Genomic DNA, 57,671 nt, shown 5'->3' on the forward strand with positions numbered 1-57,671 from the left:
CGACATCGTCTTCGTCCGGGCCGGTGAATATGTACCAGGTGACGGTGAGATCATCAAAGGTCTTGCTTCAATTGATGAATCGGCGATCACAGGGGAATCGGCACCAGTCATCAAGGAAGCGGGGGGTGATTTCTCGTCGGTCATCGGTGGAACACTCGTCGTTAGTGATGAGATTGAAGTCCGGATCACGAGTAATCCAGGGGAATCGTTCCTCGATCAGATGATTGCGCTTGTCGAAGGCGCAAGCCGTCAAAAGACACCGAACGAGCTCGCTTTATCAACACTGTTGACGAGCTTGACATTGATTTTCTTACTCGTCGTCATGACGTTACCCGTCTTTACGAACTATCTTGGATTCAATCTTTCTGGTCCAATCTTGATCGCCTTGCTCGTCTGTTTGATTCCGACGACGATCGGTGGTTTGCTGTCCGCAATCGGCATCGCCGGGATGGACCGTGTCACCCGTTTTAACGTCATCGCGATGAGCGGGAAGGCGGTCGAAGCAGCAGGGGATATCCAAACGATCATCTTAGATAAAACGGGAACGATCACGTTCGGAAACCGGATGGCGTCAGAGATCACGCCGGTCGGTGGACGCTCTGTCGAGCAAGCATTCGAAGGGGCGATCATCGCTTCTTTAGCCGATGAGACACCGGAAGGACGTTCTGTCCTAGAACTCGCAGAACTACGAGACATGCCAGTCGAACGCGAGTGGTTAGATGGAGCAGAAATCATTCCGTTCCGTGCGGAAACACGGATGTCAGGTCTGGATTTGACGGATGGTCGTCGTGTACGGAAAGGGGCGGGTCAAGCAATTCAAGAATGGGTGACAGAACAAGGCGGAACGATTCCGAATGATTTGCAAGAAACGATCGATTCAGTCTCACGCTTAGGTGGAACCCCACTTGTCGTTGCGATAGATGCGAAGATTCTTGGAGTCATTTACTTGAAAGACACCGTCAAACCAGGAATGCGGGAACGGTTTGATCGGTTGCGTAAGATGGGGATCAAAACGATCATGTGTACCGGCGACAACCCGTTGACGGCAGCAACGATCGCTCGCGAAGCAGGCGTTGATGACTTCGTCGCCGAATGTAAACCGGAAGATAAAATCCGTGTCATCCAGCAAGAACAAGCAGCCGGTCACCTCGTCGCGATGACAGGAGACGGTACGAATGATGCACCAGCGCTCGCGCAAGCGGACGTGGGTCTAGCGATGAACAGTGGGACACAAGCCGCGAAAGAAGCAGCGAACATGATCGATCTTGATTCGAACCCAACGAAGATCATCGAAGTCGTCGAAATCGGGAAGCAGCTCTTGATGACACGGGGAGCGTTGACGACATTCTCGATTGCCAACGATGTCGCAAAATATTTTGCGATCATCCCGGCGATGTTCATGGTCGCGATTCCGCAAATGGAAGTACTCAACATCATGCGACTCGATTCCTCGACGACAGCGATTTTGTCGGCCCTAATCTTCAACGCGATCATCATTCCGATGCTGATCCCGCTCGCGATGAAAGGTGTCTCGTATAAACCGATGACAGCCGATCAATTGCTCGGGCGTAACTTACTCATCTACGGTCTTGGCGGTGTCATCGTACCGTTCATTGGGATTAAAATCATCGATGTCTTGCTTGCAAGCATCCTTTAAGGAGAAAACGAATCATGAAACAAGCCATTCGTGTGACGATCTTCATCACAGCATTATGCGGGATCGTCTTTCCCGCCTTGCTGACGCTGTTCGGTCAGATTCTCGTGCCGGATAAAGCAGCCGGCTCACTCGTACAGGAAAACGGAAAATTCATTGGATCGGAATTGATCGCGCAACCGTTCACGTCGAAACAGTATTTTCACGGACGCCCCTCAGCGGTCGATCAATTAGCGGGGTCATCTGCTGGGGATAACCTAGCAGCATCGAACCCGGAGCTTGGTACGAAGATAGTGGCATTGCAGAAACAGAACCGAGAGGACGGCGCTTCGCTTCCGGACGATGCCCTCGTGACATCCGGTTCTGGTTTCGATCCGCACATCTCAGTCGCTTATGCTTTGGATCAAGCGAAGCGTATCGCAACCGCACGCGACCTATCGCGTGATGAGGTACGCAAGCTAATCACGAAAGAAGCCGGAACGCATGATTACGTCAATGTCCTCCTTTTGAACCTAGCACTTGATCGGAGCAAGTCATGACACGGGGAAAGCTGAAGCTTTATATCGGCTCAGCTCCTGGTGTCGGAAAAACGTATAAGATGCTTGCCGATGCACGAACCTTGACGCTTGAAGGCAAGGATGTCGTCATCGGTCTGATCGAGACGCACGGTCGAAAAGAGACGGCGGAGATGGTCGGACAGCTCGAACAAGTCCCGTTACTTGAAGTCGTCTATAAAGAGAAAGTGTTTCCCGAGGTGAACGTGGACGCGATCATTGCCCGTCACCCGGATATTGTCTTGATCGATGAACTGGCGCATACGAATGCTCCCGGATCAGAACGGAAAAAACGCTATCAAGATGTCGCGGCACTCCTTGACGCCGGGATCAACGTTTACTCGGCCGTCAACATCCAGCACTTCGAAAGCTTACTCTTTAAAGTCAAAGAAGTGACGGGTATCGAGGTCCGGGAGCGAATCCCGGATCCATTTCTCGGAGAGGCCGATGAGATCTTACTCGTCGACGTGACGCCGCAAACGTTACGGGAGAGACTCGAGCAAGGGAAAATCTACAAGAAAGAAAAGATTGAACAGAGTCTGAATTCGTTCTTCTCGCTTCAGAATCTCGCGAGCTTACGGGAGTTATCGTTACGACAAGTCGCGGACGAAGTCGACGATCAAGTCTATCAATCACGTTTGTTGATTGAAAAAGACCCAGCGACATTACAAGAACGGATTCTCGTCTGCATCCAGCTTAATGATAACGCGCGAAAGTTGATCTATCGCGGATTTCGCATGGCAAGTCGATTAAAAGCGGAACTGTATGTTCTGACGATTTTACCGGCAGCGGAAAATCAATTGAATGCGAAACAGAAGGAAGTGCTTGCGATGGTGCGGGAAAGTGGTGCCTTGTTCGGAGCAGAAGTGCTGATCCGGATTCAAGGCGAACGTTCGATTGCTCAAGCGATTACCGCCGCTGCCAAACATCATCGCATCACGCAAATCGTTCTCGGTCAATCCGCGCGGACCCGCTGGCAGGAAATCCGACGTGGATCGATCATCAATGAAATCATGCGTCATGTCCGCGGCATCGATATCCAAATCGTCGCCGATGACTTAGAACGCTAGGGGAGCCCTTCCGCGTAAATGCAGGGGTTTTCTTCACAAAATCATCAGTCTATCGTTTCATAAGACGAACGAGTCAGTTGGTCATCCTCCCTTTCCGCAGGCGGGAGGTAAGCTGCGACATCCTCGCATTTCATACGGTCTACCGGGTCTTACCTATCCCTGTCGAAAGCGTCGAGCGCGCTTTCTTTTCCTGCAGGAGTTGAGGATGATCCTGCTCGTTCGCTACTAATGAAAAAGGAAAGACCGTTCTGGTGGGATCACCAGAACGGTCTTTCCTTTTTTGATGTTGGAACACATTCATTGATCTAAAGACGTTGGTTCATCGTCTCCTTAACGAGCGAAGACTGGAATATCAAAGACAGCTGTGTAGCTATCCATCTGTTGATAGAGTGAATAGATCCGAGACGTTTGCTTAACGGCCCATCCCATGTCTGTTGCGTATTGATGGCTACCAGGACGCATCGGACTCCAACGCATCTTGTAGAGCGTGTTTTGTCCGTATTCATTATGGATGTACTTCGTGCTGATGAATTCGGCACCACCGACGATTGCCGCTTCTGGTGTGAACCAGCCCATTTTATAGGCATAAGCAGCGCCGGTGTTGATCGCATCATAATCATACGCACCGATTCCATACATGTTATAGACTTTACGTCCATTCCATGTCACACCCATTGCCAGTTTTGATTGTCCATTGCCTGTCTCAAGTAAAGCGTGTGAGATCAAGTAAGCTTCGTTGACGCTGTATTTTTGACCAGCATCGATGAACGCTTGTCCACAACTACCGTTGCTACACTTGTTGAAGATCCCGAGTCCTTTCGTTACGTTCGCTAACATCTTATCAAGTGTCGCAGCCGATGCTCCTGTCGTTTTCGAGAGATCGAGGAACTGATAGAAGGCAGAAGAGTTGCGGTCGACTTTCAGTGGATCGGCAACATCACGGACGTCCGTTTCGAGGGCATTCAACCATTGGATCGTCGAATAATTCGTTGCGTTCGAATAAACACGTGGATACGTCGTATAGAAGCCACTGACCGATTGATAGACGCGAATCATTCGACCAGGCTGGAACTGACCGTAGACATGACTTGCCGTCGAAGCACCAGAGCGGATGTTAAGTGGTGTCGTCGCCGTTATTGTAGCGAGTGTTCCGTTGACCGGATCGAGCCCGCCACCGAGACGCACATAACTCGTACTGACATACATCAATTTATTTTTGTAGATATCCGTTTGTGGTGGTGGGTTCAATTTCATCTGGGCGTTGATGAAGGTATCGAACGTATACGGTGTCGCGACAGAGTTATAGACGTTTAATTTCGAAGAAGTCGTCACGAACGCCCCCTTATACGCGTACCCACTTTTTCCATCATACGAAATCTTATACCAATCACCGATTTGACCGGAGACAGTAACGACGAGGTTTTTCGGAATCGTCTTGATGACATTGTAGGAGCTACCAACGTAAGACCGTAAGACAGCGTCTGATGTTGCCCGTACATACATTTTGTCCTTTGATTCATATTTGATCGATGACGTATTTTGTCCGGTACGGATATAACCCGTTTTCCCGTCGATCGTCACTTTATGCCACGACGTGTTCGTGTACGACGTAATCAAAGCAGAAGTGTAATAGACATTTCCGAACGAGAGTGTCGTGACATTCGATGCTTGATCGTCCGGTGCTTGTTTGACGACGAGCGATTCATTCGCCAAGAAGCGTGCACCTGTGATCTTTTTCGTTTCGGTATATGGTGTCAGTGTTGATTTTAAGACATAACCATTTTTCCCAGCGTAGCTGATCTTTAACCACTGATCGAGACTGCCTGTTACTTGAACGACGGCTGCTTTTGGCAGCTTCGTCACTGTCGCATAGGCTGAACCGGCATCCGACTGGAGTGTCGTATCCGTCGTTGCTTGATAGCGGTGATTATTAACGCTCTCATAGGTGACCGGTGAACCTTGATTGATTTGAACGTAGCCGGTCTTCCCATCGACTGTCAGGCGATGCCATTGCTCGGAATGACCATTCGTGACGACTTGATTCGTCGTGTAGACGTCTCCAGAAGAAAGGCGAACGACGGTTTCTGCTGTCGCATGGTGCGATGCTTTCACTTCGACGGTACGTTCAAGGCGATAATAAGAAGAAGGAATCGATTGCGTCATGACTTTTTCCTTGGCGTAACGTGAAGCGATATAACCCGTCTTCCCGCTGTACGTCACGCGATACCAGTCATCGATCATTCCAGTGACGGTAATGCTTGTACCAGAAGGAATCGTTTTAACGGTCGCGTAAGTGTTTCCGGCATACGAGCGAAGTGGAGTCGAAGCCGTCGTCTGCATGACGATCCGGTCCGATTGGTACTGCACGCTCTTGCCTTGGTTGACTGGGATGTAGCCCGTCTTTCCATCTTTGCTTACACGATGCCATTGCTGTCCGTTTGACGTGACGAGCTGTGTCGTGTAATAGATATCACCGCTCTGCAAAGTTGCAAGTGTCGATGCTTTTGCATCTGGTGAAGATTTAATGGAAACTGCTTTTTCAAGCTCAAAGCGTGCACCTGCAATTTTCTGCTTCGTCGCAAGTGTCGTAAACGTGTTTGATGCGGCATATCCCGTTTTACCGTTATAACTGACCCGGTACCAATTCCCGATTCGTCCAGAAATTTTGATGACGGTATTGCTCGGGATCGTTTGCACTGTTGCATACGATGGACCCGCATAGGAACGAATCGCCGTCGATGCCGTCGTTTTTAAAGAGAGCTTTGATTCAGTTTCGTACGTAATCGGTGTTGCTTGATTGGCTGGTACGAATCCGATTTTGCCTTCCTTCGATACTTGATGCCATGTTTCGCCGAGCGGATTCGTCACACGTGTTTTCGTATAATAGACGTTTCCGGCACTCAGTGTCGCAAGTGTTTTTGCATTCGCGGCAGGTGTCGTTTTGATGACGAGTGGTGATGTCAACAAGAAGCGTGAAGACGGAAGCTTTGTTTTTTCTGTGTACTCTGCCAACGTAGCGGATAAGACATACCCTGTCTTTCCGGCATATGTGACTTGATGATAAATTGCCGTCTTAGCATTCGAAGTGACGACCGTACCTTTTGGTAGACTCGCTAGACTTTGTTTTGCCTCGGCTTGACTGTAAAGTGGTGTCACACTTTTCGTCTGATACCGTGTTTGTGGAATCAGTGTCACATTTTGCTTTTCAGAAGAGGCGAACGCATCTTGATGCATGTAGCCTGTCTTCCCGTCGTACTGGATACTGACCCATTTTTCGATCCGGCCGACGACTTTGACGTCTTTTCCAGATGGAATGGTCTGAACTTTGGGATAACCTGTTCCGGCGTACTGACGCAAGATGTAAGCATTGATCGTTTTTAACGTCGTGTTCGTCACCTTTTTATAGGCGACCGCTTTTGCGCCAGCAACGACATAGCCTGTCTTGCCGTCATATTTGACGCGGTACCATGTCTCGCCATATGGATTCGTCACACGTTGTGACGTGTAGTACACATCCTCTTCGTTCAACGTGCCGATCGTCGTTGCAGTATCCACTGCTGTCTTTTTGATCGGTGTCTTTTTGAGGACAAGGTAGCGCTGTCCTGAAACGGATTGTTTCTTTTCGTACAGCGTGAGGTATTTCGACGCAACATATCCCGTTTTTCCAGCATATGTGACCCTTCTGAACGAGCCAGAAGCATACGTGGATGAAACGACAGTTCCGGTCTTGATCGTCAACAAGCGTTTCCGAGAAGATGCCGTCTTATCGTACAGATAACTATCGGTAGACAGACGATAGGTCGTCGCTTTCGTCGTTGCTGCTTCAGCCATCGGGAGAGATGTCAATACGATGCTGAAAACGATGAGAAAGCTTGCGAACACCTTCAAGGTCTTCGAGAATGATGTCGTGTTCAAAGTATCTTTCCTCCTAGTAGATATTCGTCTGGATGGACGGAATCGGCTTCTAGGATGTCTAAGTCTAAGTTGTTAAATCTATTGCCTGTCCTTACTATCGACAATATCGGATTTTTATGAATAAGATGTTGGATATTTTTGAAAAAAGGGGACTGGTTTTTTGAAAAACCCTCCTGTTTTTTAAACAAGAGGGAATATGGTCAGATATTAAGACGTGCGAGGATTTCCGTTAAATTCGTCGTCGGGCGTTCACAAGCAAAATCATGACAGAGGTAAGCCATTGGCTCGTCTGGTTCTGGATAATCCGCGAGGAGTGGGACGTGCGGAAGAAGATCGCGCTTCGTACCGATCAACAAAGCAACTTCCGGTAAGCGTAGCTGTTGCAGTTGCTTGATTTCGAGCGGGATGTCTACTTCTTCCGGAAGCAAGATAATCAATTCCTTCGGTTCCATCTGCCGGTAGGTGAAGGTACTGACAAGTGAGGCGAATCCGGTCGGTTGTTGCTCGACTTCCTCTATTAAGGTTGCGAGAGCCCGTTCAGCACTCTCTTGATAAACGAGACGACCAGTAAGACGACTGAGCGTGAAAAGGGCGTTCAAGGCAACGCTATTTCCGGCAGGTGTGACGCCATCATACAGATCGAGTGGACGAACAAGTAGTTTGTCGGAGCGTGACGACGTCAGATAAAAATAACCATCTACTGTCTGGAATTGATCCTGCAGCACATCTGCGAAAGCTAAAGCCTCCTTTAGATGGAGAGCATGGTGTGTAGACTGGAATAGTTCGAGATGTGCATCAATCATGTACGCATAGTCATCGAGGAAACCGTGACCGGTCACTTGGCCATCGCGGTAATGGACAGCAAGGTGCTGTTCGGTACGAACGAATCGTTCAAGGGACGTCATGGCACGCGTTGCGACATGCGTATAATGCGGTTCACCAAGGACACGGCCGGCTTTAGCGAACGTCGAGATCATCATCGCATTCCATGATGTCAACCGTTTATCATCACGGAACGGTCGCATGCGTTCATTTCGCGCACGAAGAAGAATTTGGCGCTCGTGTTCGAGTTGCGACGCTGTTTCAGCAAGCGACAAGTGAATAGAACGTGCGAATGCCTCGAGTGTTCGTCCTGTCCGGTAAAAGACGTTCCGTCCCTCAAAGTTTCCCGATGATGAAGCATGATAGAAGCGGGGGAACAGCGCGTTTGGTCCGAGTAAGTCGGTCAGCTCACGCTCCGTGAACGTATAAAAATGTCCTTCGCCCCCTTCGCTATCTGCATCCAGTGCAGCATAAAAGGTGCCGTCCGGTGCGGTCAGCTCCTGTTCTACAAACGTCAGCACTTCTTCTGCATAGCGACGGAAGCGAGTTTGACCCGATGCTTGATACGTTTCGATGCATACTGTCGCAAACCAGGCATTGTCATAGAGCATCTTCTCGAAATGAGGAATTTCCCACTTGGCATCGACCGTGTAGCGGAATAGACCGTAGCCGACTTGATCCGTCATCCCGCCGTCACGCATCGCGATCAGCGATCGCATGACCATATGAAGTGCCGTCTCGTCTTCCGCGAACTGATAATAATCGAGCAAGAAACGGAGCAGGGCAGGCGACGGGAACTTCGGTGCCTCTCCGAATCCGCCATGTTGACGATCAAATCGTCGCATCGCTTGATCGAAAGTGTCATGAATGATCGATTCATCCCAAGTACGGGTAGACGTCGCAGGCTGCAATACGTCGCGAAGCGTCTGCGACATATTCTGACCGACTTGTGCGATTTTCTCTGGTGAACGGCGGAATTGTTCGCTGAGCTGGAGTGTCACTTGACGAAAACTCGGACGATTGAACTGAGGCGTTTTTGGAAAATACGTGCCGATATAAAATGGTTGTTGATCCGCTGTCATGAAGACGCTCAGCGGCCAGCCGCCTTGTCCATTCATGACTTGAGCAGCCGTCATGTACAAATGATCGATGTCGGGACGTTCTTCTCGGTCGACTTTGATCGAGATATAGCGTTCATTTAAGAGTCGTGCCGTTTCTTCATCTTCAAAACTTTCGCGAGACAGCACATGGCACCAGTGGCACGTCGAATACCCGATCGATAAAAAGATTGGCTTACCAGTCTCGCGTGCGGCAGTGAAGGCATCCTCACCCCAGGGATACCAATCGACAGGGTGGTGGGCATGTTGCAATAGATAGGGACTCGTTTCATGGATAAGTCGATTCGACATGATGGATTTCCCTCGTTTCTTCTATAATAATGAGTCCTCTTCACGATACTCGGCTTTTGTAGCAGGTGCAACTCTGATTCCAAGACGAGGAAAAACGATTTTCCAAAAGAAAGATTGACTTTATAAAAGAAAGTATGATAGATTAATATAAGTCATGAATCGGGGATGATCACTCATGTGAGAATCTTCAATCCATATCATACAATTAAATCGACAGGTCAGGATTTTTAGACCGCTACTGACAAATGAGTCAGACATAAGTCATCGCTTTTATTTTGTCCTTCTTCATACTACGGGAAGAAGTCGACCCAGCAAGATAAACCTTCCAATCGATACTTTTCCGCTCATTCCCGAGCTATTTCTAAAAATCCCAGTATTATGCGTCCGTTGCAGACGCATCACGATTCTTGCTAAAATGCTTGATTCAGCTGGCGCGGCCAAGGAGCCGTAACAACGAAAGAGAGGTAGGGCTTTCGTCGTTTCAGGTGTTTTGATCACCTGTAATCCTCGATTCTCATGACAACCAAAAACAACGACACGCTGATGAGGCGTTTTTTTTATGCCTTTTTTCGGGTAAAGCGGAAAGAAGGGGGTGACGACATGCCATGGAATGAGAACAACTATCCGGATTCATTCAAGAACTTTGATCCACCGCTTCGAAAAAAAGCGATTGAGATCGCGAACGCTTTGTTAGAAGAAGGGTATGAAGAGGGACGCGCTATTCCGATTGCGACATCACAAGCTGAAAAATGGTACGAAAGTCACAAAAACGAACAATAAAATGTTGTAAGCGATATCATTCCTTTCACTTACGAAGGATGGTATCTTTTTTTACGAAAAATATACACTCTTTTGAATATGATCTGATATTATAAAGAAGTGTCAGAAAATTCAATAGGGGGTCACATCATGAAATACGGCAGTACGTTTGGAAAGTGGGCATTGGCCGGAGTATTGACTGCAGGAATCCTTCCACAAGCGGGTCTTGTCGGGGCAGAAGGCGAAGGCGTCATCTTGTCTGAATACATAGAAGGAACAAGTAACAACAAGGCAATCGAGCTATACAATGGATCGGGGCAAATCATTGATTTAGCAGACTATACACTCGTTCAGTACACGAACGGTGGACCATCTGAGTCCAAAATCACATTATCGGGGAAAGTAGATCCAGGTAAAACATTCGTTATCGCGAATGCAAGTGCGAATGCAGACATCAAAGCAAAAGCGCAAATGACGACGGGTTCGTTGAACTTCAACGGAAATGATCCAGTTGCATTAAAAAAGGGCGACGTCGTTCTTGATATCATCGGACCGATCGGTTCATCAGTTGATTTCGCAAAAGACACGACACTTGTTCGGAAATCAGGTGTTACATCAGGTGTTAAGACGTATGAACCATCACAGTGGACGAGCTTTCCTGTCGATACACTGACGAATCTCGGTAGCCATCAGACGGAAGCCGGCGATATTCTCGTTGCACCAACGGCTACTCCAGTCGGTGAGGTCGAGCGTGGGGATCAAGTGACACTGTCAGGTGAAGGAACGATTCATTATACAGTTGATGGTACGACACCGACTGTTGACAGTCCGGTTTACACATCACCGATTACGATCAATGACGAAGTGACGATTCAAGCGGTTGCTGTCAAGGATGGGAAAACGTCAGCTGTCTCGACATTCAAGTACTACATCGCACCACCAATCACTAAAATCAGCAGTATCCAAGGCGTCGCGCACACATCACCATACGCAGATCAACTCGTCCGGACGACGGGCGTCGTCACGTATGTCGTTGATGCGAACAACTTCTATATGCAGGATCCAAATCCGGATAACGACAGCCGGACATCAGAAGGTATTCTCGTCTACGCGAAAAACCACGGTGCTGCCGTTGGACAAAAGGTCGCGACGACAGGTTACGTCAAGGAATGGATCCTTGGCGGATACAGCGATAAATTCGATACGGATCTAGCCGTTACGGAAATCAGTACGGTCAATCTCGTAAAGGGTGCGCTCAACGAAGGGTTACCAGCGAGTATCGTCCTTGGTGATAAAGGCGTCTTGATTCCGACTCAAGTCGTCGATAACGATTCCTTCGCTCAGTTTGACCCGGAAGAAGATGCGATCGATTTATACGAAAGCTTAGAAGGCATGCGTGTTGCTTTACCGAACGCGATCGTCACAGGACCACAAGCGAACCGGACGATCCCAGTTCGTACACAAACAGACGCAAACAAGGTCTATACGAAACGTGGCACACCGATTCTGACGAAGGACAACGTCAATCCGGAGCGCTTGTTCGTCGAGATGGGAAGTTCATCGTATCGTGCGAAAGCCGGAGACACATTCGATGGAACGATTGAGGGTGTCATGAGCTACAACTATTCGGCTTACAAAGTACTCGCAAAAGCAGCAGACCTTCCGAAACTCGTTACGAGCGAAGCGGAACGTCAACCGACGAACATCGAAACAGGTGAATCACGCCTGACTGTCGCTTCATACAACGTCGAGAACTTCGCGTCGACAGCGGATGCTGGAAAAGTTGATCGTGTCTCGGAAGGCATCGCGACATTCCTGAAGACACCAGACATCGTTGGTTTGACAGAGATGCAGGATAACGACGGCGCAACGGATAGCGGCACAGTCGACGCTTCGAAATCATTTGAGACATTGATCGCAGCGATCGAAGCAAAAACAGGTGTCCGGTATGCGTATACGGACATCGCACCAGAAGATAAAAAGGACGGCGGGCAACCAGGCGGAAACATCCGTGTCGGGTTCCTCTACAATCCAGCACGTGTATCACTCGCACCAGGAGAAAAAGGTGGAGCGACGGAAGCCGTGGCAGTTGAAAATGGCAAGCTGACGAAAAACCCGGGTCGCATTCAGCCGACGGATCCGAACTTCGCGAGTTCGCGGAAACCGCTCGTCGCGGAATTCCTCTTCAATGGTGATTCATATCATGTCATCGTCAACCACTTCAACTCAAAAGGTGGCGATGGAGCTGACTTTGGTAAAAACCAACCGGTCGTTCGTAAGAGTGAAGTCCAGCGTCATGCGATTGCGAACATCGTCCAAAACTTCGTTTCTGAATTGAAGACGGAAGTCAAAGATTCGAATGTCGTCGTTCTTGGTGACCTCAACGACTTCCAGTTCTCAGAAACGTTAGACATCCTGAAAGGGAAAAATCTCTGGAACACAGTCGATGATCTTCCGAAATCTGAGCGTTACTCATACGTCTACAACGGAAATGCGCAAGTGCTCGACCATATCTTAATTTCGAATAACTTGAAGTCGTATACATCGTCGGATATCGTCAACATCAACTCGGATTACATGGAAGCAGACGGTAGCGCGAGTGACCACGATCCAGCCATCATCTCGATTCAAGGTGCACAAACGGCAGTACCGGTCAAAGGAAAAGCAGAAGTCGGCATCTGGCGTGCTGTTCAAAAAGGGAAGCATATCTTCATTGAACGTAAATTGGGTCGCAACTGGGATAAAGCCAGTGAAACACACGCCGATCAACAAGGTGAATTGCTCGCACTTCGCGTGTCTCAAGGGCGTCCATACATTCAAGTGAAGACAATCAAAGGCAAAACGATCTGGCTTGAATTGTCGAACAAATACAAACTAGCTGAAACAACGAAATACCAATAAAATCAAAAAAGCGGACTTAACGGTCCGCTTTTTTGCGTGCTGGGATAAAGAGTAAAAGAAGTGAGAGTGTACTGATCGAGAGTGTGGAAATTAAGGCAACGGGTAACGGGATGGCACGGAACATATACGTGAAGTGAATGATGATCAATAATAGAATGATAGCGAGACCAGGAATGAATTGTTTTGAGAGCAACATACCGGAACCTGGAACGAGTATTTCAAATCCAAGTCGTTGATTGAGACGAACATCTTCGTGGGCATTGGCTAAGCTAAAGGATACAGTCAAGGCGACAAGGATCATCCAGCCGGAGAATAAGTATTGTTGAATGGGTAAAAAGGCAATGGATTCATAAATGAAATACAGTAAAACCATAGGTCAGCTCCTTCATATCATTATGTTATTTGGAAAAGCATTGAAAGTTTGGCTTACGAATTTTAATGATACCGAGTCAAGATTAGGAGAGCAACCAAAATTCGCTGAGAATGAAATAAAAGAATGTTCACACATTTTAAGAAAAGGGGAATATACTTTAGTCTCTGTACTAAATGTTTTCAAGAATCGTTTAAAAGAAAGCATTTCACTAAAGGAAGAGGGTTCTCATGAAATGTGTCAGGTTTGTGGACGGAAGATGTGATTTAGACAAATGAGAGCCGATGACTGTTCGGGGGAAACAATTTCTTTTAAAATAAAGGTAATGAGATTAAAGGAGGCGAAACGACGACATGAAAAAATGGTTGATCATCGGAGTAGCAGCGGTAGCCTTTTTCGGCTACGAAAACATTCCAATGGAACAGGCAGAAGCCGATTACCCGAAAAGTGGCGGCAAGCTGATTGATCGATATAGCAGTGAGTATCCCGGATATGACTGGGAAGTCAGACGGACTTCAACGGAAGAATTCGTCGCCTTAACGAAGGATGGTAAGGACTACGGCAAATATCGTTTCAAAAACGGTGTGACGACACAAGGTGCAGTATTGAATAAGGATACGGAATCCTCCTTGAAGAAAAAGGGGTGGTCCGCAGTGAAGTCCTATCGTAAAGGCAACACAAACTACATGTTGAATCTGGACCATGCCGCCGTTTATGAGAAGAAAGGCAACTATGTGACGTACTTTTTCGATCAACATGACGGCAATAAAGTCAAAGCGACACTTGCGATTCCGAAAGACGTCGAAGCGAAGAAAAAAGGCTTCTACGGTACATCGTCAAATGCGCTACGGACGACGGATGAGAAACTGATGCTTCGCTTGATGAACTGGGAACGCGCTGATTATAAGTTGAATCCGTTAGCACCGTACACAGCATTGAAGCCGGTCACCCGTGGTCACAGCGAAAACATGGCGAAACATAATTTCTTCTCGCATACAGATCCACAAGGTCGTGATCCGTTCGACCGGATGAAACGCGGAGGAATCACGTTCAGCTATGCTGGCGAAAACCTCTCGATGGGGTATCCGAACGTCTTTGCGGCGCATTGGGGCCTAATGAATTCACAAGGACACCGAGAAAATATCTTGAAAAAAGAGTACAAGCAAGCCGATGTCGGTGTTGCATTTCGTGACAACGCACCGTACTTCACGATTAATTTCCGAACACCTTAAGTATGTAAAAAAGAGGATGACATTTCACGATGTCGTTCTCTTTTTCATGAGATTGTTTGTTTTATACTAAAGGCAGGAGGTGGGGCGATTGGAAATCCGTCGATTGAATCCAGAAGATGCAGTACTCTATAAAGCATTGCGATTAGAAGCATTACAGAATCATCCGGAAGCGTTCGGCTCCGATTATGAAGCGGAAAAAGATCGACCGGTCGACCAGTATGCTACGCGGTTTCAGAGCGAACAGACAGCGACGTTCGGTGCGTTTCATGAAGCGCAACTCGTTGGGGTCGTCACCGTTGTCTGCTCCGAGCTGGACAAGATGCGACATCGAGCCAATTTATTTGCGATGTACGTCACTCCAAGCATCAGAAAACAGCAGGTCGGACGGCAATTGGTACAAGAGGCATTACGGGCATTAGAGGAACGTCCTTGGATCGAGCAGGTTCATCTCTCGGTCGTTCGGACGAATGAAGCCGCTAAAGCCTTGTATCGGTCGCTTGGATTCGAATCGTACGCGATTGAACCGCGGGCGTTGAAAATCGATGGTACCTATCATGATGAAGAACTCATGTGGTATCGGTTCTAACACAAAACAACCGGATTTCAAAGAGATTGTCTCTTTGGAATCCGGTTGTTTTTTATCAGTTTGCCCATTCAGGCTTGCTGAAGCCTTTGAATGATTTTTCGATGACTGTGTTGAATGCATCGGATTCGACAGCTGTCTTCAGGTCTTTCGCGACTTGTGAGTCTGCATCTTTCGTTTGGACAGCAATGAGGTTCCGGTATTGCTCGTCCATCGTCTCGAGTGCTAACGCATCGAGTAAATCGAATTTCGCAGCCAAAGCGAAGTTCCCTGGAACTGCTGAGACATCAACGCTTTCGATGGCACGTGGCAGTTGCGCTGCTTCAAGCGGCTTGATGACGAGTTTCTTCGGATTTTTGACGATATCTTTCTCTGAGACGGTCAGTGGATCGACATCTGGCTTCAGTTCGATCCAGCCTTGTTCTGCCAAGAGGTTCAGCGCGCGTGCCTGGTTCGTCGGATCGTTCGGTGTCGCGACTTCAGCGCCCGTCTTGACGTCGTCAAGTGTCTTCGCCGTCTTACTATATAGTCCCATCGGTGCCGTCGGAACGGTGATGAGTCCTTTTAGGTCGAGATTTTTTTCTTTAGAGAATGTCTTCAGGTAAATCGAGTGTTGGAATAAGTTAGCGTCGATATTGCCGCTACCGAGCGCGATGTTCGGTTGGATATAATCACTGAACTCGACGATTTCGACTTTGTAGCCTTTCTTTTCAAGTTGTGGTTGAATCGCTTGTTTGACCATATCGCTATAAGGACCGCTTGTCGCCCCGATCTTGATCGTCTTGTCTTTTTCATCAGCGCTGCTGTCTCCACATCCTGCGAGGACTCCTGCACCGAGTAAGGCTGTTGCTAAAAAGGCGTATCGTTTTTTCATGATTCCACTCTCCCTTTGTATGTATGATTAGCGTTTATCTGTTTTTCGCGCCAGTTGATTCCCAAGTGCTTGAATGCTCTGGACGATGACGATGAGGACGACGATCGTCACGATCATGATGAGATTATCATAGCGATAATAGCCGAAGCGGATCGCGAGGTCACCGACACCTCCGCCGCCGACGATCCCAGCCATCGCCGAGAAGCCGATCAAACTGATCGTCGTTAGCGTGATGCCCTGAATGATGCCAGGGAGTGCTTCTGGTAAAAGGATACTGACGATGATCCGTAATGGTTTCGCACCGCACGCTTCCGCTGCTTCGATCAAACCAGGTGGAATCTCACGCAGTGATGTTTCGACGAGTCGTGCGAGAAACGGAATCGCTGCGACACTGAGGCTGACGGATGCTGCTGTTGGACCAATCGTATTATCAAGCAAAAATTTCGTTAATGGAATGAGGGCAACAAGCAAGATGATGAACGGCAAGGACCGGACGATGTTGACGACGAAGTCAAGAACACGGCGGACGGCAAGGTTTTGAAAAAATAATCCGCGGTCGGTGACGAACAAGAGAATCCCGAGCGGAATCCCGACGACCAATGCGAAGGCAAGTGAAATTCCGACCATCCACGCCGTCTCACCGAGCGCCTTCAAGAGCTCAGGTAACATTGTTTGAATACGATCAAGCCACATCCTGAATCACCTCGAGTGTATGAAGTTCCGTCGCGAGCCAGTCGAGGGCAGGTGCGATTTGATCGGAGGATCCCGTCAAGCTGACGATTAGGACACCAAAAGCGACGTCTTGGATGTAATCGACTTTTCCGTGCAGGATGCTGACCGAGATATCGTATCGACGGATGGCTTCCGACAACGTACTTTCACCGGTCTTCTCGCCCGTGAACTGTAGGCGGATGATCTTTCCCGGTGTCGCTTGCAAGATGCGTTCCGGTAGCTCGATCTGGAGTGCCGTGTCGACGTAATGTTGTGTCACCGGATGTTTGGCTTGACTGAACAAATCGTATGTAGAGGCAACTTCGACGACTTCCCCTTGAGACATGACCGCGACACGATGGCAAATCTGTTTGACGACATCGATCTCATGCGTGATGAGGACGATCGTCAATCCGAGTCGTTCATTCAAATCTTTCAACAAATCTAAAATCTGCAGCGTCGTGACCGGATCAAGGGCAGAGGTCGCTTCGTCACATAACAAGACGGTTGGATCATTCGCGAGTGCCCGGGCAATCCCGACGCGCTGTTTCTGTCCGCCGCTCAACTGACTCGGGAAGTTCGTCTCGAATCCTTCGAGTCCGACGAGCGAGACGAGTTCACGGATCCGTTCCGGAAAATCTGCTCGTTTGACGCCGGCAGCCTTCAGTGCAAAAGCAATGTTATCTGCGACATTACGCGACTGGATCAATTGGAAATGCTGAAAGATCATTCCTGTCCGCAAGCGAAGTTGACGCAAATCTGCTTTTGACATCCCGCCGAGCGAGACACCGTCGACCTTTACCGTTCCTTGTGTCGGATGCTCGAGACCGTTGATCAGACGAAGCAACGTACTCTTACCGGCACCGGATTCACCGATGATCCCAAAAATTTCTCCTTTTTGAATCGTCAAATCGACATCTCGTAATGCAAAAATCGGGGTCCGGTCTCGGACGAACCGTTTCGTAATCTGTTTGAATTCAATCATCTGCTCATCTCCTCATACAAAAAAGTCGCTTTTTCCTAGTAGCAGAGCAACCAGAAAAAGCGACGAAAGTGTAAGATTTCGTAACTTATCTCTCAGAATGAATCCATTCTGTAGGATGTGGCACCGTTCCTGATAGGTGGTTGCCGGACGTCGTTGGGCCTAATCCCTCGGTCGCTCTCGATAAGTAGTTATGCTGTTGGGATTTACTTTAACGGAAATGATTCCCATCTGTCAAATGTTTTTTCAGAATTATTCTGCAACAGGTGTCCGGAACAGGTTGAGCGTTCCAATTCGGTCGACGGCCTCCTCTAGCCGTTCGACGTCAGCAATTAAGCTGATCCGTACGTAGCCTTCGCCGTATTCGCCGAAGAATGATCCAGGGGTAACGGCGACGTGTGCTTCGTCAAGCAGATGATCCGTGAAGCTTTGGGACGTGTATCCTTCAGGCACCGGAAGCCAGACGAAGAAGGAACCGCCCGGTCGTGGTCCGCTCCAACCGATTGCATCGAGTTTAGCGAACAAGGCATTACGTCGTGTTTCGTATAAGCTACTTAACTCACGGACACATGTTTGGTCACTCGTCAGGGCAACGGTCGCTGCATGTTGGATCGGTGTGAAGGCACTGACGTAGAGATGTTCCTGATACGTCTCGATGCTTGAGATGACGGACGGATTTCCGATCGCGAAAGCGATTCGGAAGCCAGACATGTTGAAGCGTTTCGAGAGTGAGAACAACTCGATTCCGACCTCCTTCGCCCCTTCCGTCTGCAAGAAGCTTCGTGTGGGACCATCAAAGCTGATGCCGCCGTAGGCTAAATCATGGACGACACAAATATCATGGGCATCCGCGAAGGCAACGGTCTGTTCGAAGGCTTCTGCTGTCGCTGTCGCACCTGTCGGATTACTCGGGTAATTGAGGAACAACATCCGGGCGCGCTCGACATCTGTCGTATCAAGTAAATTGTAATCCGGCAGGAAGTTATTTTTCTCAAGCAATGGAAGTGTAATCGGGTAAGCACCAGCAAGTGCTGCTCCAGACAGGTAATCCGGGTACCCCGGATCCGGGACGATGACACCTTCTCCAGGATTGACGATCGTTTGTGGTAAGGCGACGATTCCGGCTTTACTACCGAGAAGAATTGCGACCTCGGTTGCCGGATCAATCGTGACGCCGAATTCGTTCGCATAAAAGCTCGCGACGGCTTGCTTTAGAAAATCATGTCCACGAAATGGTGGATATTGAAGGTTTGTTGGCTCATCGATCGCCTGTTTCAAGGCGTCGAGAATATGTACGGGCGTCGTTTGATCGGGTGTTCCTTGACCAAGGGTAATGACATCATGTCCGGCAGCTTTCACAGCACCGATCCGGTTCGCAAGTTCAGCGAAAACGGGAGCAGGAAGCCGATCGATGGCGATGGATGGAGCGAAATGTTTCATGGATATGTGCCTCCTTCGTAGTATTGTCGTCAAGGATAACGAATATTCAGTCAAAAGAAAAGAACTTTTTTGAAATTCAAAAAAATCGTCCAATAAACAGGTACAGATATGTGGAGCGGGAATAGAGAGTAGGGAGAGGAGTGAGGAGATGAAGCGAGCTAGCTGGAAAGAAGCAGTCGTCTATCAAGTCTATTGGCGCAGTTTTAAGGATTCGAATGGGGACGGCATCGGTGATTTGCGAGGTGTCATCGACAAGCTAGATTACATCGCATCGCTTGGTGTCGATATCGTCTGGTTAAATCCATGTTACCGTTCTCCAGACATCGATAATGGCTATGATATTGCCGATTATTACACGATCATGGACAAGGCGGGGACGATGGGCGATCTACAAGAGTTGATCACAGCGGCTCACGCACGCGGCTTAAAGATAATTCTTGATTTGGTCGTCAATCATACGAGTGACCAGCATGACTGGTTCCGTCAGTCGCGGGACCGAATCCACGACAAGGATGATTGGTACATCTGGAAAGATGGAACGAAAGAGACGCCCCCGAACAATTGGCGGTCTTACTTTGCGCCGAGCCCGTGGACGTGGAGTGAAGAGCGCGAACAATATTATTTCCATTCTTTTGCGAAAGAACAACCGGACTTAAACTGGGAACAACCGGCTGTCCGGCAAGCGATCTACGACATGATGAACTGGTGGATCGCTCAAGGGATTGACGGTTTCCGGATGGACGTCATCAACTTGATCAAAAAACGTTCGCTTGAGGATGTCGTCAATCCGTTTAATCTATCGTATCTCGGGAATCAACCAGGTGTGCACGACTTCCTTCAGGAAATGCATGCGAACGTCCTTGCCGGGAAAGATTTATTCACGGTCGGTGAGATTCCGTTCGTCGGTCCAGAAGACGGTCTGTTATATGTCAGTGAAGAACGTGAAGAACTTCGAACGCTGTTTCACTTCGAAATCGCGGACGACATGGAGGCGATGGATCTTTTACGATTCAAGGAAATTCAGAAACGATGGTATGACGTCTTATACCCATTAGGCGTCAATTCACAGTTTCTCAACAACCACGATCATACGCGACAAGTGACCCGCTTCGGCAGTGAACGATACCGAGTCGAGAGTGCGAAACTACTCGGTTTGATGTTGCATACATTACCTGGCATTCCATACGTGTATCAAGGAGAGGAGATTGGGATGACGGGGATTCGCTTCTCGGAACCGTCGCTCTATCAAGACGTCGCCTTTCGCAATCGATACGCGGAGCGCGTCGCTGGCGGCGAGGATCCGGAGGTCGTACTCTCGTCAATGCAGTTACTCGCACGCGATAACTCCCGCACGCCGATGCAGTGGGACGGTACGCACGCGGCAGGCTTTACGAGTGGGAAACCGTGGTTAGCGGTCAATCCGAATTACACGGACATCAACGTCGAGCAAGCAGAAGCCGATCCATCATCCGTCCTTGCCTTTTACCGAGCATTGATTCAGATGCGAAAGGATCATCCAATCATGGTCTATGGTACGTATCGCGACTTAGCTCTTCATGATCCGTATCTCTACATCTATGAGCGGGAACTAGAGGGAGAAGTGTGGCGGATCGTTCTCAACGTGCATGACGAACCGATGCAAACTGCCTTCGTTTTATCGCAAGATAAGTTGCTTGTGTCGAACTATCCAGATATCTCGGATGAACTACGTCCTTATGAAGCACGTGTATATCGATATGCTGTTACAGAACAGAATTGAACTACTGGACGAAAAAACATCCGCGACGTGTCAGGAACGCGTACGGATGTTTTTTCGTGTGTTATTTGAAAGGTGACGATTTTTTCGTCTGTAAGACGTGCGTGAATCGATCGACGGCTTGGCGCATCTCGTAACTTGGTCCAAGGATGAGGGGACCATGTCCGACGGCAAGAATATCCGGAGACAGTTCCGTTAATTGATCAGCGGAGCGAAGAGCAACGTCTGGATCCCATGTCGCAAGTGCTGGGAACGGAAATTGCCAACGGACGTCACCGGAGACAGCGAGTCCCCCTTGTGTCTGAAAGGCATCTCCGGCGATCAGCATCCGACTACCTTCATGCCAAAGAGAAATCGAACCAGGTGTATGACCTGGCGAGGCGATGACGCTGAGGCTACCGACTTGTTGACCACTTTCGAGCAATCGATCTGGACGTGTTTTGATGTTTTTCGGAATACCGCCTTTTAAAGGGGTCGTTTCGCCTTCGCGTAGCGTCTCGTCCCCACTGAGCAATGCAGCGTCACGGTAACTGATGCAGACTTGAGCGAGAGGAAAGGCATTCGCAAGGAAATCGAGCGAGCCGACATGATCGGCATGTGCGTGTGTCAGGATAATTGCGCCGAGCGGTTTTTCTTGCTTTCGAATATAGTGATAAAGCGCCTTTGCGTTGATTCCGAGTCCGGCGTCAATCAATGTCAAACTGTCTGCTTCTTCAAACAGGTAGCAATTGACCGGGAAAAAGGATGGGGTCGTCTGCAATTGGTGTAAACGTTCGATGATCGTGACACGCATCGGCTTCACTCCTTCAAAAAGTAAATAGACTTCTTCTTTAGTATCGTCTGTTTTTGAATAGGCGTCTAGACGGATTATGTGTAAAAAGAGGCACCATCTATTACTAGATGATCCCTCCCTTGCTAATTATTCAAATGTCACAGCGAAGACAGCACCGGCATGTGGTGCATCATCTCCGTTGGCAGCTGTCGTGACGAGTAAGCGATCTTCGTAAAAAATCGGACATGTCGGATTCGAGACAGGGAAGTCGACATGATCCAGTTTTTCGCCCGTCGTGAGATTCCAACGTGTAATACATGATCCGGCGTAATGTGCGATCCATGCATGACCTTCAGCATCCTTCGTCATACCATCCGGGAATCCTTCTTCCTCTTCGAGATCAACGGCGACGCGTTTATTCGAAAGTGGGGCATCGGGAGCGTAGTCGAAGGCATAGACTTTTTTCGTTGGTGTATCGATATGATAGAGCGTCTTGCCATCTTCTGACCAGACGAGTCCATTAGAGTTCGTCAAGTCTTCGTGTAAAACATCGATGGAACCGTCATGACGCAGACGGAACAGCCCAGCTGTTTTACCGTCTTCTTCATTAATGCTACCAGCGACATATTGTCCGGTCGGATCGAGCTTGCCATCGTTCATCCGATCAGAATCCGGTAATGACAATTGATGTTCGAGAGACAGATGTCCTTCCTTGAGATCGAACGTGCCAAAGCCATGTGCTGATGTGACACGCAATAAGTCCGGAGCGTCCGTCAAGGCAATCGATGTAATAGCGCTTGGCAACGTATATGGTTTAAGTGCTTCTGTAACAAGATCATATGAAAAGAGCAGTTGATTCGGAATATCGACGAAATAAAAGCGTTTTGTTTTTGCGTCGTAAACAGGGGATTCACCTGTCTTGCAGGTGATATCAATGAATAGGGAAACGGTCATGAGTACTCTTCCTCCTAAGCGGACGGCTCTACATGCTGTCCAAGTAATAACAATTTAGTATACCTGTTTTGATACGCAATCAAACCTAAGTCAAGGTGTACACTCGCAACGACTTTGGGAAAAGAAACGTTAAAAAATAGCCTGCTTCCAAAGCAGACTATCGGTATGAACGTGACGTCAGCGGCTTTTCACCAATAGGTTGACCGCTTCCTTCACGAGTTCTTCTGTTTGTCCATCGCCATTTTGTTCTGCTTCCTTGACACAATCGATCAAATTCGAGCTAACGACGACGCCGATCGTCCGGTCAATCGCAGAACGGGCAGCGGAGAGCTGGGTGATGACATCGCGGCAATCTTGCCCTTCTTCCATCATCCGTAAAATACCTCGTAGCTGTCCTTCAATCCGACTAACACGGTTTTTCATCTTCCGATCATAATCCATCTTTATTCCTCCGATTCCCGTTGACCTGACGTCATGTAGTATCTTTATGCTATGCCCATTACGGTATCGCTGTCAATTCAGCAGAATTTTAAGCTATACTTTTCATAGAATGAGGGAATATGGATGTGGTGAAGTTTTTTACTTAGAAAATGGGTGAAATCGAAAACGATTTGGTGTCAGCTTGCGTATACTATATGATAGGGCTGACGTCAGAAGGAGGAGAAGGATGCACACTCAATCCGATGAATCGCTTTATCATCTGATGCGTAGCGGTGACGAGCAAGCTCTCGAGACATTATACGATAAGTACGAGAGGTTATTGTTTTCATTCGCCCATCGCTTTACGAATAATGACCGGTTGTCCGAAGAAGTCATACAGGAAGTATGGATGAAGATTTGGAACGGTCGTGTTGATTTTGATACACAAAAAGGAAAGTTTTCATCGTGGATTTTAACGATTACACGTAACGCGGCACTCGATTGTCTCCGTCGTGAAAAACGACAACCGACGATCGAAGTCGAAGAGCGGGATGGTGGATACGACGAGCCGGTCGAGCGGACGGTCATGCAGCGTGAAACGGCTGCTGAAGTACGCGGCGCGGTCAGTGAATTGAAGCTAGAACAGCAAGAGCTGATTGAACTCGTTTACTTCCAGGGGATGACGCAACAACAGATTTCAGAGCAGCTCGATTTACCTCTTGGAACGGTCAAGACGCGAATCAGGAGCGCGATTCAAGCATTACGAAAACGAATGGATGGGAGGGAACGAGATGGAAGAACGTTGTCATGACTTAATCGATTATTTTAATGGAACATTATCCGCAGCTGATCGCGACGCGTTCGAAGCGCATCTTTCGACGTGCGAAGAATGTCGTGAATCGCTTTTAGAAATGGAAGAACTCATGCTTCCCATCGCTGAATCGCTTCCGGAGCGACCCGTTCCTGCAGGTATGAAAGCACGAATTCTTGGAGAAGTCCTTGGTTCAGCAGAGGCAGCGTCTCCGAAGGAAGCACCGATGACTACTCCGGTAGACGTTAAACAAGCACGTCAGCAACAAACGAAGAAGAAGAGTGTGCCACTCGGTTGGTTGATGAGTATCGCCGCCGCCTTGATTCTCTCGCTTGGTGCGAATGCCTACTTCCTGTCACAGGAAGAGAGCACAGATACACCAGAGACGTTAGCCATGGATGAGATCAAAGGGATGGGGAACTTTGAAAGTACCGAGTCCATTAAAGGATCGAGCATGATTTTCACGCAAAACGATAAATCGTATATGCTCGTTCAACTGAAAGATTTACCACCGCTTCAAAAAGGTCAGCTCTATCAATTGTGGACGCTCGAAGGAGAGACACCTACTGCGAACGGTGTCATTGAAAAAGATGGAGAGGCAGCAGCTGTCTTCCCGCTTAAAGGAGACGGAAAAGTTGATGCCGTCGCCATCACGGTCGAACCCGAACCGGATTTAGAAAAACCGACGGGTGAAATCGTCGCATCGGTAGCACTCTAAAAATGATGTTTAACGGATCCGTCTCGAGCGGATCCGTTTTTGTGTAAGATGTCGAGTGGATTAGGTAAAAAAGTGATGGAATGATAAGAAATCAAACGAATTTCTAAATTACACTGAAAAAAAGAGTCAGAGCAGACGATAGTTAGGAGAATGACATTTCATAAGGAGAGACCTCATACAATGAATGAATGGATCATCTTAACGAAACACTACGAAGTGACATTGGTCGTGTTATCGGTGCTCGTTGCCATCCTCGGCTCATATGGTTCACTGGAGTTAAATCGTCGTCTAGCGAAAGCGACTTCCTTAAAGAAGCGTGCCTTGTTCCTCTCGTCGTTGACGATGGGGTTATCGATCTGGGGAATGCATTTCGTCGGGATGGGAGCATTCTCTCTGTCCGTCACGGTTCGCTATGATTGGTTTTTAATGTTCTTATCCGTCATTCCCGCTATTTTGGCTGCTTTCATTGCCTTTCATTTGTTGTACTCGTCGACGATTACGCGAAAGAAGGTCATTTTAGCAGGATCCCTGATGGGGTGCGGAATCGCTACGATGCATTACCTTGGAATGATGGCGATGGAGTTCGGTGGAGCCGTTCGGTATGAGAAGAGTTTATTTTTTTTATCCGTCCTGATTGCAGTCACTGTCGCCTATATCGCCTTGCTACTGCTTCATCGCTTGAGACATGTCGATAAGAAACGAATCTTGATTCCCATCGCAGTCGTGATGGGGTTTGCCATCTCTTCGATGCATTATGTCGGAATGCTCGGCACATCGTTCTGTATTCCAGCCTCAGATGCCGGACTTATCGGTGATGCTCCAATCACGTCGAACATCTTGAACGAAGTCGCGATACCGGTCTTCTTGATTCTCGTGTTGATTGCAGGTCTCTACATTCACCTCGAACGTCGTGCACTGCAGATGATGGCGTATACCGATCATCTGACGGGATTACACAACCGACGATGGCTCGATCATCACATGACAAGAGTCGATGCCCAGTATGGTCGTGCTAAGCAGGAAATGGCGATGGCGTTACTTGATCTTGATGGATACAAATGGGTCAATGACACCTTCGGATTCGATAAGGGAGATGCGGTCATCCGCCAATTCGCAGAACGGATGTTACAGACGTTGAAGGAAGATGAAGCGTGTATTCGTTATAACGGGACGCAGTTCTTCCTCATCAAACGTGTTTCACAAGAAGACATGACGGATGTCTTCGAACAAATTTTAGACGATGTACGTCTTCCGATTGATCTCGAAGATCAACCGGTTCATTTGACAGCAACGATGGGCGTCATCCTCCCGAATGCGAAGGAATCACTTGAGATGCGGATCGGTCAGATGGAGAGTGCGCTTCGGGCTGGCAAAAATGAGGGGCGTGATCGCTTCATCGTGTATGATGACTCACTACACTCGGATCGTAGAGAGCAATTGATTGTCGGATCCTTACGCCGGGCGATGACGGATTTCAAGGAGTTCACCCTCGTCTATCAACCGAAGATCGCCCTTGCGACGGGAAAAGTTGATCAAGCGGAAGTCTTGATTCGCTGGAATCATCCGAAGTTTGGATTCATCTCACCGGCGGAGTTCATCCCGCTTGCAGAAAAATACAGTTTGATTCACCGTTTAACTGAGTGGGTACTCAAAGAGACCGTCGCCCAGATGGAGATTTGGAAGAAGGAAGATTATTTCATTCGCCAAGTCTCGGTGAACTTATCGGCGATGCATTTCCGGTCCGAGTCACACAACTTAATGATTAAGGAAATCGTCCACCATTCATTGAAGAATGGGAGCGAACTACAGCTACAGCTTGAAATCACGGAAACATCCGTCATGGAGAACCTCGACCGGGCAATGATGATGCTCGGTGAACTGAAACAACTCAGTCTGACGATCGCACTTGATGATTTCGGAACGGGTCTATCATCATTGACACACCTGAAGCATCTCCCGATTGATATCCTGAAGATCGATAAATCGTTCATCGATGAAGTCCCGCATGACGAACGCGGAACGGCAATCACGGAAATGATCATCCAGCTTGCGAAGAGTCTCGGGATCGAAGTCGTCGCGGAAGGCGTCGAGACACTCGAACAGCATCTTTTCCTGAAACGTCTCGGTTGTGATTATGGACAAGGTTATTATTACAGTAAGCCGATGCATGTGAAGGATCTGAATCAGCGGATGATTGAAGAGACCGTTCTAAATGTCGGATAAAGCAATCCAAACACGACTTTCGTTCGTATACTAGATAAGCATGCGAGGATGATGCATGCGACGTCTGGGGGGACGCAAAGCGCTGGATTTTCTCACCAGCTTGTGCACGACGCAGACAGACATCTAGTACATTCAATCATACTCAGACCATCCAAGCTTTTAACGTAGCACCTGTCTGTTCGAACACAAACAAAGGCAACTTCCATTGCGGAAGTTGCCTTTTTCGTCTGTGCTTATGAACGAACCGTGAGGACACAGCCTGTCTGATCCGTAACGAGCACGTTCGTATTGAAGTATTGTCCATCGCTTTTAAGGATCAACGCTTTTTTCTCCGCGTTGTAATCGAGCGTCATGTCTTGATCGAGGAAATGACTCGACCATCGTTTGACAAGAACGGGTCCGACATTCGAGTCGATCGTCATGTCTTCCGGGGTCGCTTCATCGACGAGACGAATACTGAAGATACCAGAGTTTCCGCAACCGCAACCTTCTGTATCGTAGTAGAGGTGTAGTTGACCGGATACTTCACCGCGTAATTGATTGATTCGTTCCTGAGCAGATGGTGTAAATGTGATGTTCATGGTCATTCACTCCTTTTCTCTAGTATACGCCGTTCGAATGAGAAAGGAACGTCACTTGCTCACGCTGACTCGACGGCGCATCCGTACAAGAAGGAAGATATACCCGGCTAACAATAAGACGACGCTACCGAGAACCGCCGTATCGACGAGACCGTTATCCGACTCGAAATTGATTGCGATGTACGCCCAGACGAAGACGAGCGGATAAATCGGATCGCGGTTTGCGAACATGAAGAGAAGGGCGACGATGACACCGACGACAAGCATAATCATCGTCCAACCGGCATCTCCGATTCCAAGCCACGACGTCACGCCCTCTGCGTTGATCGTCAGGAAGATGTCGGCGATCGTTGCGACCGATACCCAGCCGAGATAAAGCGAGAAAGGTAGCTTGAAGCGTAAGCCTTTCGTCTCGCGGTCGATTTTCGAGTAGATGACGATCAATGACAGCAAGAGACCAACGATGACGACGACAGATACGACGAACAATTCGAAGGTGAATGAGACAATCCAGCCAGCATTGAATAAACAGCTGATCAGGAACCATGGTCCGATTTTTTTCGCCAGTTCATGTTCCTTGAATTTTGGGATCGTTTGGAGAATCAACCAAATGAGTAAAATCGTATAGATCAATCCCCAAATCGAGAACGCATAACCAGCCGGTTTGAATAACGTAAAGATGGAGTCAGAAATCCGTCCTGTCTTTCCACCATCGAGGGCGTTCACAGCAATCGTAAAGATGAAGCCGACCCAGTTAAGCCAAATCCATTTATTTTTCAAACAAAAAACCTCCTTTATTCTCTAAAGAAGGTTTACCCAAAAATCATTTTCATTAGTCATCATGGTCGACGTGTCGGGTTCAAAAAGGACATGCCGATGGCGGGGTTTCCGGTATGTGAACCGAGAACCGGCGTTAAATCATCGATTCGGACCCGGACGTCGAACTGTGCTTCGAGTCGATTTTTCCAATCGAGCGCCAGTTCATACGCTGTCGCGTGGAACAACGAGATGTCCGTCACTTGACCGCGCTCGAGAATCAAAACAAGGTGATCAAAAATCTTCGAATAGGCTTTCTTGAACGTCCGAACGGTTTGGTATGGAACGATCTTTCCTTCTTCGAAGTGGAACAACGGACGGAGTTGCAACAAGTTACCGACGAATGCCTTCGTCGAGGAGATCCGTCCACCGGCTTGCAATTGATCGAGGTTCGCGACAGTGAATTCGATATGGTGGTCGAAGCGACGCTCCAGAATGATCTGTTCGACGGATTCAATCGAGTGTCCCGCTTCGACGAGCTCCATTGCCTCTGCTAAGAGCTGACCAGCCGGATAAATCCCACAACGAGAATCAATCGCGATCAAGCGGAAGCCGGCAATTTCTGCGCCTTGGACGGAAGCGTTGTACGTTCCGCTCAGTTCACTCGACAGGTGGACAGCAAAACCGATGTCGTAATCTTCTTTTAGTCGTTCGTAGTGTTCGGTAAAACTACCGATGGAAGGTTGACTCGTCGTCACTTTATGTTTTGCATCAATCCAGCTATAGACGGTTTCCGCATTTACATCGACCCCATCGATGAAACTTTCGCCATCCTTCATGACGAGTAAAGGGACAACCGAGAGATCGTCGCGCTTTGCGATCGTATCCGGTAAAATCGTCGTACTATCAGTGATCCAAGCAATCCGCATTACAAGTTCCTCCTAAATTTAGTACCTGATAATAATTGTAGGTGTAAGCGTTCTCGCTGTCAAATGAACATTAAAAAATATCAAACGTTTTAGTTGATTAAATAATGAAATACGCTATAATCGGTACGTGATTAGTAAACTTTTAGTCATCTTATACTAAACTAAGCCGATGAGAGGAGGACGTCGATTGTACTCAATCGGACAAAAAATCAAGAACCTCCGTCTTCAAAAGGGATTGACGCAAGAGGAACTCGGGGAAAGAACAGACCTGAGTAAAGGGTACATCTCGCAACTCGAACGGGAAATCAGTTCCCCATCGATCGAGACACTGTTTCATCTCCTTGAAGTCCTTGGCATCTCACCGAAGGATTTCTTTGATGAGGACGCACTCAATCAAAAAGTCGTCTATGGAGAAGAAGATGTCACAACATATGCGGACGAAGAACAAGGGTATCATGTCACATGGCTCATTCCGGAATCGAATGAAAAAGAGATGGAACCGGTCCTGCTGACACTTGCGCCAGGGGGAGCCTTCAAGACGTATGAACCGTCGGGGGCGGAAACATTTGTCTATGTGCTCGCGGGGAACGTCACATTGATGCTCGGACGTCAGACTTTTTTAGCGAAGCAAGGGGAGACACTTTACTATAAGGCTTCAGAAATTCATCAATTACGCAATGAGTCAATGCAAGAGACAAAGGTCCTCGTGACCGCAACCGACTCATACCTATAAAGGAGGAACTAGATTGGCAGATACTACGATCATTCAATTCAAGGACGTCACGAAACGTTATGACGATCAGACCGTTCTTGATCAAGTCAGCTTTGAAATCGAACGCGGAAAGTTTTATACGTTACTCGGACCGTCGGGGTGCGGAAAAACGACGATCTTACGACTTATCGCCGGTTTTTCGGAAGCGACAGAGGGAGACATTATCTTCGACGGGAAACGGATCAATGATGTGCCGGCGAACAAACGTCAAGTTAATACCGTTTTCCAAGATTACGCACTGTTCCCACACTTAAATGTCTTCGAAAACATTGCTTTTGGTCTTCGGATCAAGAAGGTGAAGGAAGCGGAAATCGCACAACGTGTGACCGATGCATTGAAGTTCGTCAACTTGTCCGGTTATGAGAAACGGGAAATCACCGAGATGTCGGGTGGACAACGGCAGCGTGTCGCGATTGCCCGGGCAATCGTCAATGAACCGGAAGTCATCTTGCTTGATGAGCCGCTCTCGGCACTCGACTTGAAATTGCGGACAGAGATGCAATATGAGCTCCGCGACTTACAACGTCGCCTTGGAATCACGTTCATCTTCGTCACACACGACCAAGAAGAGGCACTCGCGATGTCAGATGAAATCTTCGTTCTCAATCACGGCGTCATTCAACAATCGGGAACGCCGACAGATATTTATGATGAACCGATCAACCGCTTCGTCGCGGACTTCATCGGCGAGTCGAATATCATTCCTGGACGTATGATCGAAGATTATCGAGTTTGGTTCGCAGAAAAAGAATTCGAATGTGTTGACCGCGGTCTTGAGCTGAACGAACCGGTCGAAATCGTCATTCGTCCCGAGGATCTTGAAATCACGAACGTGACACAAGGAAAACTAAAGGTTACGGTCGACTCACAGTTGTTCCGTGGGGTGCACTATGAAATCGCCTGTATGGATGAAGTCGGAAACGAATGGCTCGTCCACAGTACGAAAAAAGCGACGGTTGGTGAACAAATCGGTCTGACGTTTGATCCGGAAGCGATCCACGTCATGCGATTGAACGAGACGGAAGAAGAATTTGATAAGCGTCTGGAATCCTACGACGGGGTGTTATGATGCAGAAATCACGTAACTGGTATCTCATCCCGTATCTATTCTGGATCGCCTTATTCGTCATCGCACCAATTGTGCTCGTCGTCTATTATTCATTCCTTGATCTTGATGGCAATTTCTCATTTGAGAACTACCGGAACTTCTTCACATCGACGTATCTAACGATGACGCTTAGTTCGTTCTGGTATGCCTTTTTGATCACCTTGTTTTCACTCTTGATCGGTTATCCGACGGCTTATTTGCTGACGAAGACGAAACATAAACAACTTTGGCTGTTGCTCGTCATCTTGCCGACGTGGATCAACTTATTGTTGAAGACCTACGCCTTCATCGGATTGTTCAGTACGTATGGTCTCGCAAATCAAACGCTTGAAGCGATCGGAATCGGACGGAAGCAAATCCTGTTTACCGATTTCAGTTTTGTCTTCGTCTCGGTTTACATTTTCATTCCGTTCATGATCCTACCGATCTTTAACGCGATAGAAAAACTGAGCCCATCTCTCGTCTTCGCGGCACGTGATCTCGGAGCTTCGAATTTCACGACATTCCGTCGTGTCGTCTTTCCGTTGACACTTGACGGTGTGAAATCAGGCTGTCAGCTTGTCTTCATTCCGGCATTGTCACTGTTCATGATCACGCGTTTGATTGCCGGGAACCGCGTCATTACGCTCGGTACGGCGATTGAACAGCAATTCCTCGTGACACAGAACTGGGGCATGGGCGCTACGATTGCCGTCTTCCTCATCATCGCGATGGCAATCATCCTTGCCTTGACAAGTACGAAACGGAAGAAAGGAGCGACGACTTGATGAAACGTCTGAAACTAGCAAATCTTTATTTGATCGGTGTCTTCATCATTTTGTATGCTCCGATTTTCTATCTCGCATTCTATTCGTTCAACAGCGCTGATAACATGACGAACTTCGATTCGTTCACGTGGGATTGGTACAAGGAAGTCTTCCAAGATTCACGCTTGTTGATCATCGTCTTGAACACACTCGTCATCGCGTTGTTGTCAGCTGCAATCTCGACGATTCTCGGAGTATTCGGAGCGATCGGGATCCAGGCGGTCCGCAAGAAACGTGTCGAGACGTCGTTGTTGACACTCAACAGTATCTTGATCGTCAGCCCTGATGTCATCATCGGAGCATCGTTTCTGATCTTCTTTACGATGCTTGGAATCCAGCTTGGCTTTACGTCAGTCTTACTCTCTCATATCGCATTTTCGGTACCGATCGTCGTCATTCTCGTCTTGCCGAAATTACAGGAGATGAGTCCAACGCTCGTCGATGCGGCGCGTGACTTAGGCGCGAGTCGCTGGGATGTCTTAACGAAGGTCGTCTTGCCGTACATCACACCCGGTATCTTTGCTGGATTCTTTACGGCATTGACGTATTCACTTGACGATTTTGCGGTGACATTCTTCGTGACAGGAAACGGCTTTACGACGTTATCTGTCGAAATCTACTCACTTGCCCGCCAAGGGATTTCGATGAAGATCAATGCGTTGTCGACCGTCATCTTCTTGTTTACATTCCTGCTCGTCATCGGCTACTACTTCTTGAACCAACGAGCTGCTACGAAGCTTTCGCGACCGGAGGTGAAATGACCGTTGAAAAAATTGATTCAATTATTCGTCGCGATTTTCTTGATCTCGGGTGTCATCCTATTCACCTTGAATCAGTTAAACGAGACACAAGGGTATTCAGGTAAGAATGTCCTGAACATTTATAACTGGGGCGATTATATCGATCCGGCACTGATCAAACAGTTCGAAAAAGAGAGCGGCATCAAGGTCGTCTATCAGACATTCGACTCGAATGAAGCGATGTTGACGAAAATCGAACAGGGAGGAACGACGTATGATATCGCCGTCCCATCCGACTATGCGATCGCAAAGATGATCGATGAGAAGCTCGTCCTGCCGATTGATCATCAAAAAATCCCGAATCTCAAAAATATTGATTCACGTTTTTTGGATCTATCCTTTGATCCAAAAAATAAGTATTCGATTCCGTATTTTTGGGGAACGGTCGGTATCGTCTACAACAAAGACTTGATCGGAAAAAAACCGACGAGCTGGAAGGATCTATGGGATCCGAAGCTGAAGAACCAGATTCTACTTGCCGATGGTGCGCGTGAAGTGATAGGTATGAGTTTGAACAGTCTCGGTTATTCCTTGAATGAGACGGATGAGTCGAAGCTACAGGAAGCAAAGGCGAATCTGATGCGTTTGACGCCAAATGTCAAAGCGATCGTCGGGGACGAAATCAAGTTATTGCTTGCGAACGAAGAAGCAGGACTTGGTGTCGTCTGGTCTGGAGATGCGAACGAGATCATGAGTGAGAACGACAAACTTGACTACGTCATTCCAAAAGAAGGCTCAAACGTCTGGTTCGATAATATCGTCATTCCAAAGACAGCTAAAAACGTCAAGGGAGCAAATCAGTTCATCAACTTCATGTTACGCCCAGATATTTCAGCGAAAAATGCGGACTACGTCGGTTATTCGACACCGAACAAAGAAGGCTTAAAGTTACTCGACAAGTCGGTTCGGACGGATAAACGATTCTATCCTGATAAACAAGTCACTGATACGCTTGAAGTCTATGAGAACCTCGGGAAGAAGATGCTCGCGCATTACAATGAGTTGTTCTTAGAGTTTAAGATGCATAAGAAATGAGGAAAGACCTAGTGCTAGGGGCACTAGGTTCTTTTTTTATTTCTCTTCATAAAAATAAATATAAGTTCCCAAAAAAAACTGTAAAAACCGAATAATTTTTTGAAATAGGGGAATGAGTTTATTATCAACGCCTTTTTACAGGCACCGGGGAGGACATCATCATGAAACAAGTTCTAGGAATCATCTTAACTGCCGCTCTCACTGTCAGCATCGTGTCAGGAACTTCATATAAACAGCAACCGGTCGAGGCATCAAAACAATCAGACGTCAAATGGCTTCAAGAAATTCAAACACAAGCGAAACAAGCGCGCTCACTCGATGGAAAAGTCGTACTTGAAAAAACGACACTTGCACAAGTACATAAAGCGTACAAAGGGGAAAAGAACTCCAATTGGTGTCAAAGTGGAAATGGTCTTGCTTCAGCAGATCGCTCCCTACATTACTGTTCAACGTATGGTGTGAAGGACACAAAAGCTAAAGTTAGCGCCATCGTCTATGATCCAAAGCAAATCAAACGGACGGTGACGGTCAAAGAAGCTAAAAAAGCATATCCGACAGCGAAACTCGATAAAACATTCAACGTCATGACTGTTTCCTCGAAACAGGTCAACATTTATCTAAATTTAAATTCCGACCGTACACAAGTCATGTCAATTCTAGTAAAATATAACTAACGAAAAAGGATGACCGATTCGGCCATCCTTTTTATTTAATCGTTTTATAGAGTGGTACGAGATGTGAATAGGTATTTCGAATCATTGCGAGTAATTCTTCGCGTGACAGTTGATGAACTTGTTCTGCCGGAATATGGCGACCAACAAGGAACTCTGCTTTTTTGACGTCGTGGAAACGTTGTAAACCTTTTTGAAGATCCGTCGCGTGAACAGGAACCGCGTCTTTTTTCATATGGTCATAAGAAACAACGAAATCATCCGGAAGAGTCGTCAGCAGTTCCGTATGCTGTAACAGTTTTGATGCATATTGTTGTTTGTTCGGTAACTCATAAATATAAGCGAGCCAAATGAACAAGTGATCATCAAATAGACCGACTTGGAAGTGCGGATGTTTTTTATATCCACGTTTATCGGGTGAGAATGCCATCCATGTATCTTTCGGAGGATTGACCTTCCGCCGAGCATGTTGCGCGATGTGGACATGGACATCTTCTGCTGTTGCGACCGTCAAGTCAGGTGCGACTTCTTGACCGATGTCGCGGAAGACAGGCTGAATCCGTTCACGAATCGCCTTCATCCGGGGTTCTAATCCATCAATCTGAAATGTATCAAATGCATGTTGCGTGAATGTGTTTGTCATGAAAAATATCACCTCACATCAATTGTATCAAAGGATACTATCGAAGTTCGACATTTTGCTTGAAAAGTAGAATAATGGACATATCGATTTCCATTAATGTACAAATATATACTTAAGAGGAAGGGGAATGTTTTGTGCGTCGTTTTCAACAATATCTCCTCCGAAGCTGGGTCGTTTTTTTCGTAATCGTCATTGGCATCGATCTTTTTGCGAAGTCAAAGGATTATAATCTCAGCATCGATTTGTTTACGTTCTTATTGATTACCGCCTTGTCGACGATTTTCGTCATCGATCCTGTCCGCCGTCGTCATATGAGTTTTACCTTTCATTTTGGATTTGTTCTCTTCACGTTCTTATCATATGGTTTGTTATCAGCGATTTTCGTCGGTCAACTGACGATGCTCATCTATCAGTTGCGGACGATCCATACGCCAATCGGACGTCGTCGGATGTTGCACAACTATCCGTTCAATGTCGCGCTCGAGTTGTTTCTGATCGTGCCAGCAGGTCTTGCCTATAATGCCCTAGGTGGAACACACGGAGACGCATTCCTGTTGACAGAAAACATCGTTCCGTTACTAGCGATGGTCGCGATCCTTTGGATCGTACTCTTGTTACAATACCAGTTATCTCGATTTCTTCTCGGAGAAAACATCCCGAGTGACGTCATGTTCCAGCTCTTACGCTTTGAAGCAGTCGTCATCACGGCAGAACTGTTATATGGGATCTTCAGTACACTCGTCGTCCAAGGGAATGGGAATAGTGGACTCGTCATGGCAGCATTTGCATTGTTCATCATCAAACGAGCACTCGGGAGTTCGGTCGAAGCGTCTGATCGTATCGAACATTGGGAGCAAATCGAGCGATTGAAAGAAGCAGCTTGGAAGGACGGCGATGCACAGTTCATCATCGAGCGGTATCTGCGACAGCTCAACCAATTCGTCAAACCGGATATCGCTTGGATTAAGTTTGATTTTGAAGAAGGCAAGCAGACTGTCTACTATTCGTTGAAGGATGGACGAAAGTTAAAAGCAGATCATGTCGAAGGACGAATCATTGAAGATATCATCGAAAAAGAAGAAGTCCTTCTTTACGGCATGCAACAAGAGTGGGATATTCGTCTGTACGATTGTCTGCCAGAAGAAACACAATCTGTCCTCTTCATCCAACCGGAGGCGACGGAGACGATTAACTGCTCCTTATTCCTTGCGTCCCATGCGAGTGGAGAGTTCACGAAGGACTTCGGATACGAGTTATACCGTGCTTTACGTGTTCTATCGTGGGCCGTTGAACGAGCGCACGAGCGAGAACGGTTATTGACGGATAGTCGAACAGATGCGATGACAAAATTGCCAAACTATCGTGCGCTGCAAGAGTGGGGCGATCGTCGTATTAAACAACGCGATCTGTATCCGTTCTCTGCATTGATGATTGATTTGGATCACTTTAAACAAATCAATGATACGTATGGTCATGAAGTCGGAGATGTCGTTTTATTTGAAGTCGCGAAGTTATTGATGCAAGCAACACGAATCACGGATCTCGTTGCGCGTTATGGGGGAGAGGAATTCGTCATCTTGCTACCAAATACGGATCTTGATTCCGCACAAATCGTTGCAGAACGGATTCGTGAGACGTTACATGCGCATCCTATTTTAGTTGAAGGTCACACCCTTCAAATCACAGCAAGTATCGGAATCGATACGTTAAAGGAACTTGGGGATCTTGCGAGTCTGATTCGAAATGCGGACCGGGCGATGTACGTCGGTGCCAAGTTCCAAGGACGCGATCGTGTCGCATCGTATCAGGAGTGGAAAGAGAAGGTCATTTAAAGAAGCGAATAGAAGGTGGCGGATGCGTCACCTTCTTTTTTGATGTAAAAAATCCTTCCAGTTCAAATGAACGAGAAGGATTGAAGAAGGTATAAGTTCATTGGGCTTGTTGTTTACTAAGGCGAATCTCGTTTTCGATCGCATGGATCGCGGCTGACCAAGACCCATAGCGATGAAGTAAGGCTTTCGTCGATGGTTTGTTGTTTCGCTTTGCCCATTCTCGATATGCTTCAAAGGAGAGGGAGAAGCCAACTTCTTCGATTGCTTGACGCAGGGAAGCAGCAAGTTCAGCTTTTGAATAGGTGACACTTGCTTCGAGTCCTGCTGCGGTACAAGCGTCATGCCATGAACCGAACATCTTGACGATGTGATAGTGACTCGGGGCATGATGGACGGATTTACGCCACATTTGATACTTTTTGAGCGTGATCGTCGAGCCGACGTCTTGTGCATACCGTTCGAATGACTTTAAGATCTCGTCTTTCGTGTATTTAGGTGCCCGCTCGAGTTCCTCCGGCTGTTGATCGACATTCCACTCGTATCCAGCAGCCGATAAGGCTTCTGGCCATGAACCGAATTGACGAATGATGTTTTCTGGCTGAGGCCAGTCATTCGCGAGAGCATAACGGCGATAGACAGTGCGGCGTGGACGATCCTGGATGAGTTCACCGACCGCACGGATGGCTTCAATCATCTCAAGCTGCTCTTCTGTATAACTCTGTTGACTCGTAAGTACACGTTGCTTCATGAGTGAGTCCTCCTTCCTAGTTCGATGTAATATTGAGGCAAAAGTCCTCTGTATTAGATATATCGGTACATTTCCATTAATTATGAATAATTCCCGCAAAATATTGTAAATAAAGTGAATCGGATTCTTTGCTTAGTATAAATGGAAGTCATGGAAATGAAAACAGAATGACACGAAATTTTAATTCTATTCAGAAAAATAGGACAAACGGCTCATATGGAAAAAAAGACCAGACACGCTCGTCAGCGAATCTGGTCTTCGGGTATAACTTATTTTCCTTCAATGGAAGCCCATTTGTACGAAGTATCGGCACCAACTTTGTGGTTGACGATTCCTTTGACATACGGTTTACGTAGGAAGGATGCTCCACGTTGGTACATGACTGAGATGGCTTGATCATCTTCAAGGAGTGTTTTCTCAGCATCTTTCAGTGACTGCCAACGTTTCGCTGCATCGACTTCTTTTTGAGCCGATTTGATGAGCGAATCATACTTATCGCTTGTGTATTTACCACGGTTGTATGGCCCACCCGTTACCCACATATCGAGGAACGTCATCGGATCCTGGTAGTCAGGTCCCCATCCTGCGAAGGATAGTTCGAACTCACCTTTTGATTCAAGATCCAATTTGTTTTTGAACGGTTGTTGTTTGATCGTGACTTCAAGACCTGGGAGGTTTTTCTCCCACTCGCCTTTGAGGTACTCAGAGATTTTCTTCGAGTTGTCATCATCGTACGAAAGAAGCTCGAGTTTCACCGATTTCTTACCGACTTCTTTGAGACCTTTTTCGAACGATGCTTTGGCTGAAGAAGCGTCGTATGAACCGAAGCCTTCGTTTCCGTCACGGAAGTCTTTACCGTCTGGACCTTTTGCGAAGTCTTTTGGTACGTAGTAGTATGCAGGGATCGAACCGTTGTTCAAGAGGACTTTCGCCATCTGCGCTTTATCGTATCCCGAATCGATCGCTTTACGGATATCCTTGTTTTTCAAGAGTTCATTCTTGAAGTTCATTTGGATGTAGTACATTGATGCATCAAGACGCGTATCGAACTCTTTGCTATCTTTGTACTGATCAACGAACTCACTCGTCAGACCGACTTGGTCGACATCACCTTTTTCGTAAAGGTTGACGCTCGTTGAGACTTCCTTAACGATCTTGAAGTTGATGTCATCGAGCTTGACGTTGTCTTTATCCCAGTATTGGTCGTTCTTCTTAAAGCTCCAGCCGACTTCCGTCTTCCAATCCGAGAGAGTGAATGGTCCGTTGTAGAGGAATGTATCCGGCTTCGTCGCAAAGTTTTTCCCTTGTTTTTCGACGAATTCTTGCTTGAGCGGCATGAATGAACCAAAACCAGTCAATGATTTGAAGTATTCAGCCGGTTGCGTCAACTTGACTTCGAGTGTTTTGTCGTCGACCGCTTTAACTGCAACGTCATCTGCTTTCCCTTTACCCGTGTTGTACGCTTCCGCACCATCGATGATATACATGATATACGCATATTGCGAACCGCTCTTCGGATCGAGGACGCGTTTCCACGCATATTCGAAGTCTTTTGCTGTGACATCGCTGCCATCCGACCATTTTGAATCACGAAGTTTGAACGTGTATGTAAGTCCATCTTCCGAAACATCCACACTCTCAGCAACACCTGGTGTCGCTTCTTGATTCTCGTCAAGACGGAACAGACCTTCTTGAACGTTGTTCAATACCGTGAAGGATACAGAGTCCGTTGCGACTGTCGGGCTAAGAGCCGGAATGTCTGAACCGCTCGTTAAGTTCAAGACTTGTTTGTCTGAAGTTTTGTCGCCTGACGTCGAGCCGCCTTCTTTTTTACCTTCATCTGTCGTCGAACATGCCGCAAGACTTGATCCAGCGATTGTCAGTGCTCCGACGAGTGCGAGTGCCTTTTTCTTCTTCATAAAGTAAATCCCTCCCAAAAGAAATAGATATATATGGTGAAACGATAAGAACCGATAGGATAGCGATCCGGTGTCCGACTAAAAATAAGAGGGGTCATCGCCTTTTATTCTTAAGCTATGGAAAGCACCGGATCAACTTGTTATCAATAATAAATACAATATTCAGAAAAATCAATAGGATATTTTCAGATTATTTCAAAATCATTAAAATTGTGTGTGATACCAACGTTTCCTTACATGAAATTATTTTTATGTAAGGATAAAATTAGAAATATTAATAATCTGCACATACAAAAAGAACCAGTTGGATGATTCAACTGGTTCTTCGAATTATTTCCGTTCTTGTACGTATTGAAGTGCTTCTGCGACATGATCTTTTACTTTCACACTACGCCATTCCTTGACGATTTCACCGGATTCATCAATTAAGAAAGTCGAGCGTACGATTCCATAATATTCCTTACCGTAGTTCTTCTTTAATTGCCAGACGCCATATTGTTCACAGACTTCGTGATCGACATCTGATAACAATTGAAACGGTAATTCGTATTTCGCGATAAAGTTCTGATGACGCTTCTGGCTATCGGCGGAGACGCCGAGAATGACGGTGTTGTTCTCTTCAAAAGCTTGCGTCGCATCTCGGAAATCACATGCCTCGGTCGTACAACCCGGCGTTGAATCCTTTGGATAGAAATAAAGTACGACTTTTTTTCCACGATAATCCTCAAGGGAGATTGGTTCTCCTTGTGCATTTGGAAGGGTGAATGTTGGTGCTTGCATGAAAAATTCCTCCTTATCCTAATTCCATGTTTAATTGATCCGCATATTTTTCAAGCTTCTTTTGAAGGCTTTCTTTTAACGGATCGAGTGCGATCAAGTACTTCTCATAATCCGTACCGGCTTTCGCCGTCTTCATGAGGAGAGGCTGTTCGTCCTCATACCAATCCGCATAGTCTTGATAGTAATCAACGAGCGTCTCTGGGTTTCCTTCATTCTTCAGCGCCTCACCGTAAATCATCAGAATGTTACTGTTCATCTCAAGCGCCATATAATCCGTTTGTGCATTGATGCGAGAGAAGACGGCATCCTGTTCTTTTTCATCCGTTTTCCCGATTTCGTCTGCTGCTTTCGCATTGACACCATACTCATCGGCGTTAAACCCAGTGAATAGGTCACCAAGCGTCGAGAAGACGGCCGGGTCGAACGTCGTCGGTGTCAGAACGATCTTCCATTCATCGTCTTTCTTCAATAACAGCTTCGATCCGCGGTTCGGGAGAATGGATCCCTTCGCATCCTTGAATTCATGGATGATATAAGCGACGTCACCCTTTTGGAACGACTTGACGATTTTACCGGGAATGACGTTCAAGTTCTTCGCACCAACGGCGAGGGGTTCAAGTTGTTTTGCGTCACCTGTATATTCAATCGATGCGAGGTCTTTCGCATCTGCTCGTCCCGATTGACCGAGCGTTTTTTCATAGGTTTGATAGATATCGAGAACGGCTTGTTCAGCCTTCTGTTGTTTCGTTTCCGTCGTCTTCGGGGATTTGGTATTTGTAGAAGACGGGGAATCGTTTCCGCAACCGACGAGTACGAGACTGGTCGCAAGCAACACTACGAGCGATCGTTTCATTCGAATTCCTCCTAGATGGGTGTTCCGTGATGATTTCATAGCTAATCTTGTCTCTACCATACAGGAAATTCGCTTTTTTGAGTAGGATATCGGTACACTAAACGAAAGGGGAGTGATAGGTATGAAAATTCATATTACAGACGAGGCATTGCAATACTTTAAAAATGAGATGGAAGCACAATCGGGCGATACGATTCGCTTTTTCGCAAAATATGGTGGATCAACGGATTTAACGCAAGGTTTCTCCGTCGGCGTTCATATGGAAGAAGTCGAACGGGCAGCGGTCGAGGAAGTCGTCGACGGTATTCATTTCGTCGTATCTGACCAAGATGACTGGTTATTCCAAGGACAAGACGTCAAAGTCTCGATCGAAAACGAAGAGATTGTTTTTTCACAAGCGAAGGAATGATAGAGGAACGAGGAGAGACCGAATCGGTCGCTCCTTTATTTTTTTTGACTAGAATAATTGTAAGCGGACTCATGCTTCTGTACAATGGAGAATGTAAGCGATTTAAAGTAGAGATTAAAGGGGGAATAGAGATGATTCCGTACAAACACGAACCATTCACGGACTTCTCACAAGAAGCAAACAAGAAAGCGTTCGAAGAGGCACTTGCACTCGTCACGCAAGAACTCGGCAAAGATTATCCGCTCGTCATCGGTGGAAAACATGTGACGACGGAAGATAAAATCGTCTCCGTCAATCCGGCCAACAAAGAAGAGATCGTCGGACGTGTCTCAAAAGCGACACAGGAACATGCAGAAGAAGCGATGCAAGCAGCAGTCACAGCCTTCGAAACATGGAAATTCGTCAATCCGTCTGTACGTGCGGACGTCCTATTCAAAGCAGCGAACATCATCCGTAAGCGGAAGCATGAGTTCTCTGCCTACCTCGTCAAAGAAGCAGGGAAGCCTTGGAATGAAGCGGATGCGGATACAGCAGAAGCAATCGACTTCCTCGAGTACTACGCACGTCAGATGCTCGTCTTAAAAGACGGTAAGAAAGTCGAGAGTCGTCCAGGCGAATACAACCGTTACGATTACATTCCACTCGGTGTCGGTGTGATCATCTCACCATGGAACTTCCCACTCGCAATCATGGCTGGAACAGCCGTCGCAGCAATCGTGGCAGGGAACCCAATCCTCTTGAAACCAGCATCGACGACACCGGTCGTCGCAGCGAAATTCGTTGAAGTGATGGAGCAAGCTGGTCTTCCGGCAGGCGTCTTGAACTTCGTACCCGGTTCAGGAGCAGAAGTCGGCGACTACCTCGTCGATCACCCAAAAACACGTTTCATCAGCTTCACGGGATCACGTGATGTCGGTCTTCGCATCAATGAGCGGGCATCAAAACTGAACGAAGGTCAAATCTGGCTCAAACGTGTCATCGCGGAAATGGGCGGAAAAGATACGATGGTCATCGATGAGTCGGCTGACCTCGATTACGCAGCGGACATGATCACGAAAGCGGCATTCGGATTCTCAGGTCAAAAATGTTCAGCTTGTTCACGTGTCGTCGCACTCGACTCTGTCTATGACGAGTTGCTCGAAAAAGTCGTCGCGAACACAAACAAACTCAGCATCGGTAACCCGACGGATGTCTCAAACAATGTCGGACCAGTCATCGATGCAGCAGCCTTCAAGAAAATCACGTCGTACTTCGACGTCGCAAAAGAAGAAGGACGCATCGTCGCAGGTGGTACGGCTGACGATTCAACAGGATTCTTCGTCTCACCAACAGTCGTCGCGGACGTTCAACCAACGGATCGTTTGATGCAAGAAGAAATCTTCGGACCAGTCGTCGCCTTCACGAAAGCGAAAGATTTCAAAGAAGCAATCGATATCGCAAACAACACGGAATACGGATTGACAGGTGCTGTCATCACGCAAGACCGGACGAATCAAGAGTACGCACGTGCGAACTTCCACGTCGGTAACCTCTACTTCAACCGGGGTTGCACAGGCGCAATCGTCGGCTACCAACCATTTGGTGGGTTCAACATGTCAGGTACGGATTCGAAAGCGGGCGGACCGGATTACTTGACTTTACATCTTCAAGCAAAAACTACTTCAGAAATGTTCTGAAATGGTGTTTAATAGACGAAACGGGTGTGCGACCTGCACACCCGTTTTTCTTATATCACGGAAAAAGGGGGAGCAAGGATGAACGGAATGTGGTTCGCGATTTTGCTATATCTCGGCCTGATGGTCGCACTTGGCGTCATTGCGTATTATCGGACGAAGAACATGAATGACTATATGCTTGGAGGACGTACGATCGGTCCCGTCGTCACGGCGCTCTCTGCGGGAGCAAGTGACATGAGTGGGTGGCTGTTGATGGGTTTACCGGGTGCGATGTATGCAACTGGTCTGTCCAGTGGTTGGATTGTCGTCGGATTATTACTTGGCGCTTATGCCAACTGGTTACTCGTCGCGCCTCGTCTGCGTGCGTATACGGCACATGCAGGGGATGCAATCACGATTCCCGATTACTTTGAAAAACGATTCCACGATAAAAGTGGTGTTTTGCGTACCGTTTCAGCTGGAGTTATTTTAATATTCTTTATAATGTACGCATCAAGTGGTTTTGTCGCAGGTGGTCGTTTATTCGAAGCTGTCTTTGGTCTTGAATATACAACAGGTCTTTGGATTCTCGCAGGCGTCGTCATTGCGTATGTCTTCCTCGGTGGTTTCCTTGCCGTCAGTTGGACGGACGTCGTGCAAGGGATGATCATGGTCATCGCATTGCTGATCGTACCAGCTGTCGCGCTGACTTTAAGTGGTGGGATTAACGATACACTCGAGACGATCCGGTCGACAGGCGGCTCGAAACTGGAACTGTTCAAAGGGACGACGACGATCGGTATCATCTCGCTTCTCGCGTGGGGACTCGGATATTTTGGACAGCCGCATATTATCGTTCGTTTCATGGCGATTCGTAACTTACATGAGATGAAATCGGCGCGTCGTGTCGGGATGATTTGGATGACGTTCTCGATCGTTGGTGCAATGGTGACGGGCTTGATCGGATATGCCTATTACACGCAACAAAGTGCAGGATTAAAAAATCCAGAGAATGTCTTCATTCAATTATCACGTGACCTTTTCCCAGGATTCATTACAGGGTTGTTGCTTGCAGCCTTACTTGCTGCGATCATGTCGACGATTTCGACGCAGCTGCTCGTTTCTTCAAGTGCGGCAACGAATGATTTCTATCACCGTTTCTTTAAACGCGATGCTTCAGATCGTGAATTGATGATCATGGGACGCTTGATGGTTCTCGTCGTGGCGCTTCTAGCGATTCTCTTATCGTTTGGTGCAGAGAAGTCGATTCTGACGCTCGTCGGATATGCGTGGGCTGGCTTTGGTTCAGCGTTCGGTCCAGTCGTGCTGTTCAGCCTACTATGGCGGCGGATGAACAAGACCGGAGCACTTGCTTCGATGATTACGGGATCCGTCGTCGTCATCGCTTGGATTCTCATCAATCAGAACGTCGCCGGATTACCATCGTACATTTCGGAAATGTACGAGATGATTCCAGCTTTCATCGCTTCGACGATTGCGCTCGTCATCGGTAGTCTTGTGACGAAGGAACCGAGTCAAGCGATCTATGATGAGTTCGATCAAGTACAAGCGCAGCTAAAAGGTGCAGAGCCTGAGCGGAAAATCGTCTAAATAACGGAGAGGGGTGTTTCCTGAGTAAAGGAGACACCCCTTTTTTATTTACTTGATACGTTATTATTTACCATAAACATATTTGTTGCACTTGCGCAAAATAAGCGTATAATGAAAACAAAAAGTGAGGTGAACGAGATGGCGACACAGCCACTTACACAAGATTTACCAAGAAAACGGACATATATCGGACCGGCGTTCGTCGCTGCCGTCGCGTATATTGATCCGGGAAACTTCGCGACGAACATGACGGCAGGTGCCCAGTATGGCTACTTGTTACTCTGGGTCATCGTTGCCTCGAACTTGATGGCGGTCGTCATTCAGTTCCTATCAGCCAAACTTGGAATCGTCAGCAATCTCAGTTTAGCGGAGGTGATCCGGGAGGAGTTGTCGCCGGTCTATCGCTTCTTCTACTGGGTACAAGCGGAGCTCGTCGCGATGGCGACCGATCTCGCCGAGTTCGTCGGAGCCGCACTCGGATTTCATTTACTGTTTGCGATCGATTTACGGATGGCGGCATTGTTGACGGCAGTCCTATCATTCGTCATCCTCGGATTCGAGCAAAAGGGACTCCGTCATTTCGAAGCCGTCATCGCCGTTCTTGTTTTAATCATCGCAGCGGCTTTTGCGATTGAAGTATTTGAAGTCCATCCGGTGTTCCGAGATTTATCGGCAGGGTTGTTACCGGGATTCGAAGGTACGTCGAGCATCGTCCTTGCTGCCGGGATGCTTGGAGCGACCGTCATGCCGCATGCGATCTATCTCCATTCCGATTTAACGAAACGACGGATGGGGCATGTTGCGAACAAGATGCCGTTGCTACGGATCCAACGCTTCGATATTTGGGGTGCGATGTTGATTGCCGGAGCAGTCAACGGAGCGATGCTCGTCATCGCGGCCAGCGTCTTTTACGACACGAAGTATCAAGCCGGTTCGCTTGAAGAAATTTATGAAGGACTACATGTCACGCTTGGTGGCATCGCGCCGTATCTGTTTGCGATTGCCTTACTCGTATCAGGTCTCGCTTCATCAAGCGTCGGGACGATGTCGGGGGACGCGATCATGCGCGGCTTCCTCCATCTCCAGCTGCCACTGTTCGTTCGCCGGACTGTGACGATGTTACCGGCGATTTTGTTACTTTTCTCCGGTTTTGATCCGACACGGGCACTTGTCCTCAGTCAGGTTGCTTTATCGTTCGGGATTCCGTTTGCGTTGATTCCCTTGATTCGGGCGACAGCAAGTGAGCGGTACATGGGAGAACATCGGAACAGTCGGTTCATGAACGCGTTGTCCTGGATCATTGTCTCGATCGTCATCGTCTTCAATGTCTATCTGCTTGTTGATGTCTTAGTATGAATATTCAGTATTTTTGTTTCGTCTGATTTAAACCGGGTATTTCATAACTAGAAGCTTTCCGCCCGGAAGCTTTGCTACCCCTATAAGGACGATGGTGCGGACCTCCCCCCGATGCACCATCGTCTTTTTTGTCTGGACGAAAAGTGCTATGATTAGAAATAGTGTAAAATATATCGCAAAAGTTCCGGAGGTGGAATGACATGGCAAAGATTAATGAGGAGCAAGTCCGCCACGTGGCGCATTTGGCACGCCTTGCCGTGACAGATGAAGAAGTAGCACAATTCACAGGACAACTCGAGAAGATTCTTGGGTTCGCTGAACAATTAAATGAACTCGATACGACAGGCGTCGAACCGACGACTCATGTCCTCGATTTAAAGAACGTCCTACGTAAGGACGAAGTACGTCCATCACTTCCGCGTACGGAAGTAGAACGACTCGCACCCGATTGGGAAGACGGACAAGTCCGCGTCCCAGCGGTGTTCGAATAAGGAGGAAATGACCCGATGTCACTTTTTGAACATGGTGTCAAAACATTACACACACTCATTCAGGATGGCGAAGTCAAAGCTTCTGAACTCGTCAAGGAATCCTTTGATCAAATCGACCGCGTCGACGGAAAAATCGGTGCGTTTCTCTCATTGAATGAAGAAGCGTTCGAGCAAGCGAAACGAATGGATGATGTCGCGAAACACGAAGCGAACCCACTGTTTGGTCTTCCAATCGGCGTCAAGGATAACATCGTCACGAAAGGAATGACGACGACATGTGGTTCGAAATTCCTTGAGAACTTCGTACCAGCACATGATGCGACGGTCGTCGAGCGTCTGCATGAAGCAGGGGCAATCACGATCGGGAAATTGAACATGGATGAGTTCGCGATGGGTTCTTCAAACGAGAACTCAGCGTACAAACCGGTTCGCAATCCATGGAATACGAAACACGTTCCAGGCGGTTCTTCGGGTGGTTCAGCAGCTGCTGTCGCAGCAGGCGAAGTCTTGTTCAGCCTCGGTTCGGATACAGGTGGTTCGATTCGTCAGCCGGCTGCCTATTGTGGTGTCGTTGGGTTGAAACCGACTTACGGTCTCGTCTCACGTTTTGGTCTCGTTGCGTTCGCGTCATCGCTTGACCAAATTGGTCCGTTGACCCGAACAGTCGAAGATAACGCGTATCTTTTGAGCGCGATCGCAGGACACTGTGGGATGGATTCGACGTCTGCGAACGTTGCAGCAACGGATTATACACAAGCGTTGACTGGTGATATCAAAGGTCTGAAGATCGCTGTTCCGAAAGAATACTTCGGCGAGGGTGTCAGTGAAGGCGTCAAAGCCAACATCCGTGAAGCGATCCAAAAACTCGAAGCACTCGGTGCGACGGTTGATGAGGTGTCACTCCCGAACTCGAAATATGCGCTTGCGACGTACTACTTACTCGCTTCATCAGAAGCATCATCAAACCTTGCGCGCTTTGACGGTATTCGCTACGGAGTCCGTGCGGAAGCGGATGCACTTGAAGATGTCTTCAAGTATTCCCGCTCACAAGGATTCGGAGACGAGGTCAAACGCCGGATCATGCTCGGAACGTATGCGCTCAGCTCTGGTTACTACGATGCCTACTATAAAAAAGCACAACAAGCTCGGACGTTGATCAAAAAGGATTTCGACGATGTCCTTGCGAACTATGACGTCATCATCGGACCAACAGCACCGACACCAGCATTCGAACTCGGTGCACAGCTCGATGACCCGGTCACGATGTATGCGAATGACATCTTGACGATTCCGATTAACTTAGCAGGTGTCCCAGCGATCTCGGTTCCAGCTGGATTCGTCGACGGTCTTCCGGTCGGCTTACAAATCATTGGAAAACATTTCGATGAGGCGACGATCTATCGCGCTGCGCATGCGTTTGAGCTTGCGACAGGTGGATTCGCGCTTCCGAAGTTATAAGGAGCGAATGTATCATGAACTTTGAAACGATCATCGGGATCGAGGTCCACGCCGAACTGAGCACGAACACGAAGATGTTCTGTGGTTGTGCGCGGGAATATGGCGCAGAGACGAATACGAAAACGTGTCCGATTTGTCTTGGACACCCGGGCGTCTTGCCGAAAATCAACGAAAAAGCCGTCGAACTCGCCGTTCGTGCAGCGATGGCGCTCAACTGCCAAGTAGCTGATCAAACAAAATTCGACCGGAAGAACTATTTCTATCCGGATACGCCAAAAGCGTATCAAATCTCGCAGTTTGATCAACCAATCGGCTTTGATGGCTACATTGATGCGGAAGTCGATGGCGAAACGAAACGCTTCCGAATCGAACGTGTCCATCTGGAAGAAGATGCCGGTAAGATGAACCACACGGGTGCCAACCATTCGGTCGTCGACTTCAACCGGACAGGCGCACCGCTAATTGAGATCGTCAGTGAAGCGGATATGCGTTCACCGAAAGACGCAGTCGCCTACCTCGAACGTCTCAAGGAAGTCTTGCAATATGCAGGCGTCTCAGACGTCAAGATGGAAGAGGGGTCACTCCGTTGCGACTGTAACATCTCGGTGCGTCCATACGGACAAGAGAAGTTCGGTACGAAAACAGAGCTCAAGAACTTGAACTCGTTCGGAAATGTCTTAAAGGGTCTTGAGTTTGAAGAAGATCGTCACCGCAAGTTACTGCTTGCTGGTGGTGTGATGCGTCAAGAAACACTCCGTTTCGATGAGACGAAAAAACAAACCGTCCTCATGCGTGTCAAGGAAGGGGCGTCGGACTATCGTTACTTCCCAGAGCCTGACCTCGTCAAGCTCGTATTGGATCACGATTGGAAAGAAGCGATTCGTGCCGGCATCCCGGAACTTCCAGACGCACGCCGTGTTCGTTACCAAGAAGAACTCGGTCTTTCAGCGTATGATGCGAAACAATTGACGGTCACGCGTGAAATGGCAGAGTACTTCGAAGCGACACTTGCAGCTGGTGCAGAGCCAAAAGCAGCAGCCAACTGGACAGTCGGTGAGATCCAAGGTCACTTGAATAAATCGACGGAAACGTTCGAAACAGTCAAGATGACACCAGCGCGTTTGGCAGAGATGATCGACTTGATCGCAAGCGGCACGATTTCTTCGAAAATCGCCAAACAAGTCTTCACGGCAGTCATCGAAGAAGGTGTCGAGCCGCGTGCATACGTTGAAGCAAACGGTCTTGCACAAATTTCGGATGAAGGATTGTTGCGTGGTCTCATCGTCGAGATGTTCGAAGCGAACCCAGCCGTCGTTGAGGAGTTACTCGGTGGACGTGATCGGAAGAAAGGCTTCGTCATCGGTCAGATCATGAAGAAAACAAAAGGAATGGCAAACCCTGCTCTCCTTGATCAACTCTTCTACGAAGAGCTCGAAAAACTGAAATAAGTTGCACTTAAGATGGCGTCTGTCTCTCCCTCGCTGAGGTGAAGAAACGGACGCTGTCTTTTTTGGCTTTGTAATGTCTCGAGAGTTCATGTAAAATAAAACAGTTATGTATCAAATGAACGGTTGAGTCAAAAAGGAGAAAATCTTATGAGACCTAGAGCGCGCGTGATTTATAACCCGACTTCCGGGAAAGAGATGGTTAAACGAAACTTACCGTATATCCTCGACCGACTCGAAGCAGCGGGTTATGAGACATCTGTTTACTCGACGAAAGCGGTCGGTGATGCAACGTATGAAGCAGCACGAGCATGCGAAGCAGACTTTGATCTTGTCGTTGCTGCAGGCGGCGATGGTACGTTGAATGAAGTGATCAGTGGAATGGCAGCTTATAGCAAACGTCCAAAGCTTGGTGTATTACCTGTTGGAACGACGAATGACTTTGGTCGGGCGATGCGTATTCCGTTGACGATCGAAGGGGCGATGGATGTTATCTGCACGGGACATACGATGCCGGTCGATATCGGTAAGATCGAAGGTTCGACAGGCGTCCATTACTTCATCAACATCGCTGGTGGCGGCATCATGACAGAACTGTCGTACGAAGTGCCTTCAAAGCTGAAGACGGCACTTGGACAGCTCGCGTACTACGTCAAAGGGATGGAGAAACTTCCGCAAATCCGACCGACATATGTCGAACTGGAGCATGAAAAGGGTATATTCAAAGGAGAAGTCATGCTGTTCTTGACATCCAATACGAACTCTGTCGGTGGATTCGAGAAGTTGTCACCGAACGCGTCACTCAATGACGGTCGGTTCGATCTCTTCATTCTGAAGAAATGTAACCTCGTCGAATTGATTCGTGTCATGCGTCTTGCCTTAAAAGGGGATCATTTCTCGGACCCTTGCATCGAGCATGTCACGACCTCATTCGTCCGCATGAAGAATACATCAGAGATGAGTTTGAACATCGATGGTGAGTTTGGCGGCATCTGCGAAGGCGAGATGACGAATCTTCGCTCTCATTTCGAAGTCATGACACCAAAGTTCCGGATCGAAGAGATGGAACAAATCAATACACAACTTCAAGAAGCAGAAACGAACCTCGCGTGAAGCGAGGTTTTTAAGGAGGATATTCATGATTCCAGTACAAAAGAACGATGAACACGTCGTCGAGATCGTCGATCTGACACATGAAGGGTCAGGGGTTGCGCGCATCGATGGATATACGGTCTTCATCCCGGGCGCATTGCCGACGGAACAGGTCAAGATCAAGATCACGAAAACGACGAAGTCTTACGGATTCGGTCGCATCATCCGTCAAAAGACGAAGAGTGTCGATCGTGTCGAGCCGCCTTGCCCGGTTTACAACCAGTGTGGTGGTTGCCAATTGCAACATTTGTCATACGATGCAGAACTCAAGTTCAAGCACAACCGTGTCCGTGACGCTTTCACGCGTCTAGCAGGTCTTGAAATTCCCGTCCACGAGACGATCGGGATGGAAGATCCGTGGGGTTACCGCAACAAGGCACAAGTACCGGTCGCGTTCCAATCAAACAAATTGATGGCTGGCTTCTATCAAAAACGGAGCCACCGGATCATCGATATGGACTACTGCTTGATCCAAAACAAAGAAAACGATGAAGCTGTCCAAGCGGTTCGTAAAGTCCTCGCTGACTTAAAAGTCCCAGCATACGACGAGAAGAAAAAAGCAGGTGTCATTCGTCATATCATGGCACGTCATGGTTATCATACGAACGAGTTGATGGTCGTTCTCGTCACGAAGGTCAAACAACTTCGCGGTATCGATAAAATCGTCGAGGGAATCTTAAAGGCGTTACCGAACGTCACTTCGATCCAGCACAACATCAACCCGGATGATACGAACGTCATTCTTGGGAAAAAGAACGTCGTCTTGTACGGACCGTCCGTCATTCGCGATCAAATCGCTGGTTTGACGTATGAGATCTCTCCGCATTCGTTCTTCCAAGTCAACCCGCTGCAAACAGAGAAACTCTACGCGAAAGCGCTCGAGTATGCTCAGTTGACAGGAGATGAGACAGTCGTTGATGCATACTGTGGAATCGGTTCGATTTCCTTGTCACTCGCAAAACAAGCGAAGCACGTCTACGGTATCGAGATCGTACCGCAAGCAATCGATGACGCACGCCGGAACGCACAAGCGAACGGTATCGAGAACGTGACGTTCGAGTACGGTGCAGCTGAGAAGGTCATGCCTGATCTCGTTAAAGCAGGTATCCAACCGGACGTCATCGTCGTCGACCCACCACGTAAAGGCTGTGACGAAGAGTTCTTGCGTGCTGCTGCGGATGTCGCACCGAAGCGGATCGTCTACGTCTCTTGTAACGCGTCAACTCAAGCGCGTGACGCGAAGTTGTTGACAGAGCTCGGTTATACACTCGTCGAAGTGACGCCGGTCGATATGTTCCCACATACGACACACGTTGAGAGCGTTGCCTTGTTCGTCCGTAACTAAATCGTTCATGGGGCTGACTCAAAAGTCAGTCGCTACAAAGATAAGGGGGGACAGATCATCAATCTGTCCCCCCTTATCTCGTAATAAAAAGAATGACGCGTCACACGCCACTCCTACAGGAAAAACGCATTTATGCGTTGTCAGAGACGAACAAGACCCGCTTTCCTGCTTAAATGAAGCAGGAAAGCTGGCTTGTGTCTCGCCTGAGGAAGGGGCGTGAAAAGACGCGTCATTCTTTTTTTGAGTCAGCCCCTTTTTTGTCTTTACGCTTAGCAATTAATGGGTGGGAACAAAAAAATGAGAAACGGCTTTATTAAGCCATTTCTCATTTTGATAATCGTCATTCTGTTTCTGTTGTTTCATCCTCAATCGTTGACTGTGCTGTGCTCGGGAACAACTCAGCAAGAACACGTTCACTTGCCGTGCCGTCATCCAAGCTACAGAACCGTTCGAGGAAGCGATCATATTTTTCTTGGTAAGCGACAGACTTCGTATCAATCTGTTCGATATAATCGATGACTTGATCCGTTTCTTTTAGGAGTGGTCCCGGAACGACTGCTTCGAAATCGAAGTAGAACCCACGTAACGTCGATGCATATTTTTCCAAGTCGTACGTAAAGAAGATCATCGGACGTTGTAAGTGCGCATAATCGAAGAAGACAGACGAATAGTCGGTGATTAGCACGTCACTGATTAAATACAACTCTGCGATATCACCGTATGACGACACGTCATAGGCGAATCCTTCGTGTCCACTGATATCCATATTTTGAGCGATCAAGTAATGCATCCGGAGCAAGACGACGTAATCGTCACCAAGGCGTGCCTGCATCTCGTTCAAATTAAGTTGGAGATCGAAGCGGTATTTTCCGCGTGCGATGAACTCGTCATCCCGCCATGTCGGTGCGTACAAGACGACTTTCTTGTCGGCTGGAATATCCAGACGCGCTTTGATTTCGCTGATGAGACCAGCTTGATCGTCCGCATACAAGAGATCGTTTCGCGGATAACCGGTCTCGAGCATCGTGTTTTGGAAACCGAACGCACTTTTGAAGATTTCGCTCGAATAAGCATTCGGAGAAATCAAGTAGTTCCATTCCTGTGCTTGATTGTAGAAGTTCCGTTTGTAGCGTGTCGCATTCGTTCCCGCCATATGGACTTCTTCCATGTCGAGACCTAATCGTTTTAATGGTGTACCGTGCCATGTCTGGAGATAGATCGTCTCTTTGCGTTTTTTCAAGCTTAGTGGCTGGCGCGTATTGAAGATCCAATACTTCGCACGTGCCATCGCTTGGTAGTACGCGAAGCTGTTTTTGAGCACCCAGTTCGGACAAGCTTCCTTGACGTCATCTGAAGGTTCTTTCGAGAAAATCCAGACAAGTTCGAGTTCTGGGCGTTGTTCTTTTAATTTCAGGTAAAGCGCCTTTGGATTATCAGAATAGCTCCGACCGAGGAAACTCTCAAATAAGACGAGGTTCTCTTTGACCGGCATCTTTTGGAACAGGCGATAGAGCATCAGACCGTTCTTGATCTTTTTACGTCGTGCCGTCCGTAGCGTTCGTTTTGTCTTCACGGCAGTGATGTATGAACGGAACATGAAGTAGGAACCCGTCGACCATGCTTGTAGATACTTACTTCGTGTCTTCGTCTGTCTTAAATCGTAAGCGACATGGCGGAATATATCTGCCTGCTGACTTTTTGACGTGCTTCGTTCAAGCAACGCACGACCACGTTTTGAGATGAATCGTTTGTACCATGTATTCAAGAACTTTTGAACAGTGTTATCCATCGTATGCGCAGATAACATACCATAGATCCGTGAAATATCAGTCAATGTCGTGATATCGCGTGCTTGATAGAGTGATTGTCCCTCGAGTGGTGTACTGCGTGAGTTTCGACCGTAGACGACATAACTGACCGATGTCAGGTTCGTCAGTTTCGCGATGATCGTATGCGCGATGATCGTATCGGCAAACCATCGTGTCTCAAGAACCGGCAAATCGCTCAGCAAGTCCTTTTTGATCATCCAGCCGTGAATCGTCGTCAAATGACGCGAATTGAATTTCGTACGAGTGTAGAAGAAATAACGATCATCATCGATCGGCATAAGCCATTTTTTCTTGTTGTAGACAGGTGAGACTTTACCGATGATGACTTCGCCGCGTGATTTCTCATAGGCTTTGATATACGTATAGAGCGCACGTGGTGCGAGGATATCATCACTATCGAGGAATGTGACGTAGTCACCTGTCGCGACTTCAAGACCGCGACGGCGTGCAGCATATGTTCCTTGATGTGCTTGTTCCAAGAACGTACATGTCGGATAGAGGGAGCGAAGCTCATCGATGTATGTGCTTGGTCCATCAAAGACGACGATGATTTCTACCGGAATAGACACCTTCTGATCAAGAACGGATTGAATGGCTGCCTTCGTTTGTGATTCGGTTTGATAGACAGGAATGATGACACTAATTGAGTTCATGTTGATTCTCCTTTTTTGTTGAAAGAATCCGCTCAAGACGGATTCACGAAAATAGTTCCTGTTGAATAGGATATCACAAAACGAAAAAAAGGCACGACTCTCTTAAAATTCACTTCGTTGACGATAATGTGTCGGGGTCTCACCGGTCGTCTGCTTGAAGGCTTGACTGAAGTGGCTTTGACTCGAGAAGTGTAACTTGTTCGAGATCGTCAGCAAGGAATCGTCTGAAGAACGCAAGAGGCGCTTCGCTTCCCGGATCCGTTCCCGGATAACGTAGCGGGCGAGCGGTAGACCGGTCTCATCTTTGAATAGGACGGACAGATAGTTAGACGAGACATGGATGGCTTGACTGATCGACGAGACGGACAATGGTTCATAGAGGTGTTGCTGAATATAACGAATGGCTGCCAACACATGTGGCGAATGACGTAATGCTTGGAGTTCCTTGACGGCTTCGGCAAACGAAACGGTAATCCGGACATGCCGATTCCGGAGCTCAGCGATACTCGTCGCCGCTTCAATCGTCTCAATCATCCGGTCGCTGAGTGAGAATGCCTCATCCGGTTCCAGTCCGCCGCGAATCGCAGCACGCGCGCTTAAGAGGACAGTCCCGAGCAACAGATTCTTTTCTGCACGTAACGGCTGATGACGGGCGAGTGTTCCGAACTCGCCATAGGCCGGCAGGGAATAGGTCGTAGCGAGGCGCTCACTTTGACCGGTCGCGATCCAATCAATGATTTGTTGTTCCCGTTGCCAGGCTTTTCGATATGCCGTGACGCCTGTATGGGAAGGGGCGTCTGCGACGAGAGGGATTTCGGCTTCCTGAATATCAGACTGTTGTTCGATCTCGCGCTTCGGTAGAGCTTCCCCGTGTAACAAGCGATACATCAAGTGAGCACAGTCAATCAGTCGATTCTCCGTCGTACGTGGTAAGGCTTTATAGAACTGATGGTAGGCTTCATCTTGGATGTGTGCCCGAAAAAGAGCCGATTGTAGTAAAACCGGACCGATTCGGTACATTCCTTGTTCCGGAACATCTAAAAAGAGGTAAGCTGTACCATCTTTCAGGGTATAGAGTAGAGGAGTCTTTTTTAATACTGGCCATTCGTTCTCAATCAGTAAGGTTCCCGGATGAGATGGAGCTTCTGGACGTAACGACAGCGGAGTACCGTGATGATCTCGGTACGTGACGAAAAAACCAGTCATCCCGTAGAGGTGCTCTGCGATTTGCGTCAAGTCAGACGTCGACAAGCGATTCATGACACGACTCCTTTCGAAATATAGTGGATTGCTTCTAGTGTATGTCCTCTTTCGCGGATAGTCGAGAACGAAACAATGAAAAACGAAGCCTTTCGAAAAAAGACTTCGCTGAAAATCATTCGGATGAAGACGAAGGAACCTTTAAATCCGAATCATGTCGTTCCTCGTCAAGTGATGCGACAACTGCTTCCTCATACAATACGGATTCTTCCGAATGTATGACCTCTTCAACGGAGTCGTGAACCAATGCTTCCGTATCGTCGAGTTGGAAATCAAGCGTCAGTTGATGGAGATTACCAGCAATCTTTGCAAGATGCGTAGCGGCAGACGTCACGGATTCGAGTGTTGCGTTCGTTTCTTGAATGCTCGCACTACTCGTCTCAAGACCTGCGGCATTCTCTTCCGTCAAAGCGAGAATCGTCCCCATGGCGTCTGAGACTTCTTCCGTCGCTTGCGTCAACGCATGGATGTCACCGGTCAGTTCTTCTGTCCGGCGTGAGACATGTTGGACGGAACCCGCGATTTGCTCGAAATCGTCACCGGTCGTCTTGACGGAATCAAGCGATCGTTTCAAATCATCCATGACATGGTTCATCGCACCCATCGCGGTCTGTGTCTCGTCTTGGATATGATCGAGGAGTTGTTTGATTTGCTTCGCAGAAGCGTCACTCTCTTCCGCAAGCTTTCGGACTTCACTCGCAACGACAGCGAATCCGCGTCCTTGTTCGCCAACGCGTGCTGCTTCAATGGCGGCATTCAAGGCGAGCAAGTTCGTCTGACTCGAGATTGCTTGTAGTGTGCCAAGGACTTTGGCAATCTCATCCGATCGTTTACCGAGGAAGTCGGACGTATTTTGGATTTCCTGTTCGAGTGAGACGGAATGATCAAGTAAATCGGCGATCGTCTGTTTCGTTACATCACTTCCGCGAACGGCTGCGGAAGCGACGGTCGAGACTTCCGATAATGTCGTTGACGCGACGTGTTGCATGGCCGTCGACCGTTCCTTGACGCCATGAACGGCATGGGACGAGCGCTCTGCTTGTTTCGTCTGTGTTTCACCAGCCGCCGCGATCTCTTCCATCGTTCGTCCGATTTGCAGAGAAGCTGTTTGGACGTGCGTTGCATTCGTGGAGAGTTCGGCAGATGCATCCCGGACGGTCGTCGCTGAAGTCGTCAAAGCGAGAATTGTTTGACGTAGTCGAGCCCGCATCGCGTCAAAGTTTTCGGTGAGATCCGTCAACTCGTCTTGGATGAAACGTGTCGGACGCTTTGGCGTCCGTAAATCACCAGAGGCGATGGCAAGTGCTTCTTGACGGAGTGTTGATAAAGGACGATTGATTGATCGACCAATCAACCAAGCAATCAACGTGGCTAAGGCGATCGCGACGACGAAGTTGATCAACGATTGACTGAGCATTTCTTCTTTCGGTGCATACAAGGAAGCATAGTCAAGAACGACAGCTAACTTAAAGCCTGTTTTTGACGAGGTCTGCCAGATGACGACGGATTTTGTACCGGCGACGTCCATGATGGTCGAACCCGACTCTTGTTCCATCATTGCTTTAGGAGCAGAAAAATAAGGTTTTCCGTCTTCTTTCATCTGCGTTACGTTTTTGAAGAAATAATTTTTATTCGGATGGGTGACAATCTTCCCATTTTGGGTATAGCTGAAGACGAATCCTTTTTGTCCGATTTCAATCCGCTTCATGTCTTCTGCTAGGCGATCGATACTTTTATAGATGGATAAGACACCTTTGATATTCGCCTGTGCATCTAGTGTTGCTTTTGAGAAGCCGATGATGGATAGTTTCGTTGCCGCATCATAATGCGGTTCACTCATGATG

General features: G+C 47.8%; 48 protein-coding genes and 1 riboswitch (2 of these 49 running past the window's edge). Of the genes, 27 read left to right on the forward strand and 21 right to left on the reverse strand.

The window, feature by feature from the left end:
• The 3 genes in view from kdpB to HZS85_RS01185 are tightly spaced (at most 14 nt apart) and all read left to right on the forward strand, a layout consistent with a single transcriptional unit that may run on beyond the window.
• A protein-coding gene (kdpB, locus tag HZS85_RS01175) for a potassium-transporting ATPase subunit KdpB (RefSeq protein WP_285801390.1) crosses the window boundary here: on the forward strand, positions 1 to 1,657 show its 3' portion. The gene continues 410 nt to the left of window position 1, outside the view; only the last 1,657 of its 2,067 coding nucleotides appear in the window; the start codon falls outside the window, past its left edge; its stop codon occupies positions 1,655 to 1,657.
• Positions 1,658 to 1,671: 14 nt separating this feature from the next.
• Complete coding sequence (gene kdpC / locus HZS85_RS01180) at positions 1,672 to 2,193, forward strand: K(+)-transporting ATPase subunit C (RefSeq protein ID WP_214852314.1); 522 nt, start codon at positions 1,672 to 1,674, stop codon at positions 2,191 to 2,193.
• Positions 2,190 to 3,278, forward strand: coding sequence for a universal stress protein (locus HZS85_RS01185; RefSeq protein ID WP_214852316.1), 1,089 nt, complete (start codon positions 2,190 to 2,192; stop codon positions 3,276 to 3,278). Before kdpC ends, HZS85_RS01185 begins: the two co-directional genes overlap by 4 nt.
• 330 nt (positions 3,279 to 3,608) lie before the next feature.
• On the opposite strand, the gene HZS85_RS01190 is transcribed toward HZS85_RS01185, so the two are convergent.
• Both HZS85_RS01190 and HZS85_RS01195 read right to left on the reverse strand, forming a co-directional pair.
• Positions 3,609 to 7,193 (reverse strand): SH3 domain-containing protein, encoded by a 3,585-nt coding sequence (locus HZS85_RS01190; RefSeq protein WP_214852318.1) that lies wholly within the window; start codon positions 7,191 to 7,193, stop codon positions 3,609 to 3,611.
• A 200-nt stretch (positions 7,194 to 7,393) separates the two neighbouring features.
• Positions 7,394 to 9,424 carry a thioredoxin domain-containing protein gene (locus tag HZS85_RS01195; protein WP_251137783.1) on the reverse strand — a complete coding sequence of 677 codons (2,031 nt, stop codon included), beginning with the start codon at positions 9,422 to 9,424 and terminating at the stop codon, positions 7,394 to 7,396.
• A 600-nt stretch (positions 9,425 to 10,024) separates the two neighbouring features.
• Between HZS85_RS01195 and HZS85_RS01200 the strand changes: the two genes are divergently transcribed.
• Together HZS85_RS01200 and HZS85_RS01205 are read left to right on the forward strand one after the other, a co-directional pair.
• Positions 10,025 to 10,204, forward strand: a complete 180-nt coding sequence (locus HZS85_RS01200; protein ID WP_214852320.1) for a DUF2188 domain-containing protein — start codon at positions 10,025 to 10,027, stop codon at positions 10,202 to 10,204.
• A 129-nt stretch (positions 10,205 to 10,333) separates the two neighbouring features.
• Positions 10,334 to 13,084: an FN3 associated domain-containing protein gene (locus tag HZS85_RS01205; RefSeq protein ID WP_214852327.1), complete on the forward strand. Its 2,751-nt coding sequence runs from the start codon at positions 10,334 to 10,336 to the stop codon at positions 13,082 to 13,084.
• A 16-nt stretch (positions 13,085 to 13,100) separates the two neighbouring features.
• Here the strand turns inward: HZS85_RS01205 and HZS85_RS01210 are convergent, their stop codons facing one another.
• On the reverse strand, positions 13,101 to 13,457 hold the full coding sequence (locus HZS85_RS01210) for a hypothetical protein (protein ID WP_035410328.1): 357 nt from the start codon (positions 13,455 to 13,457) through the stop codon (positions 13,101 to 13,103).
• A 350-nt stretch (positions 13,458 to 13,807) separates the two neighbouring features.
• Here HZS85_RS01210 and HZS85_RS01215 point away from each other — a divergent pair, with 350 nt between their 5' ends.
• Positions 13,808 to 14,686: a CAP domain-containing protein gene (locus HZS85_RS01215; protein WP_214852329.1), complete on the forward strand. Its 879-nt coding sequence runs from the start codon at positions 13,808 to 13,810 to the stop codon at positions 14,684 to 14,686.
• Between the two features lie 88 nt (positions 14,687 to 14,774).
• Positions 14,775 to 15,272, forward strand: coding sequence for a GNAT family N-acetyltransferase (locus tag HZS85_RS01220; protein ID WP_214852331.1), 498 nt, complete (start codon positions 14,775 to 14,777; stop codon positions 15,270 to 15,272).
• A 55-nt stretch (positions 15,273 to 15,327) separates the two neighbouring features.
• Here the strand turns inward: HZS85_RS01220 and HZS85_RS01225 are convergent, their stop codons facing one another.
• The 4 genes from HZS85_RS01225 to HZS85_RS01240 form a co-directional block, all read right to left on the reverse strand.
• Complete coding sequence (locus tag HZS85_RS01225) at positions 15,328 to 16,143, reverse strand: MetQ/NlpA family ABC transporter substrate-binding protein (protein ID WP_214852333.1); 816 nt, start codon at positions 16,141 to 16,143, stop codon at positions 15,328 to 15,330.
• 27 nt (positions 16,144 to 16,170) lie between these two features.
• Positions 16,171 to 16,836 carry a methionine ABC transporter permease gene (locus HZS85_RS01230; RefSeq protein WP_214852335.1) on the reverse strand — a complete coding sequence of 222 codons (666 nt, stop codon included), beginning with the start codon at positions 16,834 to 16,836 and terminating at the stop codon, positions 16,171 to 16,173.
• Positions 16,826 to 17,839, reverse strand: a complete 1,014-nt coding sequence (locus HZS85_RS01235) for a methionine ABC transporter ATP-binding protein (protein WP_214852337.1) — start codon at positions 17,837 to 17,839, stop codon at positions 16,826 to 16,828. Before HZS85_RS01235 ends, HZS85_RS01230 begins: the two co-directional genes overlap by 11 nt.
• Positions 17,840 to 17,921: 82 nt before the next feature.
• A riboswitch (SAM riboswitch) is annotated at positions 17,922 to 18,026 on the reverse strand.
• Between the two features lie 62 nt (positions 18,027 to 18,088).
• The gene (locus HZS85_RS01240) at positions 18,089 to 19,276 is read right to left on the reverse strand and encodes an aminotransferase class I/II-fold pyridoxal phosphate-dependent enzyme (RefSeq protein ID WP_214852339.1); all 1,188 of its coding nucleotides are present in this window, start codon (positions 19,274 to 19,276) and stop codon (positions 18,089 to 18,091) included.
• Positions 19,277 to 19,424: 148 nt separating this feature from the next.
• Here HZS85_RS01240 and HZS85_RS01245 point away from each other — a divergent pair, with 148 nt between their 5' ends.
• Positions 19,425 to 21,035 (forward strand): alpha-glucosidase, encoded by a 1,611-nt coding sequence (locus HZS85_RS01245; RefSeq protein WP_214852341.1) that lies wholly within the window; start codon positions 19,425 to 19,427, stop codon positions 21,033 to 21,035.
• Between the two features lie 61 nt (positions 21,036 to 21,096).
• Here HZS85_RS01245 and HZS85_RS01250 read toward each other — a convergent pair whose 3' ends face one another.
• The 3 genes from HZS85_RS01250 to HZS85_RS01260 form a co-directional block, all read right to left on the reverse strand.
• Positions 21,097 to 21,825, reverse strand: coding sequence for an MBL fold metallo-hydrolase (locus tag HZS85_RS01250; protein WP_214852343.1), 729 nt, complete (start codon positions 21,823 to 21,825; stop codon positions 21,097 to 21,099).
• Positions 21,826 to 21,951: 126 nt separating this feature from the next.
• The gene (locus HZS85_RS01255; RefSeq protein ID WP_056063188.1) at positions 21,952 to 22,758 is read right to left on the reverse strand and encodes an SMP-30/gluconolactonase/LRE family protein; all 807 of its coding nucleotides are present in this window, start codon (positions 22,756 to 22,758) and stop codon (positions 21,952 to 21,954) included.
• 177 nt (positions 22,759 to 22,935) lie between these two features.
• Complete coding sequence (locus HZS85_RS01260) at positions 22,936 to 23,199, reverse strand: metal-sensitive transcriptional regulator (RefSeq protein WP_214852345.1); 264 nt, start codon at positions 23,197 to 23,199, stop codon at positions 22,936 to 22,938.
• 226 nt (positions 23,200 to 23,425) lie between these two features.
• Between HZS85_RS01260 and HZS85_RS01265 the strand changes: the two genes are divergently transcribed.
• From HZS85_RS01265 to HZS85_RS01275, 3 genes are all read left to right on the forward strand, one after another.
• On the forward strand, positions 23,426 to 23,989 hold the full coding sequence (locus tag HZS85_RS01265; protein WP_214852347.1) for an RNA polymerase sigma factor: 564 nt from the start codon (positions 23,426 to 23,428) through the stop codon (positions 23,987 to 23,989).
• Entirely contained in the window at positions 23,970 to 24,707 is a 738-nt protein-coding gene (locus HZS85_RS01270; protein WP_214852349.1) for an anti-sigma factor, read from the forward strand. Before HZS85_RS01265 ends, HZS85_RS01270 begins: the two co-directional genes overlap by 20 nt.
• A 180-nt stretch (positions 24,708 to 24,887) precedes the next feature.
• Positions 24,888 to 26,930, forward strand: coding sequence for a bifunctional diguanylate cyclase/phosphodiesterase (locus HZS85_RS01275; RefSeq protein WP_214852352.1), 2,043 nt, complete (start codon positions 24,888 to 24,890; stop codon positions 26,928 to 26,930).
• Positions 26,931 to 27,163: 233 nt separating this feature from the next.
• On the opposite strand, the gene HZS85_RS01280 is transcribed toward HZS85_RS01275, so the two are convergent.
• Genes HZS85_RS01280 through HZS85_RS01290 form a run of 3 tightly spaced genes read right to left on the reverse strand, consistent with a single transcriptional unit; the run spans position 27,164 to position 29,196 of the window.
• Positions 27,164 to 27,511 carry an iron-sulfur cluster biosynthesis family protein gene (locus tag HZS85_RS01280; protein WP_035410282.1) on the reverse strand — a complete coding sequence of 116 codons (348 nt, stop codon included), beginning with the start codon at positions 27,509 to 27,511 and terminating at the stop codon, positions 27,164 to 27,166.
• A gap of 51 nt (positions 27,512 to 27,562) precedes the next feature.
• Positions 27,563 to 28,291: a tryptophan-rich sensory protein gene (locus HZS85_RS01285; protein WP_214852355.1), complete on the reverse strand. Its 729-nt coding sequence runs from the start codon at positions 28,289 to 28,291 to the stop codon at positions 27,563 to 27,565.
• A gap of 59 nt (positions 28,292 to 28,350) precedes the next feature.
• Positions 28,351 to 29,196 carry a DegV family protein gene (locus tag HZS85_RS01290; protein ID WP_214852357.1) on the reverse strand — a complete coding sequence of 282 codons (846 nt, stop codon included), beginning with the start codon at positions 29,194 to 29,196 and terminating at the stop codon, positions 28,351 to 28,353.
• A 169-nt stretch (positions 29,197 to 29,365) separates the two neighbouring features.
• Here HZS85_RS01290 and HZS85_RS01295 point away from each other — a divergent pair, with 169 nt between their 5' ends.
• From HZS85_RS01295 to HZS85_RS01320, 6 genes are all read left to right on the forward strand, one after another.
• Positions 29,366 to 29,929: a helix-turn-helix domain-containing protein gene (locus HZS85_RS01295; RefSeq protein WP_214852359.1), complete on the forward strand. Its 564-nt coding sequence runs from the start codon at positions 29,366 to 29,368 to the stop codon at positions 29,927 to 29,929.
• A 13-nt stretch (positions 29,930 to 29,942) separates the two neighbouring features.
• Positions 29,943 to 31,037, forward strand: coding sequence for an ABC transporter ATP-binding protein (locus tag HZS85_RS01300; RefSeq protein ID WP_035410273.1), 1,095 nt, complete (start codon positions 29,943 to 29,945; stop codon positions 31,035 to 31,037).
• Entirely contained in the window at positions 31,037 to 31,843 is an 807-nt protein-coding gene (locus tag HZS85_RS01305) for an ABC transporter permease (protein ID WP_081780411.1), read from the forward strand. The genes HZS85_RS01300 and HZS85_RS01305 overlap by 1 nt, the downstream gene beginning before the upstream one ends.
• The gene (locus tag HZS85_RS01310) at positions 31,843 to 32,643 is read left to right on the forward strand and encodes an ABC transporter permease (protein WP_035410268.1); all 801 of its coding nucleotides are present in this window, start codon (positions 31,843 to 31,845) and stop codon (positions 32,641 to 32,643) included. The genes HZS85_RS01305 and HZS85_RS01310 overlap by 1 nt, the downstream gene beginning before the upstream one ends.
• Positions 32,644 to 32,646: 3 nt before the next feature.
• Entirely contained in the window at positions 32,647 to 33,717 is a 1,071-nt protein-coding gene (locus tag HZS85_RS01315) for an ABC transporter substrate-binding protein (protein WP_214852361.1), read from the forward strand.
• Between the two features lie 161 nt (positions 33,718 to 33,878).
• Positions 33,879 to 34,391 (forward strand): hypothetical protein, encoded by a 513-nt coding sequence (locus HZS85_RS01320; RefSeq protein WP_035410262.1) that lies wholly within the window; start codon positions 33,879 to 33,881, stop codon positions 34,389 to 34,391.
• Between the two features lie 31 nt (positions 34,392 to 34,422).
• Here HZS85_RS01320 and HZS85_RS01325 read toward each other — a convergent pair whose 3' ends face one another.
• Positions 34,423 to 35,031: a YktB family protein gene (locus tag HZS85_RS01325; RefSeq protein ID WP_214852363.1), complete on the reverse strand. Its 609-nt coding sequence runs from the start codon at positions 35,029 to 35,031 to the stop codon at positions 34,423 to 34,425.
• 134 nt (positions 35,032 to 35,165) lie between these two features.
• Between HZS85_RS01325 and HZS85_RS16945 the strand changes: the two genes are divergently transcribed.
• Positions 35,166 to 36,863: a GGDEF domain-containing protein gene (locus HZS85_RS16945; RefSeq protein ID WP_214852365.1), complete on the forward strand. Its 1,698-nt coding sequence runs from the start codon at positions 35,166 to 35,168 to the stop codon at positions 36,861 to 36,863.
• 97 nt (positions 36,864 to 36,960) lie between these two features.
• On the opposite strand, the gene HZS85_RS01335 is transcribed toward HZS85_RS16945, so the two are convergent.
• From HZS85_RS01335 to HZS85_RS01350, 4 genes are all read right to left on the reverse strand, one after another.
• Entirely contained in the window at positions 36,961 to 37,611 is a 651-nt protein-coding gene (locus HZS85_RS01335) for a homing endonuclease associated repeat-containing protein (protein ID WP_214852367.1), read from the reverse strand.
• Between the two features lie 269 nt (positions 37,612 to 37,880).
• Positions 37,881 to 39,530, reverse strand: a complete 1,650-nt coding sequence (locus tag HZS85_RS01340) for a peptide ABC transporter substrate-binding protein (protein ID WP_214852369.1) — start codon at positions 39,528 to 39,530, stop codon at positions 37,881 to 37,883.
• A 330-nt stretch (positions 39,531 to 39,860) separates the two neighbouring features.
• Positions 39,861 to 40,310, reverse strand: a complete 450-nt coding sequence (gene bcp / locus HZS85_RS01345; RefSeq protein WP_056063163.1) for a thioredoxin-dependent thiol peroxidase — start codon at positions 40,308 to 40,310, stop codon at positions 39,861 to 39,863.
• A gap of 13 nt (positions 40,311 to 40,323) precedes the next feature.
• Positions 40,324 to 41,163 carry a hypothetical protein gene (locus HZS85_RS01350; RefSeq protein WP_214852375.1) on the reverse strand — a complete coding sequence of 280 codons (840 nt, stop codon included), beginning with the start codon at positions 41,161 to 41,163 and terminating at the stop codon, positions 40,324 to 40,326.
• 121 nt (positions 41,164 to 41,284) lie between these two features.
• Here HZS85_RS01350 and HZS85_RS01355 point away from each other — a divergent pair, with 121 nt between their 5' ends.
• The 9 genes from HZS85_RS01355 (at position 41,285) to rlmD (ending at position 52,085) form a co-directional block, all read left to right on the forward strand.
• Positions 41,285 to 41,572 carry a HesB/YadR/YfhF family protein gene (locus HZS85_RS01355; RefSeq protein ID WP_035410238.1) on the forward strand — a complete coding sequence of 96 codons (288 nt, stop codon included), beginning with the start codon at positions 41,285 to 41,287 and terminating at the stop codon, positions 41,570 to 41,572.
• A gap of 131 nt (positions 41,573 to 41,703) precedes the next feature.
• Positions 41,704 to 43,248 carry an L-glutamate gamma-semialdehyde dehydrogenase gene (pruA, locus tag HZS85_RS01360; RefSeq protein WP_029342578.1) on the forward strand — a complete coding sequence of 515 codons (1,545 nt, stop codon included), beginning with the start codon at positions 41,704 to 41,706 and terminating at the stop codon, positions 43,246 to 43,248.
• Positions 43,249 to 43,326: 78 nt separating this feature from the next.
• Positions 43,327 to 44,838 carry a sodium/proline symporter PutP gene (putP, locus tag HZS85_RS01365; RefSeq protein WP_285801382.1) on the forward strand — a complete coding sequence of 504 codons (1,512 nt, stop codon included), beginning with the start codon at positions 43,327 to 43,329 and terminating at the stop codon, positions 44,836 to 44,838.
• 111 nt (positions 44,839 to 44,949) lie between these two features.
• Positions 44,950 to 46,194, forward strand: coding sequence for an Nramp family divalent metal transporter (locus HZS85_RS01370; RefSeq protein ID WP_214852377.1), 1,245 nt, complete (start codon positions 44,950 to 44,952; stop codon positions 46,192 to 46,194).
• 200 nt (positions 46,195 to 46,394) lie between these two features.
• Complete coding sequence (gatC, locus tag HZS85_RS01375) at positions 46,395 to 46,685, forward strand: Asp-tRNA(Asn)/Glu-tRNA(Gln) amidotransferase subunit GatC (protein WP_023469336.1); 291 nt, start codon at positions 46,395 to 46,397, stop codon at positions 46,683 to 46,685.
• A gap of 15 nt (positions 46,686 to 46,700) precedes the next feature.
• Positions 46,701 to 48,143 (forward strand): Asp-tRNA(Asn)/Glu-tRNA(Gln) amidotransferase subunit GatA, encoded by a 1,443-nt coding sequence (gene gatA / locus HZS85_RS01380; RefSeq protein ID WP_214852385.1) that lies wholly within the window; start codon positions 46,701 to 46,703, stop codon positions 48,141 to 48,143.
• 14 nt (positions 48,144 to 48,157) lie between these two features.
• Positions 48,158 to 49,591 (forward strand): Asp-tRNA(Asn)/Glu-tRNA(Gln) amidotransferase subunit GatB, encoded by a 1,434-nt coding sequence (gene gatB / locus HZS85_RS01385; RefSeq protein ID WP_035410227.1) that lies wholly within the window; start codon positions 48,158 to 48,160, stop codon positions 49,589 to 49,591.
• A 147-nt stretch (positions 49,592 to 49,738) separates the two neighbouring features.
• Positions 49,739 to 50,701: a diacylglycerol kinase gene (locus HZS85_RS01390; protein ID WP_214852387.1), complete on the forward strand. Its 963-nt coding sequence runs from the start codon at positions 49,739 to 49,741 to the stop codon at positions 50,699 to 50,701.
• Positions 50,702 to 50,726: 25 nt separating this feature from the next.
• A complete protein-coding gene (gene rlmD / locus HZS85_RS01395) occupies positions 50,727 to 52,085 on the forward strand; it encodes a 23S rRNA (uracil(1939)-C(5))-methyltransferase RlmD (RefSeq protein ID WP_214852389.1) in 1,359 nt (452 codons plus the stop codon).
• Positions 52,086 to 52,425: 340 nt separating this feature from the next.
• On the opposite strand, the gene HZS85_RS01400 is transcribed toward rlmD, so the two are convergent.
• The 3 genes from HZS85_RS01400 to HZS85_RS01410 form a co-directional block, all read right to left on the reverse strand.
• Positions 52,426 to 54,567: a bifunctional glycosyltransferase/CDP-glycerol:glycerophosphate glycerophosphotransferase gene (locus tag HZS85_RS01400; RefSeq protein ID WP_214852391.1), complete on the reverse strand. Its 2,142-nt coding sequence runs from the start codon at positions 54,565 to 54,567 to the stop codon at positions 52,426 to 52,428.
• A 102-nt stretch (positions 54,568 to 54,669) separates the two neighbouring features.
• Positions 54,670 to 55,827 (reverse strand): helix-turn-helix domain-containing protein, encoded by a 1,158-nt coding sequence (locus HZS85_RS01405; RefSeq protein WP_035410218.1) that lies wholly within the window; start codon positions 55,825 to 55,827, stop codon positions 54,670 to 54,672.
• Between the two features lie 115 nt (positions 55,828 to 55,942).
• A protein-coding gene (locus tag HZS85_RS01410; RefSeq protein WP_214852393.1) for a methyl-accepting chemotaxis protein crosses the window boundary here: on the reverse strand, positions 55,943 to 57,671 show its 3' portion. Its footprint extends 479 nt past the window's final position; only the last 1,729 of its 2,208 coding nucleotides appear in the window; its start codon lies off the right edge, out of view — the gene reads right to left on this strand; its stop codon occupies positions 55,943 to 55,945.

Origin of the sequence: Exiguobacterium sp. s130 (assembly GCF_018619055.1) — a bacterium.
Lineage (GTDB): Bacteria > Bacillota > Bacilli > Exiguobacteriales > Exiguobacteriaceae > Exiguobacterium_A.

What these genes read in the sequence shown, in the direction of transcription:
- gatA (WP_214852385.1), top strand. Translation starts at nt 46,701, where the DNA reads ATGTCACTTTTTGAACATGGTGTCAAAACATTACACACACTCATTCAG.
- putP (WP_285801382.1), top strand. Translation starts at nt 43,327, where the DNA reads ATGAACGGAATGTGGTTCGCGATTTTGCTATATCTCGGCCTGATGGTC.
- HZS85_RS01200 (WP_214852320.1), top strand. Translation starts at nt 10,025, where the DNA reads ATGCCATGGAATGAGAACAACTATCCGGATTCATTCAAGAACTTTGAT.
- HZS85_RS01260 (WP_214852345.1), bottom strand. Translation starts at nt 23,199, where the DNA reads ATGGATTATGATCGGAAGATGAAAAACCGTGTTAGTCGGATTGAAGGA.
- HZS85_RS01250 (WP_214852343.1), bottom strand. Translation starts at nt 21,825, where the DNA reads ATGCGTGTCACGATCATCGAACGTTTACACCAATTGCAGACGACCCCA.
- kdpC (WP_214852314.1), top strand. Translation starts at nt 1,672, where the DNA reads ATGAAACAAGCCATTCGTGTGACGATCTTCATCACAGCATTATGCGGG.
- HZS85_RS01320 (WP_035410262.1), top strand. Translation starts at nt 33,879, where the DNA reads ATGAAACAAGTTCTAGGAATCATCTTAACTGCCGCTCTCACTGTCAGC.
- HZS85_RS01340 (WP_214852369.1), bottom strand. Translation starts at nt 39,530, where the DNA reads ATGAAGAAGAAAAAGGCACTCGCACTCGTCGGAGCACTGACAATCGCT.
- HZS85_RS01350 (WP_214852375.1), bottom strand. Translation starts at nt 41,163, where the DNA reads ATGAAACGATCGCTCGTAGTGTTGCTTGCGACCAGTCTCGTACTCGTC.
- HZS85_RS01280 (WP_035410282.1), bottom strand. Translation starts at nt 27,511, where the DNA reads ATGAACATCACATTTACACCATCTGCTCAGGAACGAATCAATCAATTA.
- HZS85_RS01245 (WP_214852341.1), top strand. Translation starts at nt 19,425, where the DNA reads ATGAAGCGAGCTAGCTGGAAAGAAGCAGTCGTCTATCAAGTCTATTGG.
- HZS85_RS01310 (WP_035410268.1), top strand. Translation starts at nt 31,843, where the DNA reads ATGAAACGTCTGAAACTAGCAAATCTTTATTTGATCGGTGTCTTCATC.
- gatB (WP_035410227.1), top strand. Translation starts at nt 48,158, where the DNA reads ATGAACTTTGAAACGATCATCGGGATCGAGGTCCACGCCGAACTGAGC.
- HZS85_RS01335 (WP_214852367.1), bottom strand. Translation starts at nt 37,611, where the DNA reads ATGAAGCAACGTGTACTTACGAGTCAACAGAGTTATACAGAAGAGCAG.
- HZS85_RS01275 (WP_214852352.1), top strand. Translation starts at nt 24,888, where the DNA reads ATGAATGAATGGATCATCTTAACGAAACACTACGAAGTGACATTGGTC.
- HZS85_RS01205 (WP_214852327.1), top strand. Translation starts at nt 10,334, where the DNA reads ATGAAATACGGCAGTACGTTTGGAAAGTGGGCATTGGCCGGAGTATTG.
- HZS85_RS01240 (WP_214852339.1), bottom strand. Translation starts at nt 19,276, where the DNA reads ATGAAACATTTCGCTCCATCCATCGCCATCGATCGGCTTCCTGCTCCC.
- HZS85_RS01355 (WP_035410238.1), top strand. Translation starts at nt 41,285, where the DNA reads ATGAAAATTCATATTACAGACGAGGCATTGCAATACTTTAAAAATGAG.
- pruA (WP_029342578.1), top strand. Translation starts at nt 41,704, where the DNA reads ATGATTCCGTACAAACACGAACCATTCACGGACTTCTCACAAGAAGCA.
- HZS85_RS01265 (WP_214852347.1), top strand. Translation starts at nt 23,426, where the DNA reads ATGCACACTCAATCCGATGAATCGCTTTATCATCTGATGCGTAGCGGT.
- rlmD (WP_214852389.1), top strand. Translation starts at nt 50,727, where the DNA reads ATGATTCCAGTACAAAAGAACGATGAACACGTCGTCGAGATCGTCGAT.
- HZS85_RS01230 (WP_214852335.1), bottom strand. Translation starts at nt 16,836, where the DNA reads ATGTGGCTTGATCGTATTCAAACAATGTTACCTGAGCTCTTGAAGGCG.
- HZS85_RS01370 (WP_214852377.1), top strand. Translation starts at nt 44,950, where the DNA reads ATGAAAACAAAAAGTGAGGTGAACGAGATGGCGACACAGCCACTTACA.
- HZS85_RS01210 (WP_035410328.1), bottom strand. Translation starts at nt 13,457, where the DNA reads ATGGTTTTACTGTATTTCATTTATGAATCCATTGCCTTTTTACCCATT.
- HZS85_RS01235 (WP_214852337.1), bottom strand. Translation starts at nt 17,839, where the DNA reads ATGATTGAATTCAAACAGATTACGAAACGGTTCGTCCGAGACCGGACC.
- HZS85_RS01405 (WP_035410218.1), bottom strand. Translation starts at nt 55,827, where the DNA reads ATGAATCGCTTGTCGACGTCTGACTTGACGCAAATCGCAGAGCACCTC.
- HZS85_RS01225 (WP_214852333.1), bottom strand. Translation starts at nt 16,143, where the DNA reads ATGAAAAAACGATACGCCTTTTTAGCAACAGCCTTACTCGGTGCAGGA.
- HZS85_RS01255 (WP_056063188.1), bottom strand. Translation starts at nt 22,758, where the DNA reads ATGACCGTTTCCCTATTCATTGATATCACCTGCAAGACAGGTGAATCC.
- HZS85_RS01295 (WP_214852359.1), top strand. Translation starts at nt 29,366, where the DNA reads ATGAGAGGAGGACGTCGATTGTACTCAATCGGACAAAAAATCAAGAAC.
- HZS85_RS01185 (WP_214852316.1), top strand. Translation starts at nt 2,190, where the DNA reads ATGACACGGGGAAAGCTGAAGCTTTATATCGGCTCAGCTCCTGGTGTC.
- bcp (WP_056063163.1), bottom strand. Translation starts at nt 40,310, where the DNA reads ATGCAAGCACCAACATTCACCCTTCCAAATGCACAAGGAGAACCAATC.
- HZS85_RS01195 (WP_251137783.1), bottom strand. Translation starts at nt 9,424, where the DNA reads ATGTCGAATCGACTTATCCATGAAACGAGTCCCTATCTATTGCAACAT.
- HZS85_RS01270 (WP_214852349.1), top strand. Translation starts at nt 23,970, where the DNA reads ATGGAAGAACGTTGTCATGACTTAATCGATTATTTTAATGGAACATTA.
- HZS85_RS01400 (WP_214852391.1), bottom strand. Translation starts at nt 54,567, where the DNA reads ATGAACTCAATTAGTGTCATCATTCCTGTCTATCAAACCGAATCACAA.
- HZS85_RS01305 (WP_081780411.1), top strand. Translation starts at nt 31,037, where the DNA reads ATGCAGAAATCACGTAACTGGTATCTCATCCCGTATCTATTCTGGATC.
- HZS85_RS01325 (WP_214852363.1), bottom strand. Translation starts at nt 35,031, where the DNA reads ATGACAAACACATTCACGCAACATGCATTTGATACATTTCAGATTGAT.
- gatC (WP_023469336.1), top strand. Translation starts at nt 46,395, where the DNA reads ATGGCAAAGATTAATGAGGAGCAAGTCCGCCACGTGGCGCATTTGGCA.
- HZS85_RS01215 (WP_214852329.1), top strand. Translation starts at nt 13,808, where the DNA reads ATGAAAAAATGGTTGATCATCGGAGTAGCAGCGGTAGCCTTTTTCGGC.
- HZS85_RS01290 (WP_214852357.1), bottom strand. Translation starts at nt 29,196, where the DNA reads ATGCGGATTGCTTGGATCACTGATAGTACGACGATTTTACCGGATACG.
- HZS85_RS01390 (WP_214852387.1), top strand. Translation starts at nt 49,739, where the DNA reads ATGAGACCTAGAGCGCGCGTGATTTATAACCCGACTTCCGGGAAAGAG.